Genomic DNA, 57,671 nt, shown 5'->3' with positions numbered 1-57,671 from the left:
CCCTTGGTGACTGTCGCGGTCTGGCGTTTTGCGTCTACAGCAGGATTTTCGGCAGCAGGTGTACGTACATCGGTCATTGTCTAGGCCTCGTTATTGTTCTTGCTCGGGCTCACGTGGTACGGGCGGTCAGGGAATGCTCCTCAGCACTCCACCCAGCTCACGGCCAGGCCGCCCCGTGAAGTCTCTTTGTATTTGTCGTGCATGTCGGCGCCGGTATCCCGCATGGTGCGGATGACCCGGTCGAGGGAGATGAAGTGCTTGCCGTCACCGCGCAAGGCCATCTGCGTGGCGTTGATCGCCTTCACGGCGGCAATCGCGTTGCGTTCGATGCAAGGCACCTGGACCAGCCCGCCGACCGGGTCGCAGGTCAGGCCGAGGTTGTGTTCCAGGCCGATTTCGGCGGCGTTTTCCAGCTGCTCCGGCGTGGCGCCGAGCACGTCCGCCAGACCGGCCGCGGCCATGGCGCAGGCGGATCCGACTTCACCCTGGCAGCCGACTTCGGCGCCGGAGATGGACGCGTTTTTCTTGCATAGGATGCCCACCGCCGCAGCGCCGAGAAAGAACGCGACCACGTCATCGTCCGAAGCGTCCGGGTTGAATTTCATGTAGTAGTGCAGCACCGCCGGAATGATCCCCGCCGCGCCGTTGGTAGGCGCGGTGACCATGCGCCCGCCAGCGGCGTTTTCCTCGTTGACGGCGAGGGCGAACAGGTTGACCCATTCCATGGCGGACAAGGTGGAGGTAATGACGTTCGGCTTGCCGATTTCCAGCAGGGCGCGGTGCAATTTCGCCGCCCGGCGCGGCACGTTCAGGCCACCCGGCAGGATGCCTTCGTGGCGCATGCCTTGCTCTACGCATTCGCGCATCACCGACCAGATGTGCAACAGGCCCTGGCGAATGTCGGCTTCGCTGCGCCAGGCCAGTTCATTGGCCATCATCAGCTCGGAAACCCGCAGGCCGTGCTGGTTGCACAGCTTGAGCAGTTCGGCGGCGCTGGAAAAATCGTAAGGCAACACCACGTCGCTGGCAGGCGCTATGCCTGACTCGGCCTCGGCCGCTTCGATAATGAAACCGCCGCCAATCGAGTAGTACGTCTGCTCGGCCAGCTCGCCGGTTTCGCCGAAGGCGGTCAGGGACATCGCGTTGGGGTGGTACGGCAGGCTCTCGTCGAGCAGCAGCAGGTCGGTCTGCCAGTTAAAGGCGATGCTGGTTTTGCCGGCCAGCTGCAGCTCACGGGTTTCGAGCAGAGTGGCGATGCGCTTGTCGATGCTGGTCGGGTCGATACTGTCCGGCCATTCACCCATTAGGCCCATCACGCAGGCGCGGTCGGTGGCATGCCCGACGCCGGTGGCCGACAGGGAGCCGTAGAGTCGGACTTCTACCCGACGGACGGCGCTCAGTAGATCCTGGTCGTCGAGGGCCTTAGCGAAGGTCGCTGCGGCGCGCATCGGGCCCACGGTATGGGAGCTGGACGGACCGATCCCAACTTTAAACAGATCGAAAACACTGATAGCCATGCTAAAGCCTATACAAGAAATGGAAGAGAAATCGCTGCCATTTTTGTAGGACAAGCGCAATGTGGGCGATACTGCCCACCTCGGTCCTGAGTGACCAACGAATTTTCCTACTCAAGCCTTTAGCGGGACTAAACGATGAGCCGTCAATTGCATGCCCAGACTTACGTCTGGCTGCACGTGTTTTCCTGTGCCGCGCGTCACTTGTCATTTACCCGCTGTGCCGAAGAGCTGCATATCACGCCGGGTGCAGTCAGCCAGCAGATTCGCCAGCTGGAAGAGCGTCTCGGCTTTCGCCTGTTTCACCGACGAGCTCGGGGCGTTGAACTGAGCGCTGAAGGCCAGCGGTTGGCCATTACCGTTAATGAGGCGTACGGCAGCATCGACGCGGAATTGCGACGACTGGACGCCGGAATGATCAGCGGAACTCTGCGAGTGCGCTCGATTCCCTCCTTTCTCAGCAAATGGCTGACACCGCGCCTGCCACGTCTGCAGCAGCGCTTTCCGGATATCCAGCTGCGACTGGTAGCCGAGGACAGCAGCGTGCCGTTACATGAGGGCGATTTCGACCTGGCGATCGACCTCAATGACGGCAGCTATCCCGGACTGTTATCCACAACCCTGCTGGACGAGCAGATATTCCCGGTGTGTTCGCCGAGCTTGTTGCGCGGCCGTCCGCCGCTGCACGGGCCGGCGGACCTGCTGCACTTTCCGTTGCTGCACGACATCACCGCCTGGCGCGGCAGCTATGAATACGCGGAGTGGGAGTTCTATCTGAATGCCATTGGCTTCGAAGGCGCGGATGTACGGCGCGGGCATACGTTCAATCGCAATCACCTGACCATCGAAGCGGCGATTGCCGGCATGGGCGTGGCGATTGCCCGGCGCACACTGCTCAACGACGAACTGGAGCGCGGGACCCTGATCGTGCCATTTGGCCTGGCAGTACCCAACCACAAACGCTACGTTTTGCTCTACGCGCCGGGAGCGCTGAGCCATCCGAATGTGCGCGCGGTGCATGACTGGCTGGTGGAAGAGGCGGGGATTTTTCGTAGCCTTCACCCGCTGGGCGAGCGGCAGATGTGAGCGGCTGGGGAGGTCTGACAGTGCCCGACCAACTCCCGACCTTAACAGCGCTTATACCGGTTGTCCGACTTTTTTTGCGAATACATATTTATCTTTTTTTAGGGGTTGAAATGTTCCGCCAGCAGACCGATTGTGTAAGTAAGAGGTCACGGTGATGACGCCCAAGGGCTAGCCAAAAGGCCTCTCGCGAGCTAGCTGAAATAAGGGATGAACTATGCAAATCCAAGTCAACAGTGATAACCATATTCAAAGCAGCATCCGACTGGAGGAGTGGGTACGTACTACCATTGAGAGCACGCTCGAACGTTATGAAGAGGACCTGACCCGCGTCGAGGTTCATCTGCGGGACGAGAACGGCGACAAGCCCGGTCCCCACGATATGCGCTGCCAGCTGGAAGCGCGGCCAAAAGGCCATCAACCGATTTCCGTCACCCACAAAGCCGACACCCTGGAGCAAGCGATCGACGGTGCGGCCGAAAAACTCGAACATGCGCTTGAGCATTTGTTCGGCAAACTGCGGGGCAAACCACGTGCCGCTATCGTGCCTTTTGAAAAGCCGCAGGCTGATGCGCTGCTTGAAGAAGAGTTTCTCGAGAACGAACAGGCCGCGCTAAACGGTTGAAGCCTGATGTGATTTTTATCTTTCCACCACCCGAGACGGGCCTGCCATTGCAGGCCCGTTTTTATTTGAATGGCCCCCGAACCCTGTGGGAGCGTGCTTGCTCGCGATGGACTTCAGGGCACCGCATTGATTCAGACAGCCAGCGTTATCGTTGACGACCATCGCGAGCGAGCTCGCTCCTACAGGGGGGCGCGGTGGATCTTGGGTCGCCGGTCAGAACGCTACCGAAGTCTGCAAGTAAACCGTGCGCGGCTCACCCACATATTTCCCCTTGTTGTTATCGTCAAATGAGCGGGTGAAGTACTGATGGTTGAAAATATTCTTCACCCCCACCGCCACGTTCAAATCCGATAACTTCGGCCCGAAGTCATACCCCGCGCGACTGCTGAACAACATGTACCCAGGGATCTTGCCGGTGCTGCCGTCGGCGCTCTCAGCCGAGGTGTTGGCGTTGTCAGCGAACTGGTCGCTCTGGTAGCTGCTGTCCAGGTTCAACTTCCACGCGCCTTCGGTATAACCCACCCCGACAGTGCCCTTGTGTTTCGAAGAGAACGGCACGCGGTTGCCCTTGTTCGCACCCTCTTCGCGAATGGTCGCGTCCACGTAGGCATAAGTGGCATACACATCGAAACCGGCCAGCGCCGGGCTTAAATCGTCGAGCGCGTAGTTGATGCTGCTTTCGATCCCCTGATGACGGGTTTCGCCCCGGGCGATCACCGAATCGTTGGTCTGGTTGCTTTCGTACTGATTGTCGAAGTTGATCAGGAACGCGCCGATTTCTGCGCGCAACGCGCCGTTGTCGTAACGAGTGCCGAGCTCCCAGGTGCGGGCCTTTTCCGGTTTGACTTCGCCGCTTGTGACTCGATTCGGCATCTGACTGTATTGCACGCTGCCGAAAGAGCCTTCGGTGTTGGCGTATAGATTCCAGCTGTCGGTCAGGTGATAGAGTACGTTCAGCGCGGGCAGGGCGGTGTTGTAGTCGCCCTGATACTTCTGGTTCGTCAGGTTGTTGGTTTGCTGCGAATCAATCATCTCGTAGCGGATGCCCGGCGTGATCGTCCACTTGCCGATATCGATCCGGTCGTCGACGAAGAACGCATTGGCCTCGGTGCCACCCCGGGTATCGCGGTCGTTGCGGCTGCTGGTGGTCGGGTATTCGTTGCTGGCGATCGGCGTGCGGTAGCGCAGTTCGTGGCCCGCTTCGTTGATGTAGCGATAACCCACGCCAACTTCATGGCTGCTGGGGCCGATATCGAAACCCTGGGCGAAGCGGGTCTCCAGGCCGCGCACCCAATATTCGCGAGGCGACAACGAGAGGAAGGTGCCCTGGTCCAGATAACCACTGCGCAGGGTTTTGGTGAAGAAGGTGTTGGCAGTGAATTCCCGGCGATCTTCCTGATAGCGATAGCCGAAATTGAACATCGTGCGGCGGCCCCAGAACTGGTCTTTCGGGCGGGTCGACTGATACGGATCGGCATCGTAATCAGTCACGCTCAGGCCACCGGGCATGTCGGCTTTGCCTTCGTAATACTGGGCCATGGCGTTGAAGCTGTTGGCGTCGTCGAGTTGATATTTGCCCTTGAGGATCAGGTCGTCGATTTGCGTATCGCTGTGTTCACGCCAGTCTCCGCCGCGAGTCCCGGAGTACAGCAGGGCGCCACCCAATCCGTTGTCAGCCGTGCCGCCGGCCAGCAAATTGCCGGTGGTCTTGAAACCGTCGTGGCTGGAAGAAGGACTGGTTTCGGTCTGGAAACCGCCCTTGACCGTCGGCTCATCGGGAATCGCCCGAGTCACGAAGTTGACCACGCCGCCGACGTTCTGCGGCCCGTAACGCACCGCACCGCCGCCACGCACCACGTCGACCGCATCCATGTTGCCCATGCTCACCGGCGCGAACGACAACTGCGGTTGGCCATAGGGCGCGAATGGCACCGGGATGCCGTCCATCAGCACCGTCGAGCGCGAGGCCAGCCGCGGATTGAGCCCGCGAATACCGAAGTTCAGCGCCATGTCATGGCTGCCGGTGCCGTTGTTGTCCGGGGCGTTCACCCCGGGAATGCGGTTCAGCACGTCCCTGGCCTGGGTCGCACCCTGGCGTTCGAACTCTTCGCGCCGGATCACATCACGGGCACCCGGATGCTCGAAAACATTGATCTGCGCGGCATCGCCCAGCCAATCGCCGACTACCCTGGATGTGTCCAGCTCCAGCGCCGCCGCGCTCGCCGGTTGCAGGCTGAACGCATTATTGCCCTCAGCTCGGGCCTGCAGGCCGGTGCCTTCCAACAGGGCATTCAAGCCTTGCTCAGTGGTGTAGCTACCTTCCAGGCCGCGACTTTGCACGCCGCTGGTGACCTGCGAGCCAAACGAAATCAACACCCCGGCTTCACGCCCGAACTGGTTGAGCGCGTTCTCCAGCGAGGACGGCGCGATGTGGTACGACCTGGCGTCAGCGGCCAGTACCAGTGGTAGCGCACCAAAACTCAGGCTGGCGCCCAGCAGGAGTTGGCGCAAGGTGCGGGCCAGCGGGGTGAGGCGGGTGGGTTGCATGGACGACGATCCTGAGAAGGTGGAATCAAGGTGGCTTTCCTTCTCTGTCACGCCAGATCTGAAAAACGGCTCATTTTTTAATTAGAAAATGTGGGTGCGCCTTTGCAATCAATTTCAAGGGTGAGAAATCATGGATCCACCCAGGGTTTGGCTAGCGAAAGCTTGATGAGGTAGCGTTCCTCGGTAGGGCGCTTCACGTCTCTGAAACGGTTGACCACCACCATAACCTGATACCGGTCTCCGGCTTGCCAATAAGATGTGCCCCCTTTGTTCACATCTCTCAATCGGGCCCGCCATTGGGGTGTGTCAGCGAAGGGCGGATCGTAATTGACTCGTATAGGTATCCAACCTGCCTGGAGCCATTGATCTTGCAAGTCCAATAAGACCTTAAGCGTATCTTCAAGCAAAAGTGGTTCGACTTGTGGAGACATTCGCACACTTCGGACGCGGCCATCATTGGTGAAAGTGACTGTGAAATAACGAGCCAGAGGTGTCACGAATCCGTATTGAGGGTGCAAAAATCGAAGACGAGCATCCGACTTGGGTACCAAGCCCCAAAATTGACCGGGAATTGCTGGACCTATGTCCGCAGTTGATCGGCTGCGCATGGCGTCCCATGGCTCCCCGATCATTAGCGCAATTTCTGGTTCATCAGATAACGCGCGAACTGCCGCTACAGCCAGTAGAACCGCCAATGCCAGTGCCAGGAAACTACCAGTTCCACCCATGCGGCTAACACTTCTTCCATCAAGGTTCAGAGTCCTGGCCTCCCCCATGGAGTAGCCAGTTGCAACGTGATCAGGTAGCGCTCCTCTGTCGGACGCTTATCGTCCAGAAACCGATTGACCCCCAACAAAACCTGATACTTGTCCTCAGCCCGCCAATAGGCAGTGCCACCTATATTCACGTTTTGCAGCCTGGCACGCCATTCTGGAGTGTCGGCGAACGAAGGAAAGTCATCGAGTCTTATCGGAGTCCACCCTGCCTGGCGCCATTGATCTTGCAAATCCAGCAGTACCTTCAATGTATCGTCGAGTAGCAGCGGCTCGATTTGAGGTGACATTCGGACGCTCCCCACTCGTCCATCACTATCAAAACTGACCGTGAAAAACCGAGCAAGCGGGGTCACGAACCCGTATTGGAAATCCTCAAAGCGAAGACTCGCATCAGATTTTGGTATATGGAACCAGGATTGCCCGGGGAGCGCTGGTGCAATAGTCGCGGTAGAGCGTTGGCGCATGGTTTCCCAAGGTTCGCCAAGCATCAGCGCAATTTCCGGCTCATCGGATAGTGCGCGAACTGCCACAGCGATGAGTAGAGCTACGACTGCCAATAAAAAGGTTCGGCGTCGCCATCCCATTCGTCTTATCAAGCTCACTGCACACCTCGACCTGCAGCAATGTCCCGAATGGAGTGTTCAATCTGTTGGCGACTACTCGAGCTTCGTAACAGGTTATTAAACTGAGTTGCCGCTCTCAATACGAAGTGCATTCGCTGACCGAGGTCGGCCAAGTTGGCAAAGGAGTCCCCGCTGAAGCCTACGGTACGTCCTTCCTCGGGTCTGCACTGGCTGGCTAAAGTGAGTTCGACGGCTGCGGCAGCGCCGGAAGGAAAGTTTTGGACGTAAGAGAAATGATTTCCCCTCAGCAGGTACTCAAACCACCAGTCGTTGTACATCGCTGGCTGCAATATATTCTTCTGCTCATGTTCAGCCAGAAACACGACGCTTTCAGCTACATTTCCCGCTTCAATCGCCTCAAACGCTTGCAGAATTTCCTTGTGGTCGTATCCGAACCGCAACTTGCGCTGCTCGATTGGCCATAGAACTGGAAACTGATCATGTCCATAAATTTTTTGACGTGAACCCAGACACGTTTCAAGCGCCTGGAATCCTCGCTCTTTATAGAAAACATGCAGCGGATACACATCCAGAAAGAGCGTGGTATTACCTAACGCCAGCATGTCGTGCACCAACATGAGTTGCTTCTGTGTATACGATAAAGACTCGCCTGCGTGGCGGGCCCCAGCGGGCAGTGGATTGTTGCGACAGGCTTCTTCGTATTCCCGTTCTGCTCGTTCACGTTGTTGTGAGCTTTCAAGCCGCTCCAGCTCGCTGCGCTTGTCGAATAATCCGCTAAAGCCTCTTCGCACGGCATCCTTTAAACGGACATTTGCTTCGTGTTGCGCCTGAATTTTTTCGACTGACTCAGCGGCATGGAGTAATCCACAACCCACCTGCTTGGAAGCAAACGCCGCCAGCCCCGCCCATTGGAAGCGATCATCTTCCAGCCACAGCCGGGCATACGCGGCATTGATCGCGCGGTTGCGTGCCTTGGGATCTGCAATCAGCACGCCGCCAGGCGCGACGATGGCTTCGGCTTGTTGCTGATAGCTGCGCCAGAGGTTTTCGCAGACGTGTCCAGGGACTTCACTGAACGACGATGACGGGCGTGATGCAAAGCTGGAGGTACGGGGTGCGGCTGGGGAGGGTGCAGTTGGCTGTGGTGCAGCAGGTTGCGCGGCTGGTCTGGCCTGCGGTGCTACATCGCCCTCAATCCACTGACAACGCAGTGTTTGGTTGGCAATCAGCTTGGGCCATGGTTCACACTTGCAGTTGCAAAGGTCGCCGTCGAGGGCGCCTTCGCGTCCACCCAAGTCGTGAGGGAGGCGCGGGCCGGCCAGAACAATCTTGCCGATGCTGTCGCACTCCGGGCAGTAAATGGCGTCGTCTTCGCGGGCCAGAAGTTCACCATTGATGTCGCCGTATTCCCAGCCCGTGCGTACCGTGCCGTTCGCGGTGGTCTTGGCTCCAACGGTGATGAAATAGCGCTTCATGCTAGGTCTGTCCTTTGTTTTGATCCCGGGACAGAAACGCTAAACGAGAGGCTTACAGAAGAAATATCAGACGTTTCGTTGTTTCGCGTAGGACGATTCCGAGTTTCAAGCGCGCGCTTCTACCGTCACCCAATACCGCGTAAACCGCTTCACCTTCACCGGCAAACTGATCTGCAGCAGATCAAGAATCCGCTCGCTATCGTCCAGCGGATAGCTTCCCGAGATCAGCAAGTCGGCTACCCTGGAATCGCAATTGAGTTGCCCGCGGCGGTAGCGTCCAAGTTCATCAAGGAAATCCCCAAGGCGCATATGCGCTGCCACCAGCATGCCGTCGGCCCAGGCGCCACTGTTGGCGTCCAAGGGAGCGGGGCGGGCGAGCCCGTGAGGGCCGAAACTCAGTTGGCTGTTGCTCTTGAGCAGCAACGCACCGCCATTGTCGGGCATTAATTGCACATCGCCTTCTAGCGCTACCACCTGAGTCCGATCGGCGAACTGCCGGACGTTCAGACGCCCGCCCTGCGTCCTCAAAAGCCCTTGGGCGGTGCGTACCTGAAACGCCTGGGTGGCGGTCAGCAGCATCTCGCCTTCAAGCAAACGAATCAGCTGCTGCGACCCCTCGTTGCGGACGTCTACCGAGCTCGCAGTGTTCAACTGCAACTGGCTGCCATTGCCCAGCGCCACCTTGCGTCGCTGGCCAATCGGGCTGCGGTAATCGGCGAGCATTGGCGTCAATGGGTTGTGTTCACGCAGGCCCCAGGTGGCGGCAGAGCCAGCGCCGAGGATCAGCAGCAGCTTGAGTGCCTGGCGTCGACTGCGCGAGCTCGGCGCGTTCAGCGCTGCGTGCGCCAGGGGCGACGATACGCCGTGCAGGCGCTGGTTGACGCGCTGGATGTGCTCCCACGCCCGTTGATGTTCGCTGTGCGCATCGTGCCATTGCTGCCAGGCGTGTTGCTGGCGCGGGTTCAACGGACCTTGCTGGATTTCCAGCAGCCATTGCACCGCTTGCTCGGCCACCCGTGAAGAAAAATTCGCCGGCGAGTTCATAGGGCGAAGTAGCAGCGCATGGCCGCCTTGGTCAGGTGTCGCTTGACCGTGGCGATCGAGATGCCCAGCTCGGCGGCGATCTGCGGGTAGGTCAGGCCATCGACCTGGGCCAGCAGGAACGCGCGTTTGACCGGGCGCGGCAGGTCATCGAGCAATGCATCGAGGTCCATCAGGGTCTGCAGGATGATCGCCCGGTCTTCCTCGGACGGTGCGTACATGTCGGGAGCTTGTGCCAGGACTTCAGCGTAGGCGCGCTCCAGGTCCTGGCGGCGGTAGTGATTGAACAGCACACGCTTGGCGATGGTGGTGAGGAACGCTCGGGGCTCGATGATCTGGGTTTGCCGGGCCGTCAGTACCTTGATGAAGGTGTCCTGGGCCAGGTCGGCGGCGCTCTCGGGGCAGCCGAGCCGACGCCGCAGCCAACCGGTCAGCCAGTTGTGATGGGCGTGATAGAGCACTTCGACGGGATTGGCGGGTGGCAACAGGATCACTCCGAGCGCGTTCGGATGCGTTAGAGAACAAGAATTGTTCGCATTGTAATGGGCTGGAGCGGTTTCGGGCAATCGACTCTCATCGGACTCTTTTGCATATGAGAATATTTATCATTATTATTGGCGACTGCTTCGCTGCCGGATGCTCGCGCAGCCTCACCTGTTTCAAGGCCGAAACATGAAAGTCAAAACCAGTACGCTCCCCGTTTCCTATCGACTGGCGGTCACTTCGCGAGTGCTTGCCGCCGTGGTGGGCGGGTATGTGGTCGCGGCGTTGGCCAGCGTCTGCCTGACGTTGTGGCTGCCGATGCCGCGCGCCGAAGCCGTGGTCACCGGGATGATGACCTCGTTTCTGGTCTACCTGTGCGCGGTGCTGTGGTGCTTTGCCTGCCGCAGTGCGTGGCAAGCGTGGTACGGCGTGATGGTCCCGGCGCTGGTGCTGGCGGCGATAGCCGGCGGCGCGTACTGGATGGGACAGTCATGAAAGAGGGCTTCCGTCAGGCCATGGCCTGGCTGCATACGTGGACCGGTTTGCTCTTTGGCTGGCTGTTGTTCGCGATTTTCCTGACCGGCACACTCGCCTACTTCAAGGACGAAATCAGCCACTGGATGCAGCCGGAAATTCCGGCGCGCTTGGTCTCCTCCGAACACAGCCTGAACCTCGCGCAGGACTACTTGCAGCAGCATGCCCCCGGCGCTTCGCGCTGGCTGATCGATTTGCCGAGCGACCGAGAGCCTGGCCTGTCGGTGCGCTGGCAACAGTCGCCGGCCAAGCGCGGTGAGCGTGGGCAGTTCAGTGAAAAGCTGCTCGACCCACAGACTGGCACCGAGGTGCAAGGCCGGGAGACGCGGGGTGGCGAGTTCTTCTATCGCTTCCATTTCCAGCTGCAGATGCCGCATCCCTGGGGGCGCTGGTTGTCGACGATCGCGGCCATGGTGATGTTCATCGGCCTGATCACCGGCATCATCACTCACAAGAAAATCTTCAAGGACTTCTTCACCTTCCGTCCGCGCAAGGGCCAGCGGTCGTGGCTGGACGGGCATAACGCGGTGGGTGTGCTGGTGCTGCCTTTTCACTTGATGATCAGCTACAGCAGCCTGGTGATCTTCATGTCGATGGTCATGCCGGCGAGCATCCTCGCTTCCTACAAAGGTGATGTCCGGGCGTTTTACGATGAGGTCTTTCCAGCTTCCAGCACGCCGGAGCTCGCCGGTACGCCGGGCCAGCTGGCACCGATGGCGCCCTTGCTGGAACGGGCGCGGGAGCAGTGGTCGGGCGGTCGCGTGGCGCGCTTGACGGTAAACAATCCGGGGGATGCCAATGCCTCGGTGGTGCTGGTGCGCGACGGTGCCGACCGGGTCGTCCACGATGTGAGCAGCGCGGTGACGTTCAATGGCGTCACCGGGCAACTGCTGAGCGCCACGCCGAACCAGCCAGTGGCGATGGCCGTCGCCGGCAGTTTTTATGGTTTGCACATGGGCCGTTTTGCCAGCCCGCTGTTGCGTTGGCTGTACTTCATTTGCGGCCTGGCGAGCACCGCCGTGATCGGCACCGGGCTGGTGATCTGGCTGGGCAAACGCCAGCTCAAACATGCAAAAAGTGGCGTGATGCCGTTTGAGTTGCGCCTGGTGGAAGTGCTGAACATCGCCAGCATGTCCGGATTAACAGTCGCGGTGGCGGTGTTCTTCTGGGCCAATCGCCTGTTGCCGGTCGAAATGACGGCGCGCGCGGATTGGGAAGTTAATGCCTTCTTCATCGCCTGGAGCTTGAGCGTGATTCATGCGCTGCTGCGGCGCGGTCGCAGCGCCTGGTTTGAACAGCTGGCGCTGGCCGCGTTGCTGTTTTGCGGCATACCGCTGCTCAATGCCCTGACCACCTCGCATCATTTGCTCGCGACGCTGACGCAAGGCGATTGGGCGATGGCCGGGTTTGATCTGGCGTGCCTGTGCAGTGGCGTGTTCCTGGCCTGGGCGGCATGGAAAATGCGCCAGGCCGACCAGGTTGCGCCCGCCACCCGCCAGCGCGCTCGCCCCATCACCCTTGAGCGAGAGGCAAACTGATGCTGCTGGCCCTGTTGCTTTGCTACAGCGGTTTTACTGCGTTGTGCCTGTCGATGGATCGGCATCATGCTAACTTGCTCGGTCACAAGCCCACGGTCCGGCGCCGGCAAATCCTGAAGCTGGCGGGCTGGTTGCTGTTGGCTGCTTCGCCCTGGACGCTGGTGGCGCGAATGGGCTGGGGACTGGGGCTGGTCGAGTGGTCGGCGGTATTGATGCTCAGTGCCTTGACGCTGGTACTGTTGCTGCCGTATCGCCCGCGCCTGGTGTTGGTGCTGGCGGGGGTGAGCCTGCTTGCCAGCCCCGTTGCCGCATTCGCAGTGATGACCTGATGACCAGCCACCCGCCGCCATCCAGCGAAGACGAACAACAGGGCAGCGGACGTGCGCATTTCCTGCAGGTGTTCCTGTCCCAGCGTTCGCAGATGGAAGCACTGGTTAATCGGCGCGTCGGCTGCCGGGCGACGGCGGCCGACCTGGTGCAGGACTTGTTCCTGCGATTCTGGCGGCGGCCATTGGTGCAGGTCGAGGAACTCAGCACCTACCTGCTGCGCTGCGCCGGCAACATAGCCATCGACCACTTGCGCAGTGAAGGGACGCGGGTGCGCGTCAATGAAGGTTGGCTGCCGGATCAGCCGGACAGCCACGGCAGCGAGCCGCAGGCGGCGCTGGAAGCCGGCAATGATTTGCGCCACGTCGAGGCCGCATTACGCGCGTTGCCTGAGCGCACCCGGCAGATTTTTCTGCTCAACCGCATCCATGGACGCAAGTATGCGGAGATTGCCAAGGCCATGGGTTTATCCCAGAGCGCCGTGGAAAAACATATGATGCGCGCCCTCGAAGCTTGCAAGGCGAGCTTGCGCGAAACTGAACCACGACGGCCAGGGAAAGCACCGTGAACCACGCCGAGCGCTTAATTCCGACACGTGCCCAAGAGCAGGCGGCTTATGCCTGGCTGAGCCTGTTGCATGACCAGCCCAGCAGCGGCGATCAGGTCACCTTCAGCCACTGGCTGCAAGCCGATCCCGCCCACGCTGAGGCTTACGCCCAGGCGCAGGTGGTGTGGGAGTTGAGCGAAGCACCTGCACGCACGCTGGCCAATGAAGATGCGCTGGCTTTGCAGGGTTACCTCAACGCGATCAACCGTTCCCGTCAACATCGGCTGCGGCGCCGGACTGGTGGATTGGCGCTGGCTGCCTGTCTGTTGCTGATGATTGGCATGGGCGCCGGATGGCAGCCGGCGCGCTGGATGGATGACCTGGGGGCAGACTATGTTTCGGCCCCGGGGGAAATCCGCACGGTGATCCTGGCCGATCAGTCCCGCGTAACCCTGGATGCAGACAGCGCCATCGCGGTGGATTTCACTGGCGGCGAACGCCATGTGCAGTTGCGTCGCGGCGCCGGGTTTTTCAGCGTCACGCACACTGGCGAACCCTTTGTGGTAGAGGCGCGACAGGGCCAGGCTCGAGTGTTGGGCACGCAGTTTGAAGTTCGTTTGCAACCGGGGGGTGCGCAGGTGACGGTGCTGTCGGGGCGGGTCGGCGTTACGGCGGACAGGCAGGCTGCGCAACAGATCCTCGGCGCCGGCCAGCAATTGGCGTATGGCGAAGGCTCGGCGCAGCAACCCCACGGGGTGGACAGCGAAGCGCAGCTGGCGTGGCGCCAGGGTTGGCTCAATTACTACAAGGTGCCACTGGCGGAAGTGGTGAAGGACCTCGGCCGGTATTACCCAGGGCGGATTGTGCTGCTGAACGATGAACTGGCGGCGCGCCGGGTCAGTGGCAGCTTCCCGAGCAAGGAGCCGCAGGCGGTGTTGAGTTCGTTGCAGGGGGTGTTGGGGTTTGAGCAGACCCAAGTGATGGGGCGTCTGATTATTTTGCGGTGAAGCCAGATCAACAGATCGCAGCCTTCGGCAGCTCCTACCGGTTATTGCGTTGCAACCGTAGGAGCTGCCGAAGGCTGCGATCTTTTGCCCTTGCAAAAATATTTCGAGAATCCAGGTGAGGTAAACCGCAGCGCCATCCGTGTAGTGACTGAAACTGCGAGTCATTCGCATCCGTTGCGGTTCTACACAGGTCATGAGCAATGAAGTCCAGGGCAAAAGTGGTGTCGGTCAAACAATGGTTGGGTGCTTCCGCACTGGGCTTTACCGCATTGGCATTAATGCCGTGGAGTATCGCCCAGGCGGCGGAGGCCGGGGCGACTCAGCAGCGCAGCCAGTTCAGCTTCGCCCTGGCCGCCAAACCACTGCCCCAGGCCTTGAGTGACTTCAGCCGATTCACCGGCCTCAGCGTGGTCTACACCGACGATGCGCCCTACGGCCTCAACGCCCCCGCAGTCAGCGGGCAGATGAGTGCCGAGCAGGCACTGCAGCGCTTGCTCAGCGGTTCGGGACTCACCTTTCGCCGCACCGACGCGCACACCCTGGTTCTGGAACCGCTACCCACCCAGGGTGCCCTGAACCTGGGCGCGACCACCATCACCTCAGTGATGGATCAATCCACCAGCTATCAGCCACCCCCCACCAGTTCGGTGATGCGTTCACAGGCGTTGCTCCAGGAAATTCCCCAGACCGTCAACGTGATCCCGGCGCAGGTCATTCGCGACCAGGCGCCGCGTAACCTGGATGACGCACTGGCCAACGTCAGTGGCATCACCCAGGGCAACACGCTTGGCAGCACCCAGGATTCGGTGATGACCCGCGGCTTCGGCGACAACCGCAACGGTTCGATCATGCGCGATGGCATGCCAGTGGTGCAGGGCCGGGGCCTCAACGCCACGGTGGACCGGGTCGAAGTGCTCAAGGGCCCGGCCTCTCTGTTGTATGGCATCCAGGACCCCGGTGGTGTGGTCAACATGGTCAGCAAGAAACCCGAGCTTGAGCAATACAACGCCTTGACCCTGCGCGGCTCGACCTATGGCAACGGCAAAAACGGCAGTGGCGGCGGGCTCGACAGCACGGGCGCGCTGGGCGAGTCCGGGCTGGCGTACCGCATGGTGTTGGACCACGAAGACGAGGATTACTGGCGCAATTACGGAGTGAGTCGCGAGACCCTGGTAGCGCCGTCACTGGCCTGGTTCGGCGAGAGCACCACGCTATTGTTCGCCTACGAGCACCGGGAATTCCTCACACCGTTCGATCGCGGCACAGTCATCGATCCGCGGGACAATCATCCGCTGGACATCTCCCGTGGGCGCCGCCTCGACGAACCGTTCAACGATATGGAAGGCCGCTCGGACCTCTATCACTTCGAGGCCGACCACGAGCTCAACGATAACTGGAGCGCTCACTTCGGCTACAGCTGGAACCGCGAAACCTACGACGCCAGCCAGGTGCGCGTCACGGCCATCGACACCAGCAAAGGCACGCTGACCCGCAGCATGGACGGCACCCATAATGCGATCAGCACCGACCGCTTTACCACGGCCAGCCTGGAAGGCAAGGTTGATGTCGCGGGCATGCAGCATGACCTGGTATTCGGAATCGACGACGAGTACCGCAAGATCTACCGCGCCGATCTGATCCGCCAGAAAAGCCTGAGCACTTTCAGCTACACCAATCCGGTTTATGGTCGCGAAGTGGAAGGCACCACGGTCAGCCCGGCGGACAGCGCGCAGACCGATCTGCTGCGTAGCGATTCGCTGTTCCTGCAGGACTCGGTCCACCTGACCGAGCAGTGGATTCTGGTCGGCGGTGCACGGTTCCAGGCGTACGACCAGTACGCCGGCAAGGGCGTGCCGTTCCAGGCCAACACCGACAGCAATGGGCAGAAGTGGGTGCCCCGTGCCGGGCTGGTGTATCGCTACACCGACGCCTTGTCGTTCTATGGCAGCTACACCGAATCGTTCAAGCCCAACTCGACCATCGCGCCGCTGAGTGGCAGCAGCACCGTGCTGGATGGCAGCATTGCGCCGGAAGAGGCGAAGTCGTGGGAGGTCGGTGCCAAGCTGGACCTGCCAGGACGCGTCACCGGTAATGTCGCCTTGTTCGATATCAAGAAGCGCAACGTGCTGGTGGCCAATTCCGAGGGGCCGGTGACGATCTATAGCGCCGCTGGCGAAGTGCGTTCCCGTGGCCTGGAAATGGACCTGAGCGGCCAGCTCAGCGACCGCTGGAGCATGATCGGCAGTTATGCGTACACCGACGCCGAGGTCACCGAAGACCCGACCTACAAGGGCAAGAAACTGCAAAACGTGGCGAAGAACAGTGGCTCGCTGTCAGCGGTGTATGACTTCGGCAGCATCGTCGGTGGTGATCAATTGCGGGTGGGCGCTGGCGCTCGTTACGTCGGGGAGAGGGCGGGTAACGCAGTGAATGATTTTGACCTGCCGAGCTACACCGTGGCCGATGCGTTTGCCACCTATCACACCCAGCTCGAGGGGCAGAAAATCAAGTTTCAGCTCAACGTGAAGAACCTGTTTGACCGCACGTACTACACGTCGGCGGCGAGCCGGTTCTTTGTGTCGATGGGGGATTCGCGGCAGGTGATGTTATCGAGCACGCTGGAGTTCTGACCTTAAACCGCGTCATCGTTCATCGCGAGCAGGCTCACTCCTACAATGGATCGTGGTCATACAGAAGTTCTTCGTTCACTGGAGATCCAATGTAGGAGTGAGCCTGCTCGCGATGACGGCGGCACAGCCACTACAAATCCCAGGCCCTAGCGCAAAAACGCCTGCCGATACTCCCCAGGCGCCCCACCCAACGCCTGGCGAAACCGGTTGGTGAAATGACTCGCACTGGAAAAACCGCACGCCAGGGCAATCTCGCCTAACGCCTGCGAAGTCGTGCGCAACAGATCCTGAGCCCGGCGCAATCGCCGGGCCAACAGGTATTGATGTGGAGGCAAGCCAAAACTCTCGCGAAACATCCGCGCAAAGTGATATTCCGACAACGCACACAACCCGGCCAATTGCCCCAGGCTGATGGCCTCGGCCAATTGCGCGTCGATGAATTCGACCAACTGCCGCCGCTGATGTGCCGCCAGTCCGCCCTTGAGCCGCAAGCCCTCGCGCTTGCCGACTTGCCCGAGCAGCACGTGGCTAAGCATCTCGTGGGCCAGGCTACTGGTGAGCAGGCGCTCGCCGGGCTCGTGCCAATTGAGCGCGATCAGCTGGCGAAAGCGTCGGGCCTGAAGCGCGTCGTCGAGAAAGGTGTGCTCGCGCAGGAGCAATTCGCGAGGTTCGCGATCCAGCAAGGTGACGCAGCCAAGGGCAAACTGCTCGGGGCTGAAGTACACATGAGCCAGACGGATATCGCCATTGATCACCCAGGCCGAAGGGTGCTCGGCAGGCAGGATGCACAGTTTGTCCGGGGCGCCCATCAGCCCAGGTTGATCGCGGCGGAAGGTGCCAGTGCCCCCGGCGATGTAGCAGGACAGGGTGTGGTGCCCCGGCGCCTCGTAATCCTGCGAGTCGTGATGGTTGTTCCACAGGGCTGCAGCCATGCCGTCACCGAGTTCGGCGCTGTGCTCCAGGCGAGCATGGGGCGAACGGTTGAGGGCTTGAAAGACTTGCAGGGTTTCCAGTGCGGGCATGATCGCGTTCTCCAACGACTTGCATCCTACTCCCTGGCGCCCGACCTGCCAGCCCATGGCCCGACAAAAGCGCAAGTTTATGCAAGTGCACCGAAGCCTGGCGCAGCACACTGAATCCCTATTCAGGAGCTTTGATCATGAACCTTTCGTTGTATTTGCTCACCGTGCTGATCTGGGGCACCACTTGGATTGCCTTGAAATGGCAGTTGGGCGTGGTGGCCATTCCGGTGTCGATCGTCTATCGCTTCGGCCTCGCCGCGTTGGTGCTGTTTGTGCTGTTGCTGCTGAGCCGACGCCTGCAAGTGATGAATCGCCGCGGGCACCTGATTTGCGTGGCGCAGGGCCTGTGTCTGTTCTGCGTCAACTTCATGTGTTTCCTCACCGCCAGTCAGTGGATCCCCAGCGGCCTTGTGGCGGTGGTGTTCTCCACGGCCACCTTGTGGAATGCGCTGAACGCACGGATGTTCTTCGGTCAGAAAATCGCACGTAATGTATTGATGGGGGGCGCACTGGGCTTGGTCGGGCTCGGCCTGCTGTTCTGGCCCGAGCTCGCCGGCCACACCGCCAGCCCGGAGACCCTGCTGGGCCTGGGGCTGGCACTGTTTGGCACGCTGTGTTTTTCTGCCGGCAACATGCTGTCGAGCCTGCAGCAGAAATCCGGCCTCAAGCCGCTGACGACCAATGCCTGGGGCATGGCCTACGGCGCAGCGATGCTGGCGGCCTGGTGCCTGGTCAAGGGTATTCCGTTCGACATGGAGTGGAACACCCGTTACATCGGTTCATTGTTGTATCTGGTCATTCCCGGCTCGGTGATTGGCTTTACCGCTTACCTGACGTTGGTCGGGCGTATGGGGCCTGAGCGAGCTGCGTATTGCACGGTACTGTTTCCGGTGGTGGCGCTGAATGTGTCGGCGTTCGCGGAAGGCTACCAATGGACTGCTCCGGCCTTGTTGGGGTTAGTCTTGGTGATGCTGGGTAACGTCCTGGTCTTCCGCAAACCCCGGGCCGGCATCAAGCCGATGACAGGCAAGTTGGCATGAAAGCATGTTCCTCAACTGTCCTTTGCCACTGTCAGGTAAATCAAGGCGAGGAACATGTATTCGATATTGTTTTGCGCCCAGCGAAAGGCGTCATATTGAGCGGAGTACTCCATGTCAAACCATTCACTGAGAATGGTTATGTAGAACACGTGGTAAACGAATAACGCCGCTGTAAAGCCGATGATCGAAAATTTCTTGGCCTCATTGAACTCACTGCGCGGCGCTTTCAATTTCCTATAGAGCTGCCAGGAGCCATACAGCAAACTGAAGGTGAAAATTATTTCGAGGGTTATGATTGCCCAATAGAAGCGATGATGGAACATTGACGAGGTGACGCCGCGGTACTGCCTGGAATCGTTTCCTTGCGTATCACTCATGCTGAGGATGCGGCCAATGTACTCGGAGTAGGCCGCGTAGTCCGTGAAGTTGTTGATAAGCGTCGTAAGCCCGAAAATTGCGGCCATCAAGACGATCAATATTTTGCTCCGCCTGATGGTAATGGCGGTAGTGAAGTTGCTCATGCAGGTATTCTCCGAAAGTCCGTTTTCTGACTGTTGAACATATCGGAGTTTATAACGAGTGCGCACAAAGCTGCCTGCTACTAAGTTGCAAGCTGTGTCGTTTTCAAGGAGTCAAAGTTTAAGACGACATATATATGTATGGCACGTCGGTCAGGACGTGCCCTATCACGGTCAGCCCTTCCAGACCTGCGGGTTGACCAGATCCTGTGGGCGTTGGCCCAACAGCGCGCTGCGCAGGTTGGTGATGGCTCGGTTGGCCATCGCCTCACGGGTTTCATGGGTAGCCGAGCCAATGTGCGGCAGAGTCAGCGCATTTTTCAGCTGGAACAGTGGCGACTCGGCCAGGGGTTCTTTCTCGTAGACGTCCAGGCCAGCGCCTCGAATACGGTTGTTCTGCAGCGCGTCGATCAGCGCCGGTTCGTCCACCACCGGGCCGCGTGAAATATTCACCAGGATGGCGCTCGGCTTCATCAGGGCCAGTTCGCGATGGCTGATCAGGTGTCTGGTCTTGTCGCTGAGTGGCACTACCAGGCAGACGAAATCGGCTTCGGCGAGCAGCTGATCAAGGGTGCGGAACTGCGCACCAAGCTCTTGTTCCAGTGCGGTCTTGCGACTGTTGCCGCTGTAGAGAATCGGCATGTTGAAACCCAGGCGACCGCGACGGGCGATGGCCGCGCCGATATTGCCCATGCCGACGATACCGAGGGTCTTGCCGTGCACATCGCTACCAAACAGCGGGGCGCCGACGCTCGCTTGCCACTGCCCGGCCTTGGTCCAGGCATCCAGTTCGGCCACCCGCCGGGCACTGCTCATGATCAGGGCGAACGCCAGGTCGGCGGTGCTTTCAGTGAGGACGTCCGGGGTGTTGGTGAGCATGATCCCGCGTTCGTTGAAATACGCCACGTCGTAGTTGTCGTAGCCCACCGAGACGCTCGAGACCACTTCCAGCTTTACCGCGTGCTCCAGCTGCGCACGCCCCAGCTTGCGTCCTACACCTACCAGGCCATGGGCGTGGGGCAGCGCCTCGTTGAATTGCGCATTGATATCGCCATTCTTCGGGTTGGGCACGATGACGACGAAATCCTGTTTTAGGTCTTCGATCATTTGCGGCGTGATGCGACTGAAGGCGAGTACGGTCTTTTTCATGGAGGAGGGCTCGTCGGACTTGGAGATGCCAAGCACGCTAACATTCTTTTCAGGTGCTCGGCGAGCCGGGGCAATCAATTCGCCAGGCGAACCCCGCCCAAACTTCCGCTCAACTCATAGGCCGCCAATTCCGCCTGATGCGCCGCCAGTATTTCCGGCAGCGAACCGCGCAGGTATTCAACCCAGGTCTTGATCTTCGCATCCAAATATTGCCGCGAGGGATAGATCGCGTACAGATTCAGTTCTTGGGAGCGGTAATTTGGCATCACCCGCACCAGCGTGCCGTTGCGCAGGCCTTCGATCGCCGCATACACCGGGAGGACGCCAACGCCCATGCCGCTGGTGATCGCGGTTTTCATCGCGTCTGCGGAGTTCACCAGGAACGGCGAGCTGTTGATGGTGACCATTTCCTGGCCTTCAGGGCCATCGAATGTCCACTTCTCCAAGGGGATCACCGGGCTGACCAGGCGCAGGCAGGCGTGGTTCAGCAGGTCGCTGGGTTTTTGCGCGCAGCCGTTGGCTTTCACGTAGGCCGGCGAGGCGCAGACGATGCTGTAGGTAATGCCCAGGCGTTGCGAGACGAATCCCGAGTCGGGCAGTTCGCTGGCCAGCACGATGGACACGTCGTAGCCCTCGTCGAGCAGGTCCGGTACGCGGTTGGCCAGGGTCAGGTCGAAGGTCACGTCCGGGTGGGTCTTGCGATAGCGGGCGATTGCGTCGATCACAAAGTGCTGACCGATGCCGGTCATGGTGTGCACCTTCAGCTGTCCGGCGGGACGGGCGTGAGCGTCACTGGCCTCGGCCTCGGCTTCCTCGACATAGGCCAGGATCTGTTCACAACGCAACAGGTAGCGTTTGCCGGCCTCGGTCAGGGCGATGCGTCGGGTGGTGCGGTTGAGCAGTCGGGTTTGCAGGTGGGCCTCCAGATTGGAGACCGCGCGCGAGACGTTGGCCGTCGTGGTGTCGAGCTGCACGGCGGCGGCGGTGAAGCTGCCAGCCTCGGCCACGTAACTGAAGGCGCGCATGTTTTGCAAAGTGTCCATGGGGTGCTCTCTGGGCGAATGGCAAATTGTGACACAACGTTTCAGAGTTCGAGACCCCGACCAAGGGATTATCGCTTTAACGGTAACAAAGATTCACAAGAATCCCAGCTTATCGCCAACAAAACTCGCCCATAGAATTGCGCTTCTCTGTGTAGGAGCTGCCGCAGGCTGCGATCTTTTGATGTTGCTTTTAAAAAGGCCAAGATCAAAAGATCGCAGCCTTCGGCAGCTCCTACATGGGACCTCTCTCATCTCAGGAAATCGCCGCAGTGCCGCGTCGCATCAGCAGAGCGCTTCAGACGCTCAGTGTTTTAGCCCTCACCCTGGCAATCAGCGGCTGCATCGGCACTGCAGGTATTGCCCCACAGGGCAAAGAACTGGAAGCCAATGCGCTGGCCACCGACGAAGCCATCCAGAGTGCCGCGCAAGATGCACACTGGCCGACCACGCAATGGTGGCAGGCCTACGGCGACCCTCAGTTGAACCACTGGATCGACCTTGCCCTGCAGGGCAGCCCGACCATGGCGATGGCGGCCGCACGGGTGCGTCAGGCCCGATCCATGGCGGGCATTGCCGAGTCTGCCGAGTCGTTGCAGATCAACGCCGAGTCGACCCTCAAGCGCCACAACTGGCCCACCGATCAATTCTACGGGCCGGGCGAACTGGCCGATACCACCACCTGGGACAACAACGCCGCATTGGGTTTCAGCTATGCCCTCGACCTGTGGGGCCGCGAAAGCAATGCCAGCGAACGTGCTGTCGACCTGGCGCACATGAGCGCTGCAGAGGCCCGACAGGCCCAGCTTGAATTGCAGAACAATATCGTGCGCGCCTACATCGAACTCTCGCTGCATTACGCGCAGCGGGACATCGTTGCCGCCACGTTGCAGCAGCAACAGCAGATTCTCGACTTGGCGCAAAAGCGTCTCGACGGTGGCATCGGTACCCATTTCGAAGTCAGCCAGGCCGAAACGCCATTGCCGGAAACCCATCGTCAGATCGATGCCCTGGACGAAGAAATTGCCCTGAGCCGCAATCAACTCGCCGCGTTGGCCGGCAAGGGGCCGGGCGCGGGTGCGCAGTTGCAGCGGCCCACGCTGTCATTGGGGGCGGCGCTGAAATTGCCGTCGGCGCTGCCGGCGCAACTGCTCGGTCAACGCCCGGATGTGGTGGCCAGCCGCTGGCAGGTCGCGGCACAAGCCCGGGGCATCGATGTCGCTCATGCCGGTTTTTATCCCAACGTCGACTTGGTCGGCAGCCTGGGCTACATGGCGACTGGCGGTGGTGCACTGGAGTTTCTGACCGGCAAGAAGCTCAACTACAGCGTGGGCCCCGCGATCTCGTTGCCGATTTTCGATGGAGGTCGGTTGCGTGCGGAGCTGGGTGAAGCGTCGGCGGGTTATGACCTCGCCGTGGCGCGCTACAACCAGACCCTTGTGAACGCGCTGAAGAACATCTCGGACCAGTTGATCCGCCGCGAGTCCATGGACAAGCAGCAAACCTTCGCTGCCGAATCTGTGGCCGCGGCGCAGAAGACTTACGGCATCGCGCTGATCGCCTACCAGCGCGGGCTGACCGACTACCTCAATGTGCTGAATGCCCAGAGCCTGTTGTTCAAGCAGCAGCAGGTGCAGCAACGGGTTCAAGCGGCGCGTCTGAGCGCCCATGCGGAGCTGGTTACTGCGCTTGGCGGAGGGCTTGGGGCGGGTGGGGATGTGCCGGCAGCCGGCCAGACCCAGGCACCGAAAACCCCGGCGCTACTTAAGTGATTCACGAATTGAGCACAGAACCTGTGGATGAACACTGTCCCTGTGGGAGCGGGCTTGCTCGCGAAAGCGGTGTGCCAGGCGACATCAATGCTGAATGTCAGACTGCATTCGCGAGCAAGCCCGCTCCCACAGGGTCCGAGTTGTCGCTGTACTACCTCCGTTCATTGAGCAGGAATCCATGACCCCCTTGCCCGCTCCTCTGCGCTGGCTGTACTCCCTCGAATGGCGCCGGGGTTTTTTCGACTGGGCACGCAGCGATGGCGTGACCTGGGTCTACATCTTCAAGGTATTGTTCGCCGCCTTCCTGACCCTGTGGCTGGCAATGCGCCTGGAGTTGCCGCAGCCGCGCACGGCGATGATTACCGTGTTCATCGTCATGCAACCGCAAAGCGGCCAAGTGTTCGCCAAAAGCTTCTATCGCTTCCTCGGCACGCTGACCGGTTCGGCTGTGATGGTCGCGCTGATTGCCTTGTTCGCGCAGAACACCGAGCTGTTCCTCGGTTCGCTGGCGATCTGGGTCGGCATCTGCTCGGCGGGTGCCGCGCGTTATCGCAACTTTCGTGCGTACGGTTTTGTACTGGCCGGCTACACCGCCGCTATGGTCGGCCTACCTGCGCTGGCTCATCCAGACGGCGCGTTCATGGCCGCCGTGTGGCGCGTACTGGAAATTTCCCTGGGGATTCTCTGCGCCACCCTGGTCAGCGCCGCGATCCTGCCGCAAACCGCCAGCGCCGCGATGCGCAATGCCTTGTATCAGCGCTTCGGGGTGTTCGCCCTATTCGTCACCGACGGCTTGCGCGGGCGCAGCAAACAGGAGGCCTTTGAAGCGAGCAACGTGCGTTTTATTGCTGAGGCAGTCGGCCTCGAAGGCCTGCGCAGCGTCACGGTGTTCGAGGACCCGCACATGCGCCGACGTAACGGTCGTCTCAGTCGCCTGAACAGCGAGTTCATGGGCATCACCACGCGGTTCAATGCGCTGCACCAACTGCTGGAGCGCCTGCGCAGCAGCGGCACCGATCACGTGGTGGCGGCGATCACCCCAGGCTTGCAGGACCTGGCCGAAGTGCTCGACAGCTTTAGCGGTCGCGCCCTGACCAGCCCCGACGCCGCGCGCCTGGCCTTGGCGCTGGCAACCTACAAAGAGGATCTGCCTGCACGGGTACGCCGCTTGCGCGCCGCCTTTCAGCAGAGCGAACCGAGCGACGCCGAGCAGCTGGATTTTCATACCGCATACGAACTGCTGTATCGCTTCGTCGACGACCTGCACAACTACGCCCAGACCCACGCGTCACTGGCCGATCACAGTCACGCGCGGGAGCAGTGGGACGAGCCATTCACTCCGCAAACCAACTGGCTGGCGTCCGCCGCTTCAGGGATCCGCGCGGCTTTTGTACTGGTGGTGCTGGGCAGTTACTGGGTGGCCACGGCCTGGCCGAGCGGGGCGACCATGACCCTGATTGCCGCCGCGACCATCGGCCTGTCCGCCGCCACGCCGAACCCGAAACGCATGGCCTTCCAGATGGCCTGCGGGACATTCCTCGGCGCGCTGATCGGCTTCGTCGAGATGTTTTTCATCTTCCCCTGGATCGACGGTTTTCCGTTGTTGTGCGTGATGCTCGCGCCGGTGATCGTGCTCGGCTCATTCCTGACTTCGCGGCCACAATACGCCGGAGTCGGCCTCGGCCTGCTGATCTTCTTCAGCACCGGCTCGGTGCCGGACAACCTCACGGTCTACAACCCCTACAACTTTATTAACGACTACATCGCCATGGTGCTGGGCATGCTGGTGTGCGCGGCAGCCGGGGCGATCATCCTGCCGCCCAACAGCCGCTGGCTGTGGCGCCGGTTGGAGCAGGACTTGCGCGGCCAGGTGGTGTACGCAATCAGTGGCAAGCTCAAGGGCCTGGCCAGCAGTTTCGAAAGCCGCACCCGCGACCTGTTGCACCAGGCCTACGGGCTGGCGGCGGGGCAGCCACAGGTGCAACGCGACCTGCTGCGCTGGATGTTCGTGGTGCTGGAAGTTGGTCACGCGATCATCGAGTTGCGCAAGGAGCAGGCGATCCTGCCGGTGCATCCAGCCTATGCCGAATCCCAGCCATGGCGCCAGGCGATCCGCGTAATGGGCCGCTCGCAGGTGCGCCTGTTCCTGCAGCCGAGCCAGAGCAATCTGGAGCGCGGGCTGATTGCCGTGGATCACGCGATCAGCCGCGTACAAGCCACCGACGAACCTTTCGCGCCGCACTTCGATACCTCCGCGTTACGTCGGGTGAAGAGCTACCTGCACTTCATCCGCACCTCGTTGCTGGACCCGCAGTCGCCGCTTGCCGCGTATGCCGCCACCAAGCCCCAAGGACTTGAACATGCCCCGTGAAATCGCCTTCCACGGCGTGTACATGCCGACCATGACGCTGATGTTCTTTCTCGCCGTCGCGCTGGCCTGGGCCCTCGACCGCTTCCTGTCCGGGCTCGACCTGTACCGTTTTTTCTGGCACCCGGCGTTGCTGCGCCTGAGCCTGTTTACCTGCCTGTTCGGCGCCCTGGCGCTGACTGTTTACCAATGAGAACGACGTGATGAAAAAGCTTTTCAGCCTGCTCGCCACCTTGCTGGTGCTGGCGCTTGCGATATGGATCGGCCGGACCCTCTGGGTGCATTACATGGACACGCCCTGGACCCGCGACGGTCGGGTGCGTGCCGACATCATCAACGTTGCCGCCGATGTCACCGGAGAAGTGGTGGACGTGCCGGTGCGCGACAACCAACTGGTGCGCAAGGGCGATCTGTTGATGCAAATCGATCCCGAGCACTACCGCATCGCGGTCAAACAGGCGCAGTCGCTGGTGGCTTCACGCAAGGCGACCTGGGAAATGCGCAAGGTCAACGCGCATCGCCGCGCGGACATGGACGCACTGGTGATCTCCAAAGAAAACCGCGACGACGCGAGCAACATCGCCGACTCGGCCCTGGCCGACTACCAGCACGCCCAGGCGCAACTGGAGGCGGCGCAACTGAACCTCAAGCGCACCGAAGTCCGCGCGGCCGTGGACGGTTACGTGACCAACCTCAACGTGCATCGCGGTGACTACGCGCGCATTGGCGAAGCGAAAATGGCCGTGGTGGATATGAACTCGTTCTGGGTCTACGGCTTCTTTGAAGAGACCAAGCTGCCCCACGTGCGAGTCGGCGACAAGGCCGACATGCAGTTGATGAGCGGCGAGGTGCTCAAGGGCCATGTGGAAAGCATTTCCCGCGGCATCTATGACCGTGACAATCCCGAGAGCCGCGAGCTGATCGCTGATGTGAACCCGACATTCAATTGGGTGCGCCTGGCGCAAAGGGTGCCGGTGCGGATTCACATCGACGAGGTGCCTGAGGGTGTGTTGTTGGCGGCGGGGATTACTTGTACGGTGATCGTTAACCAACAGTAAAACCGAGTCGCCTGCATCGCGAGCAGGCTCACTCCTCCACTGTGTCGTACCTGTATTTTCCCTATCGCGGGCAAGCCTTGCTCCCACAGGCGGCCATGTGCGCCCGTGAATGAACTGTGAAACACATATTTCTGTGGGAGCAAGGCTTGCCCGCGATGGCGTCAACCCGGTCTCAAAGCTGCCCCTTCAACCCAAACCGCTTCATCAACCCCGCCTCCAGCAACCCCTTGGGTAACAACGCTGCCAGCAACGGCAACGCCCGACTGCCATTGCCCAACCGAATCAACCTGGGCGGTCGACCTTGCTGCACAGCCTTCAGCAACCCGGCAGCAAACTCACTGGCCGGCGTGGGCTGGTCCTGAGACGCCTTGGCCCGCGCCCGGATGCCTTCGCGCAACGGCCACCAGGGCGACTGCTCGGTGATCAACTGCTCGGCTTCATGCCCGGCATTTTTCGCGAAGCTGGACTCGATAGCGCCCGGCTGAACCTCCATGACCCGAATACCAAACGGTGCCAACTCCATGCGCAACGCATCGCTCAAGGCATGCACCGCGGCCTTCGACGCACAGTAGGCGCCGGCGAATGGCGTCACCAGCACGCCAGACACGCTGCCGATATTCACAACAATGCCCTTGGTGCGCCGCAGCACCGGAAACATCGCGCGGGTGACGCCTACGATCGAGAACACATTGGTTTCGAACTGCCGCTGCATCGCGGGCACGCCGCCATCGAGCAGCGGCCCCATGGCGCCATAGCCGGCGTTGTTGATCAGCACATCAAGCCCGCCGCGCTCCTGATTGATCCGTGCACTCAACGCCTCAAGTGCCGCCCCGTCATTGACGTCGAGTTGCACGGCAGTGAAGCCGGCAGCGCTGAGCGCCGCCACGTCATCAGGCTTGCGCGCACTGGCCCAGACTTCGTAGCCGGCCGCCTTGAAAGCGTCAGCCAGGGCGCGGCCAATGCCGCTGGAACATCCGGTAATCAACGCAACGGGCATGGCGCGGTCCTTGTGCAAGAGTAAAAGGTCAAATCAGTCGGAGAAACTACCCTGCAAGCGCTCGGCACGAAACTCCAGGGTTTCCGGGCGATAACCCGGCCGAAGTGGCGGTAGCGGCAAACAGTCTTCCCAGTTGCCACCGGCCTGGAGTTCGCCGGGGCCGCGGTAGCGCGGTGCAGTGTATTGATTGTCGGCGAGGTTGACTGTATCGCCCGGAGCATAGGCGGCGACGCGCCAGCGCAACTCGGTCAGCGGTACGTCGTTGCCGTTGTTCATGGTCAGTTGTAACGGCCGGTCTGCGGGGCAGCTCTGGGGCGCATAGCTGATGCGCAATTCCAGGCGCTCCAGTTGCTTGAGTTCGCGGTGATCCATCCAGATCACCCAGGTGGCTACGATGCCCAGCCCGGCGGCGGCCGCCAGGGAAACCGGCAGGGCTTTGGCGGGGTAGCGCAGTAGCAGGACCAGCCAGGTAATGACCAGCAGGACGCCGATAAACATGACGCGAAACCTCGGTGGGAGAGGGGGTCATCCTACCTAAGGGTGGGGGAGGTTGGCGATGGGCAGAGCTAAAGTCAAAAGATCGCAGCCTGCGGCAGCTCCTACAGGAGAGCGCATTCCCAATGTAGGAGCTGCCGCAGGCTGCGATCTTTTGATCTTGATTGTTCTACAAAAAAAGCCCCCACCCAGCCCGCTGCGGATGGGGAATCGCCGCGGGCTGAACGGGGGCTTCTAGTCTTGCTGAACGCTTACTGCGCGATGGTTTTCACCGACACGCCACGCTCGATCGGGGTAGAGCGACCGTAGATATCTTCGAACCGCTCGATATCGTCTTCACCCAGGTAGCTGCCCGATTGCACTTCGATGATCTCCAGTGGAATCTTGCCCGGGTTGCGCAGGCGGTGCACCGAGGCGATCGGGATGTAGGTCGACTGGTTTTCACATAGCAGGAACACGTTGTCGTCGCAGGTCACTTCAGCTGTGCCGCTGACCACGATCCAGTGTTCGGCGCGGTGGTGGTGCATCTGCAGGGACAGGCACGCGCCCGGCTTGACCGAGATGTGCTTGACCTGGAAGCGTCCGCCCATGTCGACCGAGTCGTAGGAGCCCCACGGACGATAGACTTCGCAGTGGTTCTGGGTTTCGCTGCGGCCCTGCTCGTTGAGGGTGTTGACCATCTGCTTGACGCCCTGGACCGAGTCCTTGTGGGCAATCATCATGGCGTCCTTGGTTTCGACGACCACGATGTTTTCCAGGCCGATCACCGACACCAGCTTGCCGTTGCCGTGGATCATGCAGTTCTTGCTGTCCTGGATCACCACGTCGCCTTTGGACACGTTGCCATTGGCGTCTTTTTCATTCACTTCCCACAGCGACGCCCAGCAACCGACGTCGCTCCAGCCGGCGGTCAGCGGTACGACGCAGGCGCGCTGGGTTTTTTCCATCACGGCGTAGTCGATGGAGTTGTCCGGGCAGCAGGCGAAAGTGGCTTCGTCGAAGGTGATGGTGTCGGCATCTTGCTCGCTGCGCTCAAGGGTCAGCAGGCAGGTGTCGTAGATGTCTGGGTCGTGCTTTTTCAGTTCTTCAAGGAAGCGGCTGGCGCGGAACAGGAACATGCCGCTGTTCCAGAAGTAACCGCCGGACTGGACGAACTCGGTGGCGCGTTTCACGTCCGGCTTCTCGACAAAGTGCGAGACGCGGCTAACGCCTTCGGGCAGCAGTGAATCATTGGTCGACTTGATGTAGCCGTAACCGGTTTCCGGCTTGGTGGCCGGGACGCCGAACAACACCATTTCGCCGTTCTCGGCTGCCACGGTGGCCAGGGCCAGGGCGCGTTGCAGGGCTTTCTGGTCTTCGAGTACGTGGTCGGCCGGGAGCACCAGCATCAACTCATCGCGACCTTCGTTGACCAGCATCATCGCGGTCAGGGCTACCGCCGGCGCAGTGTTGCGGCCGAACGGTTCCATCAGGATGCGCTGGGTCTCCAGCTTGCGGGCACTCAGTTGCTCGTTGACGATGAAGCGGTGGTCCTTGTTGCAGACCACAATCGGGGTGTCCATGCCGTCGAACACCAGGCGTTCCAGGGTTTGCTGGAACAGCGTGTGTTCACCGGTCAGGGCGAGGAACTGCTTGGGGAATTGCTTGCGCGAAAGCGGCCAAAGACGTGAGCCGCTACCACCTGACAAGATCACCGGAATCATGTTGTTACTCCTTGAAAATCGTTTGGTTAGAGCTACGAACGCTGTGTCGTTTCACTCTTGTTCTTGTTTCGTGTCCGAGGACCAACGCTGACCGTGTAGGAGCTGCCGCAGGCTGCGATCTTTTGATCTTCGGTGCCCATTGATGACGCCAAAAGATCGCAGCCTGCGGCAGCTCCTACGGGGACCGTGTTTCATTCATCGGTCCCGCAAGGGTGCGTTGCCCTCAGGAAATTGTTTAGCGAGTCGAAACCGGGCGTTTTACCCAGACTGGCGACAGGCTGCTGCCTTTACCGGTGACGTACAGCACCGCCGCTTCACCGCGCTCCAGGGCAACCGGCTTGACGTCGCCGACCTTGGTGGCGCCGTCGTACAGGGCCAGGCTGACTTTGACCGGGTTGATCTCACGCTCGCCACGGCCCTTGGCCGCCACGGATGGCACGACTTCGGTCTTGCCATCGGCAGTTTTCAGGGTCAGGGCCTTGTCGCTCAGGTTCTGCACGCGCACCAGGGACTTCTGCTTGTTCTTGAATGGCGGTTCTTCGATCAGTTGTGGCGCGCCGCTGGCGTTGTTGACCAGGGTGTAATAGTGATCGCCGGCCAATTTCACCGGCAGCGACTGGCTGCCGACCTTGGCGCTGTAGTCGCCGCCCGGCATGAAGCTGAAGTCAGTGCTGGACAGCGGCGCGACTTCGGCCAGGTTGGTGCTGCCGACGGTGGCGCTGACTTCAGCATTACCAGCGTTGTAGACACGAACGAAGCTCGAACCTTTCGGTGCGGTCGGGCCGTAGAGCGCGGAGTCGCCACCCGCGAAGGCGTTCATCGACAGCACGCTGAAGGTCGCGGCCAGTGCAAAGGTCTTGGCGAGACGACGAGGAGTTGTAGTGAAAGTCATGGTAGTACCTCTCTCTTTCAGTTTTGCGCCCGGTCGGGCGTCTCGGATTTAGTGGTTGCAGCTACGTTTTGTTGGCGGGCGCCGGCTTGTTTAAGCTCTGCGACCCACTGCGGGTCGGCGTCACCGATTTCGTTGTTCACAGGCAGATAACGTTCAGGGAATTCCCAGATCAGCACCTGTGGCGGGCTGTTCTTGAAGGCATCGCTTTTCAGGTAGCTGAGCATCGGCAGGATCGGGCCATGGCCGTCTTCGGCGTAATTGACCACGTCGCTGTTCAGCGCCTGTTTCAGTGCGCCGACGAAGTTCCAGTTCGGGTTGGCGCTGTAGCTGGTGCCGATCAGGGCCACTGGCACTTCGGTGTTGGCGAACAGGGCGTCATCACCGGCTGGCTGCTCGGAGGCGGCGACGGTATTGCGCTTCTGCAGCGGCTCCTGCTCTGGCATCAAGTTTTCGAACAGCGGGTCCAGCGGCAGGAACAGGCGCAGGTCACCCTTGTGAGTGACTTTCTCCGCCGGTTTAGTGACGAAGTGTTGTGGCTCGCCACTCAGCGGATATTTGCTGGCGATAGTTTTCGCCAGGGTTTCGGCAGCGACTTGCGCGCCTTCCGGAGTCCAGTGGGTGTCGGTGCGCAGGAACACTTGCTGACCTTTGAGCTTGGCCTGGTTGAACGGGCCGAGCAGATCAGGGGCGAGGATCTTGTCCGCCGCGACGCGGGCATGGAAGTCCTGGTACAGGTTGCCGTGGATGCTCGAAGGCTTCACTTCACCCAGGTGTTCCGGATACAGGCGCGCCTTGGCCGGCACGATCGCCATCACCAGCTTCACACCTTTCTCTTTCAGGGTTTGGCGGACGCCTTCGACCAGCGCGTAGTTGCCCTGCAGGTTCAACTCTTCGTTGACGATCGGGTTGAACTCTTCATCGCTGTACAGCCATTGATCGCGACCGAGCACCACGCCCGGACGACCTTCGTTGAACAGTTTGAAATCCAGCGCAGCCCAGAGGTTGGTGCCCAGACGCTTGATCGGGAACTCGTCGTCGTAGTGGGTCTCGACCGCTTTGGCCCAGCGACCGTTGAGCACCGTGGTTTCAGCATTGGTGCTGAAGCCCATGAAGCTGCGCGTGGACCACAGCCCCAGGACCACCAGGGTCACCATGAACAGGGCGATGTAGAACATACGTAATGAGCGGGTCATGGTCAGATCCCTCAGAACTGGAAGTAAAGGAACGGCGAGAAGCTTTGCGCCGAAAGTTTGAAGATCGAGGCGATGAACAGCAGCAGGATCAGGCCGCGCATCACATAGCGTGACCAGTCAGCGCTCCAGTAGGCCGGTTGCACCTGGGCTTCGACGCCGACGGTGTAGCCAGGCTGGTGAATGCTGCCCGGGTTGTCGCCCGGTACCGCCTTGATCATTCCCGGGGTGGCAGCGGCTGGGCCATCGGCCTCTGCGCTGACTTCAGGCGTGCTCTTGACCGGTGGCTGGTTGCTGTAGAAATCACGAATGCCGAAGAACGCCAGGGTGGCGTAGGCCACGATCAGGGTTGCCACTTGCAGGCCGGTGAGGCTGGCCTGGTTGAGTTCGGACAACGACCATTCGCCGAAGCTGAACATGGCGCCGTACATGCGGCCGGCGACGTGCAGGTTTTCCGAGCGGAAGATGACCCAGCCCATGACCACCAGCAGGAACGTCAGGGCCCAGCGGATCGGGTTGATGCTGCGCGGCGAAGTGTTCAGGCCCAGGGCCTTCTCGATCGCCAGCCACATGCCGTGCCACGCACCCCAGATGATGTAGGTGATGTTCGCACCGTGCCACAGACCACCGAGCAGCATGGTCAGGAACAGGTTGCGATAGGTCATCAGCGTGCCTTTGCGGTTACCGCCCAGGGTGATGTACAGATAATCACGCAGCCAGGTGGACAGGCTGATGTGCCAGCGCCGCCAGAACTCGGTGATCGACTGGCTGATGTACGGCTGCTTGAAGTTTTCCATGAAGCGGAAACCCATCATCAAGCCCAGGCCGATGGCCATGTCGCTGTAGCCGGAGAAGTCGAAATACAGTTGCGCGGTGTAGGCCAGGGCGCCGAGCCAGGCGTCGCCTGTGGTCGGGTTCTGCAAGGCGAAGCAGTGATCGGCGACCACCGCCAGGGTGTCGGCGATGAAGACTTTCTTGATGAAACCCTGCATGAACCGCGTGCAGCCCTCGGAGAACTTGTCGAGGGTGTGGGTGCGGTTGTTGAACTGATCGGCGAGGTCACGGAAACGCAGGACCGGCCCGGCAATCAGGTGCGGGAAGATCGCCACGAAAGCCGCGAAGTCGATCAGGTTGCGGGTGGCCGGGGTATCACCGCGGTACACGTCGATGATGTAGCTGATGGACTCGAAGATGTAGAACGAGATACCGATCGGCAACAGCACGTGAGTCAGGATGAACGGCGACAGGCCGACCGAAGTCATCATCGCGTTAATGCTGTCGACGCCGAAGTTGGCGTACTTGAAGTAGCCGAGAATGCACAGGTCGACCGCCACGCCGAGCAGCAGCCAGCGCTGGGCCGGTTTGGTGCGCACACCGGCGGCGCCGACTTTGAGGCCGATCCAGTAGTTCCACAGCGTGACCGCTGCGAACAGTGCAAGGAAGTCCACTCGCCACCAGGCATAGAACACATAGCTGGCAAGCAGCAGCAGCAGGTTGCGATAGCGTATTCCGCTCAGGTAGTACATGCCGAGAAAGATCGGCAAGAACAAGAACAGGAACACGTTGGATGAAAATACCATCCCGGTCTCTCCGTTTTTAACCAACAGTCAAGGGCCAACGGCCCCCCCAAACCCCCCACCGAAAAACCGGGGGGCTAACTCACAAAACTCAAACTCGACACTGACCCTGTAGGAGCTGCCGAAGGCTGCGATCTTTTGATCCTGATCTTTACAAGCAAGATCAAAAGATCGCAGCCTTCGGCAGCTCCTACAGGGTTATGTATTTGGCTCTACGAGCCCTTGCCTTTTTCATTGGCCGGGTCGTAGACCTTGGTCAGGTCACCCCCCAAACGGAAAGTCTTGAACGGCTGCATTTCATGTTTCTTCTCAAGCACCTCCGGCGAGCAGGTGTAGAGCGAGCAGAACGGTTCGAGCCAGGCGAATTTCGAGTCGACCTTGAGGTCGGTCATGTCCTGCTCTTTACCGTTCTTCTTCTCGAATTCTTCCGGGTCTTCAACCCCTGCCAGTACTCGATCACCCAGGCGTTTCAGTGCGCCGTTGTTTTCCTGGCGCAGGTCGACACCGTTGACCAACGCAAAGCTGGCGATCATCGACAGCGGTGGCAGCGCGTAGTTGTGATAGGCGAGGGCGCGTTGCTGGCGCTTCATTTCGTTAGGCAGGAAACCGTCCTTGTCGACCTGATTGGCGCCGACCTTGTATTCCTTCACTGCCCAGTCAAACAGGTCGCGGCGGTTGGTGGCGATGGAGGTTGCCATCACCGACCAGGCGGACCAGTACGAGTGGTTGTTGGTTTTTTCCAGCGGCAGGTTGTCCCAGTCGCTGACCACCTGATCAGCCATCTTGCTGAACCAGGCTTCGATCAACTGCGACTCCTGCTGATGGTTCGCCAACGGATGCGAGTCGGAGAACTTCAGGCGGATGTACGAAGACGCCATGCTGCCCAGCGCCCATTTGCGCATGGACTTGCCGGTGTGGTTGAAATCCTTGGACATCAGCGCATCGGCCTTGGCCCAGGCGGTCAACCAGTTCAGCGTGCATTCGAGCTGTTCCGGACGGCCATCGCGCATGAACTGCATCACGCGCTTGCTGGTGCCGCGCTCGATCTTGGTGATGTCGGCAGTGGTCTCGCGAAAAGCTTTTTCCGATGCCTCGTTCAAGGTCGAACGGGCCTTGTCGGAGCCTTCGTACTTGCTGCGAAATTGCAGCGAGCCGGTGTAGGGCGTCGGCATCGCGTCGCAGCCATCTTTGGCGTCGCCGGTTTTGACTTTTTCAATCGGCGCGAAGTAACCCTGTGGCGGACGTAGCGGCGCGGCGGCCTGGGTCGCGCCGGCGAACATCGCCAGCGTCAGCAGGGAGGGAGCGAGTAACTTTTTCAACGTTCGCGATTGCATGCATGTCATAAGAGGTAACCTCATTGCCCGGCTTGAGCGGTACGCTGCCCAGCGCCAGGGAACACGTTGCGTTTGCAGATTTTCGCTTCGACTTTCTGTGGCGCGGCACCGGCTTCAGGGCCCTGGACTTCGACGGCCAGCAGGTTCTGCGAGGCCCAGTCTTCGTCCGTGCGCAACTCGAAGGCGAAACGCCCGTCGGTGTCGGATGTTTCCGGTTTATCGATCTTGATGTCCTCGTGGCGACCGTTCATGTACCAGAGGGTGGCTTGCAGGGTTTTCACCGATGGATCGGCGAACCGGATGTCGACCTGATGGCTGCCGTTTTGCAGGTTCAGGTTTTTGCTGTTGACCATCAATTCGTTCTTGCCCGGTTTCAACGTGGTGCTGCCGGTCATCTGTGCTTCTTTGCCTTCGCAACCGTTGTCCAGCAGCGCCATCATCTGGCGGTAGATGGTTTCCTGGTCGAGGCGATAAAGCGGCGAGAATTCCCAGATCAGGATCTTCGGCGGCTTGGTCTGGAATTCTTCGCTGCCCAGGTACTGCAGCATCGAACCTTCCAGGCCACCGCCGGGGAACGCCACGTTGAGGATGTCGGCGCCGATGGCCTCTTCGAGGAAACCGGCGAAGTTGTAGTTCTTGCCACTGTGGCTGGTGCCAACCAGGGTGATCTCCGGGTTGCCGGAGTCGCTGAACAGATCACCATCGGCGGCTTCGCCTTTGGGTTCCGTGGTGAATTGATCCATGTACTGGACGGCGTAACTGGTACCGCAGAGTTGACCGGCCATATTGTGTAATGTTCCGGTCTTGCCCATGCGGCCCGACTTGTGGGTCTCGAATTCACGCTTGGGAATGTCGGCAAAGGCCGGAATCTGCTTGACCTTTTCGGCCACGATTTTCGCCGTGCGTTGGGCGCCATACGGCGTCCAGTGCTGGTCGCCGCGGAAGTAGAAATCGTGGGCGGGCAGGGTGTCGGGCAGCGACTCGTTGGTCAGCGGCGACAGGTCCGGCACTACGTAGCCCATCTGCGCGAAGCGCCCGAGCATGGTCTTGTAGTTCTTCAGCGCCTTGTCGAAATCGAACCTGGCCTTGTCTTCCGGGTTGAGCTTGTTGCGGTTCACCAGGCCACGGGTCGGCTGGTAGACGACCACCAGTTCGACGCCTTTGCTCTTGAACGCATCGTGCAGTTGCTGCATGCGCTTGTAGCCTGCTGGCGTGGTGTCGAATTCGGTCCGCAGGTCTTCCTGGGTCCGGAACAGCCAGTCGCCCTGGGCCTGTACCAGCGTGGTGAAGTTCTGCTGGTAGCGCGTGGTGTAGTTCTTCGCGTCATGGGCTTCGGGGCACAGGTTGCAGCAAGGTTCGGCGGTAAACGCTTGCGCCTTGAGTTCGTCGGCCCGCACGCCATGGCTGGCGGCGAGAATGCCGAGGGTCAGGCCCGACAGGCTGAGTAATTTGATCAAGTGTGGGTGCATAAAATTATCCTCAGTCCTGCAGTTCGGTCTGGCGTTCGACAGGGTCGATCAGCACGGCTTTCTGCTGGCGCACCAGCAGGTCGAGAATTTCATCCTGGCGCTCGCCAAGAATCCCGTTGAAGCTGATGCCGCTGGATTTGGTCGGGGCGAGCATGGACACGCGGTACAGCTCGACACTCAATGGCGAGTCGATCGACAGCGGGCCGCTGCCATTGCCGGCCAGTTCCCCGCCGACGATGATCAGCGACACCTGGGCGTCGAACGGGTCGAGCTTGATGTCACGATCGGTGTCGGTCAGGTCCTTGATGTGCCCGTAGACGCCGGTCAGGCCGTTGGCCATCGACAGGTTTTCGTAGAGGCGGATGTTCACGCTGTTACGAATGCGGATGCCGTGGCGACGGTTGCTGATCACCTTGTTTGCCCACAGCAGGTTGTCGGCACTCTCGTAGAGGGTGATGCCGTCCGTGTGGTTCTTGTAGATCTCGTTGTAGGCGATGATGTTGTTGACGCTGTTCCGGTCGATCACCAGGCCGGACAACTTGTTGTCGTAGCTGCGGTTGTTGAAGATGAAGCTGTCGTTGACCTCACGGGAAATGATGATCCCGTGCTTCTTCTTCGTGCCGTAGACGGTGTTGTCGGCGATGATCAGTCCATGGGAGCGGTCATGCGGGTCAATGCCGTAGACGATGTTGTCCTTGTAGGTGTTGCCCTTGACCACGAAGTCGCGGGTTTCGTAGCAGTAGAAGCCGTACCACATGTCCGAGAACTCGGAGCCGACGATCCAGCCGCTCGGTTCAGGGCGCTTGAGCACCTTGGCCATGTTCGGCGTGTATTGGGAAATACTCACGCCATAGGACTTGCTGTTGGCGTAGCCGAAACTGGCGATCTTGCTGTTGGCGATGTAGGTCTCGGTGCCGCCCCAGGACAGCAGGAACGGACGAAATTCCTTCGGCGACTTGAAGGTCGCCGGGCCGTTGTCCTTCTCGCGCCAGCCGGTGATTTTGGTATCGCGCACGAACAGCTGGCCATCGTTGACCAGGAACGAACCGGCCTCCTGGGACAGGCGCAGTTCCTGGGTCTGCTGGTCGATTTCGAGGATGCCTTTCTCCCCGACCACGATCGGCAACTTCGCCAGGTACACACCCGGCGAGGTCTCGCTGAAGTACTGCTTGGGCAGCTTCTTCGCCAGGTCCTTGAGGTTCATGTAGCCGTCGTCGATGAAGATCGCCTGCGGGATACCGTGCTGACGCACCACCCATTCGGCCATCTTGTTATCACCGCCGATGAAGTCCTTCAGGGCGTTTTCCTGCATCATCCGGCGCACGCTGACTTTGCCGGCCTTGGTGCGCACGATCTTCGCGGCGATGGCTTCGGCGGTGTAGCCGGAGGTGTCCGGCAACGTCGGTTTTTCCAGCTCCAGCGGTGCGGTTGGCGCGCTGGTGACGGTGTAGGTCTTAGCCTGTTGCAGTTCCTTGCCCATCGTCACCGGCTTGGTCGTCGGCGTCGCGCTGGCGAAGGCGGCCGAACTGGCCAGCAGCATCGCGCCGGCCAGCAAGGTAAGCGAACCTCGCTTCGGATAGTTCATGTCGGGCACTCCCTTCGCAATTGCCATCAGAAGCGCCAGATCACGTCGATAAACGCACGGTGCATGTACGAGTCGACGTCCTTGCCGTAGGCATCGCCTGGCTTGAATACGCCGCCACGAAAGCGCACCAGCGCCGAAGGTTCGTCGATCGACTGGCTCAGGGACGCCGGCAGCAAGCCTTGCTTGAAGTACTTGGTGACCACCAGATCCATCTCCTGACCCAGGTCCTTGTTGCCGTCTTCCAGCGGCAGGGAAGTGCTGGAGAGCACGGCGCCGGTGACGTCGTCGGTATCGTTCTGCACGGCATTGATGCCGTTGCTGCCGACCGGCTTGTTGCCGTCGACGCGCCAGAATTTGTGGTAGATCAGGCTGGCGTCATATTCGTCGTTGAGCATCCACGAACCGAACAACGTCGCGGTCTGCATGTTGTTCATTTCGCCGCGGAACGCCTCGCCGAAACGATGCACGCGCGAGCGGGTACCGGTGTAGTTCGAGCGGTTGCTTTCCAGGCCGTTCTGTTCGTAATCGGCACTGGCGCGGGCATAGGCGGCACCGACTTGCCATTGCTGGTCGAGGCGCAGGCGCACACCGATGTCGGTGGCCCAGCCGTTGAGGTCTTCACCGCGCTTGGCTTCCGCGGGACGGGTGCCATCGGCATTCAGCGCATTCACCGTGTCGGTGTCGCCGCTCATGCCGGTGATGCTGCCCCAGTAGTTGAGGGTGTTGGTGTTGCGATAGTTATAGGCGTCGCTGTGGGCGGTGAGGCCGAGCCAGCTGATGTCGCCGTTCTGTTTCTTGTCCAGCGAATCGCCCGCCACGCCCGGTTCCGGGTAGTCGAGCTTGCCATCGTCGTGGGTGTGGTGACCACGAACGCCGACCCAGTTGCCCGGTGTCCACTGATACGCGGCATCGGCGTAGGCGTGCATCCGGTCCTTGTCCTTCGGAGCGAGCTCCTTCAGGTCAGTACGGTACTCGCTGAAGCGTTCGGCGACGCCGACGTTGGCGCGCAACAGGGTGGTATCGAAGGTCCAGTTCAGGGCTTCGATATTAGTGTCACGCCATTGGCCATCGTCGTTGCGCAGGCGTTGGCGACCGAGCTTCAACTGCTCGCCCGGGTAGGGCGTGAGGCCGCTGTAGCCGACCCAGAACTCGCGCATGGCCAGGTAGTTTTTCCTGGTCTTGCGATCACCGTTGTCGGTGGTCTGGGTGCCATCGTTGTCGGACTGCTGCAAGGTGTCGGTTTCGATGATGTCGGTTGACGTCACCGCCTGACCCATGGCGTAGGCGCTCCACGCGCCGCTTTCGCCATAGATCCACGGACGCAGGTCGAGGCCGACGCCGCTGACGTCGCCGCCGCTGGCGGTACCCAGGTCACGGTCGTCTTCGGACTGGCCGGTGATTTTTACGTCGAGGCCGTAGTTCTTGGTGTCGGTGAGTGCGGCCAGGGTCGGGCAGGACCAGAGCAAGGCAAATGTCAGGCCGATACCGGCCTGGACGAATGGATTGAGCTTCATAGGGTTTCCTCGCCGTCTTCTTCTTGCAGGGCGTGCAGTTGCAGCGTGTTCTGGCTCAAGGATCCGCGAACGGCCTGTTCCTGTTTCAACAGGCGTTGGGCCTCGGCGAGTTGGGCAGGCGGCAGTTGGGCTTCGAGTGTTTGCGCAAGCTCGGTGGCTTGCGGGGTGTCCTGAGCCTTGGCCAGCTGGCTGAAGACGTACGCATTAAGCGGGTTGGGCTTGGTGCCCTTGCCTTGGGAAAACAGCTGGGCGATGGCGAAGTCGGCGCTGTTCTGGCCGTTGCGCGCAGCGGTCAGCAGGTGATCCAGGGCTTTTTGCGAATAGACCTTGCCCAGGTAACCACGGCGGTAGATCTGCCCGAGGTAGTAATCGGCGGCGACTTCGCGGCCGACGGCTTTCTGGAAGTGTTCTTCAGCAGCTTTGGCGTCGGCCGGGACCATCTTGCCTTCGTAGTAGAGCTTGCCCAGCAACAACTCGGCGCGCGGCTGATCGGCAGCACGGCCGTTGTCCAGGTACTTCATCATGGTGTCGACGTCACCCAGTTCCGGGAAGTCGTAAAGCAATTGCGCCAGGCTGACCCAGGAAGCGGGGTAGCCGGGAGCGATGCCTTCGAGCAGCGACTGGGCAGTTTTCTCGTCGGTGGTACCGAGGGTGGCGTCGCCGAGTACGCGGGCCACGCTGTCCACGCGCTGCGCGGAAACCGTGCCACGGGCATGGGCGGCTTGCATTTGCTTGATCAGCTCGGCTTGCTGCTCGGGCTTGGCCTGTTTCTGGTAGACCGTGGCCAGCTCGACATAGCAAATGTCGGTGCTGTTCAACGCGGCTTTGCAGATGGTCTCGACTTCGTCCAGGTGCTGGTCGTAAGTGCCCTGGGTACGATACAGCAGCACCTGGGCCAGACCGGCTTCCGGTTTGCCTTCGGCGCGCCACTGGCTGATCTGCTGTTGCGCGTTGACGTTGGGGAAACTGTGGGGGTATTGCAGGTACAGCATGGCCAGCGGGATCAGCGTATTGCCTTCGCCGGCGGTCGAGGCCTTTTTCAACAGACCTTCGGCTTCGTGCTGCTCGGCCTCGGTGGAGCCAGGCTTGGCCACGAGTAGGCGACCCAGGCGGGCCTGGGCCCGTGGCGAGACATCGGCGGCCGCGCGGTAAGTCGCTTCGGCCTGCTTGATCTGCGCCGGGTCACGGCTGTCGACCTGGATATCGGCGAGACCAACCTGGGCCTCGCTGTAGCCGAGATCGGCGAGCTGCTTGTAGTTCTGCTGGGCCAGCGCGGTGTCACCGCGCTTGAGGGCTTCGTTGGCCAGGCGCTGGTCGGGCAGGCCGGCGCAGCCAGCGAGGCTAACCGCCAAAGCTACTGCCGACAGTGATCCCATGTGGGAGCGGGCTTGCTCGCGAAAGCGGTGGGTCAGCCAGCATTGATTCTGAATGTTAAACCGCATTCGCGAGCAAGCCCGCTCCCACAGGGATTGCGGTGTTCTGAGGTTTGGAGTCATCACAGGCATGTCCTCGACTTAAAGACCAGCAGCCATGGCTTTGTCGATCAGCCAGTTCAGATTCGGGCCACGGTCGCTGTTCACTTCAACCGGGCGACCGGCGAACTTGCTGTCCAGCGGCTCGTCCGGCTGGATCAGTACGCGGATGTCGGAAGACAGGTCAGCGCTTTTCAGGCTGCTGCTGCTGACGATCTTGCCGGTGCGAGTCTTGTCTTCGCCGGCGATCTGGAAGCTGACCGGGGTACCTGGACGCACGTCGCTGAACTGGCGATAGGAGAAGCGCGCTTCGACATTGGCTTCGCTGTTACGCGGTACCAGCTGGAAGATCACATCGCCCTTGCTGGCGTACTGACCGTCGCCGACCAGTTGCTGCGCCACGGTGCAGTCGCACGGCGAGGTCAGGGTGCCGGTCATTTGCTTGCCGAACAGCTCTTCAACCTTGGCCGGTTGCAGCTGGTCTTCGTCCAGATGGCCCTTGAGCACATCGAGCATGCTGGTGCTGAAAGTCGCCAGCGGCGCGCCTTTGGCGGCGATGCCGTCTGCTTTCACCAGGCTTTGCACGGTGCCGTCGCGCGGCATGGTGATGTTCATGCCCGGCACACTGACCAGACCGGCCTGGGCGTGGCTGACGAAGTACATGCCGTACACCGACTTGAAGATGAAACCGAACGCCGCCAGGCCGACCAGGAAAATCGCCAGGCTGAAAGTCACCGCACGCAAACGCCCAAACGGGGTCATGCCGTGGCCGCCATCCTTCATCTTGCGCGCCTTGGTGAAGTTGTCGCGCTGCAGCGTTGCCAGCACTTCACCCATGCTGACGATGTCGCCGGCCAGGTGCGAAGTGATCAGGTGGCGCAGGGTCGAGATGTCTTGCGGTTCCAGGTTCTGGAACTGGCAACCGGCGCGACCGGTCTGGCGATCGAAGGAGCGCACTTGCAGCTCGACGTCCATGGCCAGCCCGAGGTTGTCGATGACGAACTGCAGACGGGCCTTGTGCACGTCACCGATTTTCAGCGGCAACTGGCCGGCGTTGAAGGCCAGGCCGCCGGCGGAGAGGTCGAGCACTCGCGCTTCAACCGGGGTCCGGTCCGGACCAAAGAAGCGCAGCTTGGCCGGGATTTTCACTCGGGCGTGCTGGCGCTGGGCTTCAGATTCGTGCACTACGTTGGCGTTGACGGCGGTATTCATAGAGGCAATTTCCTGGTTAATTCAATAAGGGGGCGGTCAGACCATCATCAGCAGCACGGCGACAAAAATGCTGCCGGCGGAGAAGGTCATGGTCCGAGACGACCAGGTGTTGAACCAACGTTGAAAGCTGGCGAGATCACGGGTCAATTTGGTGTCCTGGCGAGTCCAGGATTGTTGGTCGAGGCGGAAGAACACGTAGATCTTCACCAGCGCGCCGACGATCTGGTTGTAATAGAGAATCACCGGGTAGGCCGGGCCGATCTTGTGCCCGGAGCAGGACAGCAACAGGGTCAGGATCAGGCGGGTGATGCCGATCCACAGCAGGTACACCAGGATGAACGCGGTGCCGTACTTGAACGAGGCGATGATCGCCACGGTCAGGCCCAGCAGCGAGGTCCACATCGACACGCGCTGATCGAACAGCACCACCGAAGTGAACAGGCCGAGGCGTTTTACCCCAAGGCCCAGTGCGCGAGCGTTCTGGCGCAGGTTGTTGCCGTACCAGCGGAACATCAGTTTGCGGCTGGCCTTGATGAAGCTTTTTTCCGGCGGGTGTTCCACGGTGTGGATCGCCGCGTCGGGCACGTAGAACGTGTCGTAGCCCAGGCGCATCAGGCTGAACCAGCTCGACTTGTCGTCACCGGTGAGGAACTTGAAGCGGCCCAGGCGCCAGTGTTGCAGTGAGTCACTTTCCACGTCGGCGATAAAGTCCGGGTCGGTGACCACGGTGGCGCGGAATACCGACATGCGCCCGGTCATGGTCAGCACGCGCTTGGACAGGGCCATCGAGCACATGTTGATGTGGCGTTGGGCGAAGCGCAGCTTGTGCCATTCGCTCATGATGTAGCCGCCGCGCACTTCGCAGAACTCGTTGGTGGTCAGGCCGCCGACGTTGCCGAACAGCTGGAACCACGGCACGGTCTTGAGCACTACACCTTCGGCGAGCACGGTGTCGCCATCGACCACGGCAACCACGGCGCGGTCATCCGGCATGTGCCGGGAGATGGCGCGAAAACCGTAAGCCAGGCCATCTCGCTTGCCGGTGCCGGGAATGCGCACGAAGTCGAGCTTGACGCGCTCTGGCGGGTTCATCCGCGACCAGAGGCTTTTCACCAGCAGCTCATCGGACATTTCCACGATGGAGCAGACCACGGTAGTTGGCAGGCCGCAGTCGATCGCTTCGCGAATCACCGAGGCGTACACCTGGGCGGTGGTCAGGGCGTCGATGCGGAAACTGGTGACCATCAGGAATACGTGGGACGGGTCTGCCGCCTTGCCCAGCTTGCGCACTTTGCGCCGCAGGTGCGGGTAGACCACGTACAGAAACAGCATGCCGCGCAGGAAGTGCGTGGCACCCATCGAGTAGCGCCAGATACCGACGATACCGATCAGGAAGATAAAGTCCTTCGACTCGGAGTCAAACGTGGACACAGGCAACGCCATGGCGATGCCCATCAAGATACTGAGGTAAAACAGCCAACCGGCGGCCTGAAGTAGGCCGTGCTTTAGCCTGTGCATAATCTGCATCCGTCTCGATCTCGGGCGAGCCTGTGGGGTGGCCCGATGGGGTTAAGGCAGGCTTGTGGAAACTGGCACCACCCAATCTGGGTGATGCCAGAAATCCTGTGTGTTACCAGCAGATACCTTCGGTACGATCTGCGACGCTGGTGGCCTGGGACATGAAGCCCACCAGGTCGACCACCTGCTTGCCGTGCGGGGCGTTCTGCGCCAGGGCGCGGAATTTCTCGTCACGGTTGCCGAGGATGATCACGTCAGAGTTGTTGATCACGTCGTCGAAGTCGGAGTTGAGCAAGGACGAGACGTGAGGGATCTTCGACTCGATGTAATCCTTGTTTGCACCGTGGACACGGGCGTACTCGACGTTGCTGTCGTAGATGCTCAGGTCGTAACCCTTGCCGATCAGCATTTCGGCCAGGTCTACCAGCGGGCTTTCGCGCAGGTCGTCGGTGCCGGCCTTGAAGCTCAGGCCCAGCAGGGCGACTTTGCGTTTGTCGTGGCTGGAGACGATGTCGAACGCGTTCTGCACCTGCGACACGTTGCTGCGCATCAGCGAGTTCAGCAGCGGCGCTTCGACGTCCAGGGAACCGGCACGGAAAGTCAGGGCGCGCACGTCTTTTGGCAGGCAGGAGCCGCCGAACGCGAAGCCTGGACGCATGTAGTACTGGGACAGGTTGAGCGTCTTGTCCTGGCAGACCACTTCCATCACTTCACGACCATCAACGCCGACCGCCTTGGCGATGTTGCCGATCTCGTTGGCGAAGGTCACCTTGGTGGCGTGCCAGACGTTGCAGGTGTACTTGATCATTTCGGCGACGGCGATGTCCTTGCGGATGATCGGCGCGTCGAGTTCTTCGTACAGCGACTGCAGGACATCGCCCGAGGCTTTGTCGAACTCGCCGATGACGGTCATTGGCGGCAGGTCGTAGTCGGCGATCGCGGTGCTTTCACGCAGGAACTCAGGGTTCACTGCAACGCCGAAGTCAACACCGGCTTTCTTGCCGGAGCAGTCTTCGAGGATCGGGATGACAACGTTTGCGACAGTGCCCGGCAAAACCGTGCTGCGCACCACGATGGTGTGGCGGGTGGTCTTGTCACGCAGGACAAAACCGATCTCGCGGCACACGGCCTCGATGTAGTTGAGTTCCAGGTCGCCGTTTTTCTTGCTCGGCGTACCGACGCAGATCATCGACAGGTCGGTGTCGCGAATCGCTTCGGCGAAGTTGGTCGTGCCGCGCAATTTGCCGGTATCGATGCCCTTGCGCAGAAGTTCGCCCAGACCCGGCTCAACGATCGGTGATTTACCGGCGTTGATCATATCGATCTTGTCTTTGGCAACATCGACGCCAACCACGTCGTGGCCCCGTGCAGACAGGCAGCCGGCACAGACAGCGCCCACGTAACCCAAACCAAATATGCTGATGCGCATCGCAAATTACCTCTGTGTTTTATCAAGCCATTACATGGCCGGAGTTAATGGTGTTCAGCGGTCAAAGTGCACTCGGAAGTACGGCATACAGGCGCCGCAGTGCCGCGTACAGGCATATAAGTTCCGAGTGGCTAAATAAGTGCACTCAAGATGTGCGCAACCAGGCTTTATTGTTATGGCTTGCCCTGTTATGCAGCGGACCCTCGGTTCAGAGGAGCTTCGTGCAAGGATCTTGCGCGCTCGAATCCAGGCTAAAGGCCAGTAAATCAAGCGGTTGGGTGCTCAGGTGAGCACGTTTATAGGGGCGCAGCCTTGGCCGTTGGGGGATAACAGTGTGGCCTTATCTCCAATCCTTTCGATGTTGCCAAAATGAGCGATTAGTTAGCGTTAGTTAATGTGACAACTTCGCTGCATGAATCCCTTATCTGCGTAAGTTATCTCGTACAACCTCACGGATAATCGTTACCGGTGGTATGAACGACGTATTTGGACATAGTTCCGGTCCGCCGATCGCGAAACCTGAAATTTCTTGAAATATTGACAAAGATGGCACTGCTCTCATATTGATAGCACTTGCCGTCTCGCCCTTTATATAAAGGCGGATAATCGACGGAGATAGTTTTTTGCCACTACAGAGAAATATTTTCAGTGCCACTACTGAAAAAAAACACCTGCGTCGAGTGAAACAAAAGTTAAAGGAAAGGGTGCTTGATTTTTGGCGCCAAATAGTCGACGAAAGGCGGGGGGTATTGTCAGACGATCAAACGACGGCGCACGAGGGGTGTGCGCCGTCCATGTGGATCACTCGGGAGCGTGATCGCGAAGGAACACCAGGTTGTCCGGTTTGGACTGCTCGGCGCTGAAACGATAGCCCTGAACGTCGAACTGCCTGAGCGCTTGCGGGTCGTTGATGCGCTCTTCGATGACAAACCGGCTCATCATCCCGCGGGCTTTTTTCGCGTAGAAGCTGATGATCTTGTACTGGCCGTTTTTCAGGTCCCTGAACTCGGTATTGATGATGCGCGCGTTGAGGGCGCTGCGTTTTACCGCCGAGAAGTACTCGTTGGAGGCGAGGTTCAGCAGCACGTCATCGCCCTGGTCGGCCAGGGCTTCGTTCAACCATTCGCTGATGCGCGTGCCCCAGAACGCATACAAATCCTTGCCTCGGGCGTTTGCCAGCTTGGTGCCCATTTCCAGACGATAGGGTTGCATCAGGTCCAGTGGACGCAGCAGACCGTAAAGGCCAGAGAGCATGCGCAGATGGTCCTGGGCGTAGTCGAAATCGGCTTCGCTGAAAGTCTGCGCGTTCAGGCCGGTGTAGACATCGCCCTTGAAGGCCAGCAATGCCTGCTTGGCGTTTTCCGGGGTGAACGCGGGCGTCCAGCTGCCGAAACGCGCGGAGTTGAGCCCGCCGATCTTGTCGGAGACATGCATCAGCTCACTGATCTGCGCAGGCGTGAGGTCGCGCAATTGCAGGATCAGTTCCTGGGAATGGTCCAGGTATTGCGGCTGGGTGAAGCGCTGGGTGGCCGGCGGTGTTTCGTAATCGAGGGTCTTGGCGGGGGAAATCACCATCAGCATGAAGTCGTCTCCTTTAATCGTGGGGGCGATTCTAGGGGGTTGTTCGTGTTGACTCCAGCTATGGGTGTGATAGGTGATCGGTGGTGTCATGGGACAAGATCGCAGCCTCGTTTCACTTGGCAGCTCCTACGGACCGAGTTGACTCAAGATTGGGGTGACGTCCCTGTAGGAGCTTTGTCGAGCGAAGCGAGGCTGCGATCTTTTGATCTACCCGATATATAGTGCCGCGCGGGTTTTGTTATGGAGACATCCCATTGCGTATCGTTTTTCTGGCCTTTGCCTGCCTCATCAGCCTCGGCGCCACAGCGGCACCCGGCGAGGTGGCGACGCTCGACCGCAGCACCTGGCCCGAACAGCTCGATAACCCGACCCTGTTCGACGTCGCGTCACGGGCGGAAATCCTCATGTTCGCGCGCGTGTTGCTGGCCAGCGAGTCCACGGACCAATCAGGCCTGGCGCAACGCCTGGGCCTTCGCACCATCAATGCGGACGCCATCAACCACCTGCGCGAGCGCCTGTGGCAACGCCTGCTGGCCAATTACAATTTCGCCCAGCAAAGCTGCGATCAGGACGCCTCGTTCTGCTTTCTGGTGGAAGACATGGCCACCCTGCGTGAACAGGCCGCCAAGTTTCAGGTCAGCGAAGACAGCTACTACATAAAGTGGGCCGAGCCGAGCCGGCTGTTCCACGCGCAGTACCTTGACGAGCTGTTGCGCAAGGCTGCGCTGTTCCCGCAGACCAGCAGTGAAGTCGATCGTTTCGGCGACTATGAGCGCAACGGCGAGGCCATGCATGACCGGCTGTTCCTGCTGACTTTCGACAGCGCCGCCAATGCCGTCCCGGACAACACTGCCTGGGTAACGGAGTACCTGCGCAAGTCGAACATCAACGGCACATTCTTCGTGCTGGGCAAGGACATCCAGGCGCGGCTCGCCGAGCGTTCGGTGTCCAGCCTGCAGGCGACTTACTCACAGCAATGCATCGGCGTGCAGGGCTGGGAGTTCCGCTCCCACAGCCACTGGCAGGATTGGCAGGACTCGGTCCGGCGCAGCGCCGACCTGGTCAAAAGCAAACTGCCGGAGAACTACGTGCCGCTGTTTCGCCCACCCGACGGCCAGCGCCGGGCGGACGCGGCGGGCTTCTTCAAGGCGCAGGGTTTGCAGGTGGCACTGTGGGACATCGATGCCCAGGATGGGGCGGGCAAGCTCAAGGCCGATCAGGCTGGGCAGCGGGTGCTGAGCCTGATGCTGCTGTGGCGTCACGGCGTGATCAATTTCAATGTGAAGCAGGACGCAGTGAAAACCGCGCTGCCCTGGCTGATCACGCAAACGGCAGCCAGCGGGATCGGTTGGGACGACTGTCAGGACGGTTTTCGCTGAATAGGACAAAAGCCCGTAAACATTGGGTGTGCGGCGAATTTACGATGAATTTCGATGCAGGCGGACTTCCGACTTTAACGGCACATTGCCTGCACGCCAAGGGCTTTTCGTCACTCTGAAAAATAAACTTCAAAAAAGCGTCAAAGTACTTTTTCCTGTCACCTGTTTTGGAGTATTACGAAGACAGACCGCCGAAACCTGCAACACAGGTGGCGTCTCCCAAGACCCAGTTGTGCGTGCAGTTCACTTGATCCCTCGCAGGTGAATTCGGTGGCTACTTCGAGGCGCAGCACCGTCATGGTATTGCGTCGAATGGCTCCCACAAAGGTGACCGAGTATGGATGATCACGGACGTAGTTCTTCCTCCAACCAGCCAATCCTTTATGTACTCGATACCAACGTATTGATTCACGATCCAAACGCACTGCTCAACTTCGAAGAACACCACGTCGCCATCCCCATGACCGTGCTTGAGGAGCTGGACAAGCTCAAGAGCGGGCATCACAGCGTGGCTGCGGAATGTCGCCAGGCGATTCGCCTGATCGACAAGACACTGGGTGAAGCCAGCCCTGAAGACGTCGAACTGGGAGTACCGATCCAGCGGGGCAAAAGTGGGCCCAAGGGTCTGCTGTCAATTCTGATGAGCAAGCGGGCCGAACCGAACATCATCCTGCCCGAACACCTGAACGACAATATCATCATCAACCAGCTGATCGACCTGCATGCGCGCGAGCCCAAGCTGCCGGTGGTGCTGGTCACCAAAGACATCAACATGCGCCTCAAGGCCCGGGCCTGCGGGATCGCATCCGAGGACTACAGCACCGACCAACTGGTCGACGACGTTTCGCTGCTCCCCAACGGCTACCACAACATGACCGGCTCCTTCTGGGACCTGGTGAAAAATGTCGAAACCCGCCAGGACCACGGCCGCACCTGGCATCAGGTGCGGATGATCGACAACCTGCCAGCGGTACATATCAACGAGTTCATCATCGACGAGCAGGGTTTTGTCGGCTGGATCAAGGAGATCGACGAAGACAAGCTGCTGATTCTCGACCTGCATCAGGAACCCCTGTTGCACCAGGAAGCCTGGGGCCTGAAACCGCGCGACATTTACCAGAGCCTGGCGCTGTATGCCTTGCTCGATCCGGACATCCACCTGGTCAACCTGTCGGGCGCGGCCGGTTCCGGGAAGACCATCCTTGCCCTGGCAGCGGCGATCGAGCAGACCATGGTCAGCAAACGCTATCGCCGGATCATCGCGACCCGCAGCGTGCAGGGCCTGGACCAGGAGATCGGTTTCCTGCCGGGCACCGAAGCGGAAAAAATGGAGCCATGGCTGGGTGCCATCACCGACAACCTCGAAGCCTTGCACATGGATGACGAAAACACCCATGGCAGCGTCGACTACATCCTCAGCAAAGTGCCGTTGCAGTTCAAATCCCTCAACTACATCCGGGGTCGCAGCTTCCAGCAGAGCCTGATCCTGATCGACGAATGCCAGAACCTCACGCCGCACCAGATGAAAACCATCATCACCCGTGCCGGCGCAGGTTCCAAAGTGGTGTGCCTGGGCAACCTGGCGCAGATCGACACCCCTTACCTGTCCGCGACCAGCTCCGGGCTGACGTACTTGACTGAACGCTTCAAAGACTTCCCGAATGGGGTGCACATCACCCTGCAAGGGGTGCCTCGTTCGATCCTGGCTGAATACGCAGAGACGCATTTGTAACTTTTGCCGAAACCGGGCGGCCGAAAACCGCCCGGTTTTTTTGTGCCCAAATCTCACGCCGGACAAACTGTAGGAGCTGCCGAAGGCTGCGATCTTTTGATCTTGTTTTTTAAAAAGCCAAAGTCAAAAGATCGCAGCCTTCGGCAGCTCCTACAGTGTTCGGCGGTAGTCTTGTAATCTTGCGTGCGAAAAATTGACCCGCAGGTTTACAATCGGTGCTCCTGATCAGGAGTAACCCCGTGCTGACTCATCTCGATTCCCAAGGTCGCGCCAACATGGTCGACGTCACCGAAAAAGCCGTGACCTTCCGTGAAGCCACGGCCCAGGCGCTGGTGCGCATGCAGCCCGACACCCTGCAGATGATCGTCAGCGGCGGTCACCCCAAGGGTGATGTGTTCGCCGTGGCGCGGATTGCCGGTATTCAGGCTGCGAAGAAAACCAGCGATCTGATCCCGCTGTGCCATCCGTTGATGCTCACCGGCGTCAAGGTCGAGCTCAGCGCCGAAGGCGACGACACCGTGCGCATCGTTGCGCGCTGCAAATTGTCCGGGCAGACCGGCGTCGAGATGGAGGCCCTGACTGCAGCCAGCGTCGCCGCCTTGACTATCTATGACATGTGCAAGGCGGTGGACCGCGGCATGGTCATCGAAAGCGTGCGCCTGCTGGAAAAGGTCGGCGGCAAGAGCGGGTATTTCCAGGCAGAACAGCCATGAACATCACCGTGAAGTTTTTCGCCCGCTACCGTGAAGCGATGGGCGTGGATTCGCTGCAGGTTTCCGGGGATTTCGCCACTGTCGACGAAGTGCGCGAGCTGCTGGCCCGCCGTGACGGCGCTGTGGTGCTGACCGAACAGAACCTGATGTGCGCGCGCAACGAAGACCTGTGCCAGCTTGATGAGCCGGTGAGTGACGGCGATGAAGTCGCGTTCTTTCCCACCGTGACCGGGGGCTGAGCATGGCTATTCGCGTGCAGTCCACGGCGTTCGACCCGGGCGCTGAAGTCAACGCCATGCACGCTGCCAACGTTGGTGTGGGGGCGGTGGTGAGTTTTGTCGGGTATGTGCGCGACTTCAATGACGGGCTGGACGTGGCCGGGATGTTCCTTGAGCACTATCCGGGCATGACCGAAAAAGCCCTGGGCAAGATTGCCCTGGAGGCCGAACAGCGCTGGCCGCTGCTCAAGCTGGAAGTGCTGCACCGGATCGGCGCCTTGGAACCGGGCGAGCCGATCGTTTTCGTCGGCGCCGCCAGTGCCCATCGCCAGGCGGCATTCGACGCCTGTGCCTTTGTCATGGACTACCTGAAAACCCGTGCGCCGTTCTGGAAGAAGGAAAACACCAGCGACGGGCCGCGGTGGGTAGAAGGGCGGGACAGTGATCATGCGGCGGCGGATCGCTGGAAGTAGTTGGAGTCTGTTGTTTTATCGTTGGTTGTCATGCCGCCTTCGCGAGCAAGCCCGCTCCCACAGTGGATCTTGGTGGATGCAATTGCTGTGAACGGCAAAACTCCCCTGTGGGAGCGGGCTTGCTCGCGAAGAGGCCATCCGCTACCCGCAAAATCCTGCCCGATGCCCACCCGACCACCGGCCAATCCCCCAATTGACGCCCAGTACACAAAAGTCCAGTATGGAATTATAAGTACAAAAAAGGCCGCCCCCCGTTTCAGCTTTTTCTTCCGTCTTGCCAAACCAACAACAACCCGCGAGAGAACGAATATGAAGCAATTCCCCCTCATCACCGGTCTGGCCCTGAGCCTGTTGGCGTGCAGCTCTGTGTTCGCCGCCGAGAAAACTTTGCGCATCGGCATCGAAGCGGCCTACCCGCCGTTTGCCTCCAAGACCGACAAGGGCGAGATCGTCGGTTTTGACTACGACATCGGCAACGCTCTCTGCGCGCAGATGAAGGCCAAGTGCGTGTGGGTCGAAGGCGAGTTCGACGGGCTGATTCCTTCGCTGAAAGTGAAGAAGATCGACATGGCCCTGTCGTCCATGACTATCAACGAAGACCGCAAGAAGTCCGTCGACTTCACGCACAAGTACTATTTCACTTCGTCGCGCCTGGTGATGAAGGACGGCGCCGTCGTGGATGACCAGTACGCCAGCCTCAAGGGCAAGAACGTCGGCGTGCAACGGGCGACCACCACCGACCGCTACGCCACCGAGGTGTTCGAGCCCAAGGGTGTAAACGTCAAGCGCTACAGCAATAACGAAGAGATCTACATGGACCTGGCGGCCGGTCGCCTTGATGCCATCTTCGCTGACACCATTCCGTTGAATGACTTCCTCTCGATGCCACGGGGCAAGGGGTATGCGTTTGTCGGGCCGGAGCTCAAGGACCCGAAATACGTGGGCGAGGGCGCCGGGATCGCGGTGCGCAAGGGCAATGCCGAGCTCGTCAGCGAGCTGAATACTGCGATCGACGGGATTCGCGCCAATGGCGAATACCTGAAGATTTCCGAGAAGTACTTCAAGTCTGATATCTACGGCGATTGATCAACAGCATCGCCAGCAGGCTGGCTCCCACAGTTCACTGCATTCCAACGCAGGACAATGTGGGAGCCAGGCTGCTGGCGATGGACGTCACGATAACGCGAGCGGTCTGAATGCATGCGTTGTCCCGGCGTTTTTCGCGAGCAAGCTCGCTCCTACAACGGCATCCCCTGTTAATCCCTTCTTAACCGCCCTGTCGTTTATTCCCCGACATCTATTCCATGCGCCCCAGGGCTCTCCAAGCCTCGGGCCAGCGTGTAGACTTCCGGTCAATCGATATCTAGAAGGGAAACGCAATGAGCGAGGAAACGATGCGGTTGGGCCGTGAGCGGCGCTACCTGGTGTTGCTGGGCATCATCTGCCTGGCGCTGATCGGTGGTGCGCTGTACATGCAAATCGTCCTGGGCGAGGCGCCTTGCCCGCTGTGCATCCTGCAACGTTATGCATTGCTGCTGATCGCGGTGTTCGCCTTCATCGGCGCGGCGATGAGCACTCGCCGCAGCATCACTGTACTTGAAACCCTGGTGGTGATCAGTGCGCTGGCCGGCGTCGCCGTGGCCGGCCATCACGTCTACACCCAGTTCTACCCGGCGGTCAGTTGTGGCATCGATGTACTGCAGCCGATTGTCGATGGCCTGCCGCTGGCGAAGGTCTTCCCGTTGGGGTTCCAGGTCGATGGCTTCTGTTCGACACCGTATCCGCCGATTCTCGGACTGTCGCTGGCCCAATGGGCACTGGTGGCGTTCGTGTTGATCGTGGTGCTGGTACCGTTGCTGACGATGCGTAATCGCAGAGCCCTGCGCCAGGCTTAATCGCCTCCCGGCAAACCGCCCTGCAAAAAATGCCCCGATCCTCGCTGAGAGGCCGGGGCATTTTTTATGGGTCAAAGTCCGTTCCAGCCCAAAAGTAAAAAGAGCGTGATGTGTGACAGCCAAGGGTGCGACAGGTGTGCGACATGTTGTCACAGCGCGAGTGTCGCAAAGCATTTCAATATGGCCGATTGGCGCAGTTCTGCGCGACAAAATTGGCCTGCATCGCAGTTAAAAGGCGCAGAGCCAAAAACCCTTGATCAGGCAGTTTTAACAGGCCTTGGCGAATCGCCAGAGCCCTTGTCATATGGGGGCTAAAGCGAGGTCGAGGGCGGTCGCCTGGCATTCGATACTGTCTGAACTGCGCCCGGTAGACCTACATTTTTTGGTGTTTTTGTTGAGAATGTATTTCGATACCATGGCGCGCTTTTGCGAAAACCGTGAATGATTGTTGCTGGAATGGATAAAAATTATTTCGGGATGAGACATGGTTTATAAAACGTTACATATCTACAATCGCCACCACTGAATTCCCGGCACTGCTCACCCCAGAGCAGAACAGGGTGTCGAGAAGCTCCAGAGCTTCATGCGACTCCCCAGGTGTCGGTGCCTTCCAATTTTCCGCACCAAATGGAATTGGTCTGTAACAAGGCCTTTGACCACGAATTCGAATAAGAACTCACCGCTGGCCCAGGATTTGTCGAACAGCGTCTGACGCGCGACGGCCAGCCCTTATTCAATCCAAGAAAAATGCCAACCCTTGGCAGGGTGAAGTGTTGGCGATCAAAACCCAACTGCATTGCGCAAGCTGCTTTAGAGGTCGTGAGATGAGTAAAAACAGGTACCCCAGACTACTAGGCTTATTGCCGCTGATCGGCACGTTGCTGCTGTCAGGCTGCAACATGACCTTGCTCAATCCAACGGGCCAGGTTGGCCTGGAGCAGCGCAACCTGATCATCACCGCAACGTTGCTGATGCTGTTGGTCGTGGTCCCGGTCATCGTCATGACCTTCCTGTTCGCCTGGAAATATCGCGCGACCAACACTGACGCCGTGTACACGCCGAAGTGGTCGCACTCCACCAAGATCGAGATCGCGGTGTGGGCAGTTCCCGTGCTGATCATCATTGCCCTGGGTTACGTCACCTACGTGTCGACCCACGCTCTGGACCCCTACAAGCCGCTGGAGTCCGACGTCAAGCCGATCACCATTGAAGTGGTCGCGCTGGACTGGAAGTGGGTGTTCATCTACCCGGAGCAGGGCATTGCCACGGTCAACAAGATCGTGTTCCCGACGAATACCCCGGTCAACTTCAAGGTGACGTCGGACTCGGTGATGAACTCGTTCTTCATCCCGGGTCTGGGCGGCCAGATCTACGCGATGGCCGGCATGCAGACCAAGTTGCACCTGATTGCCAACCGTGACGCTGAGATGGAAGGCATCTCTGCCAACTACAGCGGCGCAGGTTTCACCGGCATGAAATTCAAAGCGATCTCAACTTCTCAGGAGAATTTCGACGCCTGGGTAAGCGAAGTCAAAAAGGCACCTAAACAGCTGGAAAAAGCTGAATACGAAGCCCTTGCCAAGCCAAGCCAGAACAACCCAGTAGAGCTCTACTCCTCGGTCACGCCGAACCTGTTCCAGATCATCGTCGACAAGTACGAAGGCATGAAACCGGGCAAGCCGATGCACCACGAGAAGAAAGAGAAGGAAGTGGCGCACAACATGGAAGGGATGGACATGAGTTCGCATTCAGCTGCCGGGGCAGAGGAGTAAACGATGTTTGGTAAATTAAGTTGGGAAGCGGTCCCGTTCCACGAACCGATCGTGATGATTACCATCGCCATGATCGCGCTCGGTGGTCTGGCACTGTTCGCGGGTATCACCTACTTCAAGAAGTGGACCTACCTGTGGACCGAGTGGTTGACCTCGGTCGACCACAAGAAAATCGGCGTGATGTACATCATCGTCGCCATGGTCATGCTGCTGCGCGGTTTTGCCGACGCCATCATGATGCGTACCCAGTTGGCCATGGCCACCGAGGGTTCGCCTGGCTACCTGCCACCTGAACACTATGACCAGATCTTCACCGCCCACGGTGTGATCATGATCATCTTCATGGCGATGCCATTCTTCACCGGCCTGATGAACCTTGCAGTGCCGCTGCAGATCGGCGCGCGTGACGTTGCCTATCCGTTCCTGAACTCCCTGAGCTTCTGGCTGCTGGTATCCGGCGTAGTGCTGATCAACCTGTCCCTGGGCGTCGGCGAATTCGCCAAGACTGGCTGGGTTGCCTATCCACCGCTGTCGGGCCTGCAATACAGTCCTGGCGTAGGGATGGACTACTACATCTGGGCGCTACAGTTATCCGGGTTAGGTACGACGCTAACGGGGGTCAACTTCCTGGCCACCGTGCTGAAGATGCGTACCCCTGGCATGAAACTGATGGACATGCCGATCTTCACCTGGACCTGCACCTGGGCCAACGTCCTGATCGTCGCTTCGTTCCCGATCCTGACCGCTACCCTGGCACTGCTGACACTTGACCGTTACATGGATTTCCACATTTTCACCAATGAACTTGGTGGCAATCCAATGATGTACGTCAACCTGTTCTGGGCTTGGGGTCACCCCGAGGTTTACATCCTGATTCTGCCGGCGTTCGGGATCTTCTCCGAAGTCATCTCGACTTTCACCGGCAAGCGTCTGTTTGGCCACCACTCGATGATCTACGCTTCCGGCGCGATCTCGATCCTGGGCTTCATGGTCTGGCTGCACCACTTCTTCACCATGGGTTCGGGTGCCAGCGTCAACGCCTTCTTCGGCCTGGCGACGATGCTGATTTCGATCCCGACGGGGGTGAAGCTATTCAACTGGCTGTTTACCATTTACCAAGGCCGTCTGCGTTTCACCAGCCAGGTTCTGTGGACCCTGGGCTTCATGGTGACCTTCGCCATCGGCGGCATGACCGGCGTACTGCTGGCCATCCCGGGTGCTGACTTCGTACTGCACAACAGCCTGTTCGTGATCGCTCACTTCCACAACGTGATCATCGGCGGCGCGGTATTCGGCTACATCGCAGGCTTCGCGTTCTACTTCCCTAAAGCGTTCGGCTTCAAGCTGCACGAAGGTTGGGGCAAGGCAGCGTTCTGGTTCTGGATCACCGGCTTCTTCGTCGCATTCATGCCGCTCTACGTACTGGGCTTCATGGGCATGACCCGTCGTCTGAACGCCACCACCAACCCTGAGTGGGTGCCGTACCTGTACGTCGCCATGTTCGGTGCGGTGATGATCGCAGTCGGCATCGCCTGCCAGTTGATCCAGCTGTATGTCAGCGTACGTGATCGCCACAAGCCAGAGAACATGTGCGACCACGGTGACCCGTGGAATGCCCATACCCTGGAATGGTCGACCTCGTCGCCACCACCGTTCTACAACTTCGCTGTGCTGCCAAAAGCGGAAAGCATCGACCCGTTCACCGAAGCCAAGGAAAACGGTACCGCGTACCAGGCTCCGGCCAAGTACGAGCCGATCCACATGCCAAACAACACCGCGACCGGTGTGGTCATGGGTGCTCTGCTGACCGTGTTCGGCTTCGCGATGATCTGGCACATCTGGTGGCTGGCGGCCTTCGGCCTGATCGGCACCGTGGTGTACTTCGTGATCCACGCTGCACGTGATGACCAGGGCTATATGGTGCCGGTCGACGTGATCGAGCGCATCGAAGCCGAGCAGCACAAGCGTCTGGTAGCGGCCGGGAAAGTCCCAGCCACCGCCACCCGTGTTGAAACCTCGTTGGAACAGGCTTAAACCATGTCGAACTTAGTGACCAATGCTGGACACACCCATGTCGATGGACATGGGCACGATGACCATCACCACGACTCGGGCGAGATGACCGTATTCGGTTTCTGGCTCTACCTGATGACCGACTGCATCCTGTTTGCGTCGATCTTCGCGGTGTACGCGGTACTGGTTAACAACGTAGCCGGTGGCCCGTCGGGCGCCGACATCTTCGAGCTGCCATACGTACTGGGCGAAACCGCTCTGCTGCTGTTCAGCTCGATCACCTACGGCTTCGCCATGCTGGCGTTGTTCAAGGGCAAGAAGAATCAGGTACTGGGCTGGCTGGGCATGACCTTCCTGTTCGGTGCCGGCTTCATTGGCATGGAAATCAACGAATTCCACGTTCTGATTTCCGAGGGCTTCGGTCCTAGCCGTTCCGGCTTCCTGTCCGGGTTCTTCACCCTGGTCGGTACCCACGGTCTGCACGTGACCAGCGGTCTGATCTGGATGGCGATCATGATGTACCAGGTGCAGAAAAACGGCCTGACGGCGACCAACAAGACCCGTCTGAGCTGCCTGAGTCTGTTCTGGCACTTCCTCGACGTGGTGTGGATCTGCGTATTCACCGTTGTTTATCTGATGGGGACTATGTAAATGGCTAACGCTCATTCCCACGATAGCCACGACGCCGGCCACGGCAGCGTCAAGTCTTACGCTATCGGTTTCATCCTGTCGGTGATCCTGACCGTCATTCCATTCGGCCTGGTGATGTACCCGTCGCTGCCGAAAGCCATGACCCTGTGGATCGTACTGATCTTCGCAGTCGTCCAGGT

The 57,671-nt window shown here is 59.9% G+C and carries 51 protein-coding genes (2 of these 51 cut by a window edge); 24 read left to right on the top strand and 27 right to left on the bottom strand.

The window, feature by feature from the left end; genetic code table 11:
• Together ACYZTK_RS10945 and ACYZTK_RS10940 are read right to left on the bottom strand one after the other, a co-directional pair.
• A protein-coding gene (locus ACYZTK_RS10945; protein WP_462014447.1) for a serine/threonine transporter crosses the window boundary here: on the bottom strand, positions 1-77 show its 5' portion. 1,225 nt of this gene lie to the left of the window's left edge; 77 of the gene's 1,302 nt are visible here — the first part of the coding sequence; its start codon is at positions 75-77; its stop codon lies off the left edge, out of view.
• Positions 78-140: 63 nt separating this feature from the next.
• Positions 141-1,517 (bottom strand): L-serine ammonia-lyase, encoded by a 1,377-nt coding sequence (locus ACYZTK_RS10940; RefSeq protein ID WP_462014446.1) that lies wholly within the window; start codon positions 1,515-1,517, stop codon positions 141-143.
• A gap of 135 nt (positions 1,518-1,652) precedes the next feature.
• Here ACYZTK_RS10940 and ACYZTK_RS10935 point away from each other — a divergent pair, with 135 nt between their 5' ends.
• Positions 1,653-2,600: a LysR substrate-binding domain-containing protein gene (locus ACYZTK_RS10935; RefSeq protein ID WP_462014445.1), complete on the top strand. Its 948-nt coding sequence runs from the start codon at positions 1,653-1,655 to the stop codon at positions 2,598-2,600.
• 214 nt (positions 2,601-2,814) lie between these two features.
• Positions 2,815-3,222 (top strand): HPF/RaiA family ribosome-associated protein, encoded by a 408-nt coding sequence (locus tag ACYZTK_RS10930; RefSeq protein WP_462014444.1) that lies wholly within the window; start codon positions 2,815-2,817, stop codon positions 3,220-3,222.
• 213 nt (positions 3,223-3,435) lie between these two features.
• Here the strand turns inward: ACYZTK_RS10930 and fecA are convergent, their stop codons facing one another.
• The 6 genes from fecA to ACYZTK_RS10900 form a co-directional block, all read right to left on the bottom strand.
• Positions 3,436-5,769 (bottom strand): TonB-dependent Fe(3+) dicitrate receptor FecA, encoded by a 2,334-nt coding sequence (gene fecA / locus ACYZTK_RS10925; RefSeq protein WP_462014443.1) that lies wholly within the window; start codon positions 5,767-5,769, stop codon positions 3,436-3,438.
• A 128-nt stretch (positions 5,770-5,897) separates the two neighbouring features.
• Positions 5,898-6,497, bottom strand: a complete 600-nt coding sequence (locus ACYZTK_RS10920) for a hypothetical protein (RefSeq protein WP_462014442.1) — start codon at positions 6,495-6,497, stop codon at positions 5,898-5,900.
• A gap of 26 nt (positions 6,498-6,523) precedes the next feature.
• On the bottom strand, positions 6,524-7,147 hold the full coding sequence (locus tag ACYZTK_RS10915) for a hypothetical protein (protein WP_462014441.1): 624 nt from the start codon (positions 7,145-7,147) through the stop codon (positions 6,524-6,526).
• Positions 7,144-8,604, bottom strand: coding sequence for a PAAR domain-containing protein (locus tag ACYZTK_RS10910; protein WP_462014440.1), 1,461 nt, complete (start codon positions 8,602-8,604; stop codon positions 7,144-7,146). The genes ACYZTK_RS10915 and ACYZTK_RS10910 overlap by 4 nt, the downstream gene beginning before the upstream one ends.
• A 105-nt stretch (positions 8,605-8,709) precedes the next feature.
• Positions 8,710-9,648, bottom strand: a complete 939-nt coding sequence (locus ACYZTK_RS10905; RefSeq protein ID WP_462014439.1) for a FecR domain-containing protein — start codon at positions 9,646-9,648, stop codon at positions 8,710-8,712.
• Entirely contained in the window at positions 9,645-10,130 is a 486-nt protein-coding gene (locus ACYZTK_RS10900; protein WP_462014890.1) for a sigma-70 family RNA polymerase sigma factor, read from the bottom strand. The genes ACYZTK_RS10905 and ACYZTK_RS10900 overlap by 4 nt, the downstream gene beginning before the upstream one ends.
• Before the next feature lie 187 nt (positions 10,131-10,317).
• Between ACYZTK_RS10900 and ACYZTK_RS10895 the strand changes: the two genes are divergently transcribed.
• The 6 genes from ACYZTK_RS10895 to ACYZTK_RS10870 all read left to right on the top strand — a co-directional run bounded on the left by ACYZTK_RS10895 (position 10,318) and on the right by ACYZTK_RS10870 (position 16,711).
• On the top strand, positions 10,318-10,623 hold the full coding sequence (locus tag ACYZTK_RS10895; RefSeq protein ID WP_462014438.1) for a DUF3649 domain-containing protein: 306 nt from the start codon (positions 10,318-10,320) through the stop codon (positions 10,621-10,623).
• The gene (locus tag ACYZTK_RS10890; protein WP_462014437.1) at positions 10,620-12,200 is read left to right on the top strand and encodes a PepSY-associated TM helix domain-containing protein; all 1,581 of its coding nucleotides are present in this window, start codon (positions 10,620-10,622) and stop codon (positions 12,198-12,200) included. The genes ACYZTK_RS10895 and ACYZTK_RS10890 overlap by 4 nt, the downstream gene beginning before the upstream one ends.
• A complete protein-coding gene (locus ACYZTK_RS10885) occupies positions 12,200-12,529 on the top strand; it encodes a DUF3325 domain-containing protein (protein WP_462014436.1) in 330 nt (109 codons plus the stop codon). The genes ACYZTK_RS10890 and ACYZTK_RS10885 overlap by 1 nt, the downstream gene beginning before the upstream one ends.
• Complete coding sequence (locus tag ACYZTK_RS10880; RefSeq protein ID WP_462014889.1) at positions 12,526-13,095, top strand: RNA polymerase sigma factor; 570 nt, start codon at positions 12,526-12,528, stop codon at positions 13,093-13,095. Before ACYZTK_RS10885 ends, ACYZTK_RS10880 begins: the two co-directional genes overlap by 4 nt.
• Positions 13,092-14,081: a FecR family protein gene (locus ACYZTK_RS10875; RefSeq protein ID WP_462014435.1), complete on the top strand. Its 990-nt coding sequence runs from the start codon at positions 13,092-13,094 to the stop codon at positions 14,079-14,081. Before ACYZTK_RS10880 ends, ACYZTK_RS10875 begins: the two co-directional genes overlap by 4 nt.
• A gap of 200 nt (positions 14,082-14,281) precedes the next feature.
• Positions 14,282-16,711, top strand: coding sequence for a TonB-dependent siderophore receptor (locus ACYZTK_RS10870; RefSeq protein ID WP_462014434.1), 2,430 nt, complete (start codon positions 14,282-14,284; stop codon positions 16,709-16,711).
• A 146-nt stretch (positions 16,712-16,857) separates the two neighbouring features.
• Here ACYZTK_RS10870 and ACYZTK_RS10865 read toward each other — a convergent pair whose 3' ends face one another.
• Positions 16,858-17,733 carry a helix-turn-helix domain-containing protein gene (locus ACYZTK_RS10865; RefSeq protein WP_462014432.1) on the bottom strand — a complete coding sequence of 292 codons (876 nt, stop codon included), beginning with the start codon at positions 17,731-17,733 and terminating at the stop codon, positions 16,858-16,860.
• A gap of 137 nt (positions 17,734-17,870) precedes the next feature.
• Between ACYZTK_RS10865 and ACYZTK_RS10860 the strand changes: the two genes are divergently transcribed.
• Positions 17,871-18,773 (top strand): DMT family transporter, encoded by a 903-nt coding sequence (locus tag ACYZTK_RS10860; protein ID WP_462014430.1) that lies wholly within the window; start codon positions 17,871-17,873, stop codon positions 18,771-18,773.
• A gap of 11 nt (positions 18,774-18,784) precedes the next feature.
• Here ACYZTK_RS10860 and ACYZTK_RS10855 read toward each other — a convergent pair whose 3' ends face one another.
• The 3 genes from ACYZTK_RS10855 to ACYZTK_RS10845 form a co-directional block, all read right to left on the bottom strand.
• Entirely contained in the window at positions 18,785-19,294 is a 510-nt protein-coding gene (locus ACYZTK_RS10855) for a DUF2165 family protein (protein WP_462014429.1), read from the bottom strand.
• Positions 19,295-19,465: 171 nt separating this feature from the next.
• On the bottom strand, positions 19,466-20,440 hold the full coding sequence (locus ACYZTK_RS10850; RefSeq protein WP_462014428.1) for a 2-hydroxyacid dehydrogenase: 975 nt from the start codon (positions 20,438-20,440) through the stop codon (positions 19,466-19,468).
• A 74-nt stretch (positions 20,441-20,514) separates the two neighbouring features.
• Positions 20,515-21,483 carry a LysR family transcriptional regulator gene (locus ACYZTK_RS10845; RefSeq protein WP_462014427.1) on the bottom strand — a complete coding sequence of 323 codons (969 nt, stop codon included), beginning with the start codon at positions 21,481-21,483 and terminating at the stop codon, positions 20,515-20,517.
• Between the two features lie 269 nt (positions 21,484-21,752).
• Here ACYZTK_RS10845 and ACYZTK_RS10840 point away from each other — a divergent pair, with 269 nt between their 5' ends.
• From ACYZTK_RS10840 to ACYZTK_RS10825, 4 genes are all read left to right on the top strand, one after another.
• Positions 21,753-23,252, top strand: coding sequence for an efflux transporter outer membrane subunit (locus tag ACYZTK_RS10840; RefSeq protein ID WP_462014426.1), 1,500 nt, complete (start codon positions 21,753-21,755; stop codon positions 23,250-23,252).
• A gap of 178 nt (positions 23,253-23,430) precedes the next feature.
• Entirely contained in the window at positions 23,431-25,623 is a 2,193-nt protein-coding gene (locus tag ACYZTK_RS10835; protein ID WP_462014425.1) for an FUSC family protein, read from the top strand.
• The gene (locus ACYZTK_RS10830; protein WP_462014424.1) at positions 25,613-25,813 is read left to right on the top strand and encodes a DUF1656 domain-containing protein; all 201 of its coding nucleotides are present in this window, start codon (positions 25,613-25,615) and stop codon (positions 25,811-25,813) included. Before ACYZTK_RS10835 ends, ACYZTK_RS10830 begins: the two co-directional genes overlap by 11 nt.
• A 10-nt stretch (positions 25,814-25,823) precedes the next feature.
• Positions 25,824-26,678 (top strand): efflux RND transporter periplasmic adaptor subunit, encoded by an 855-nt coding sequence (locus ACYZTK_RS10825; protein WP_462014423.1) that lies wholly within the window; start codon positions 25,824-25,826, stop codon positions 26,676-26,678.
• 172 nt (positions 26,679-26,850) lie between these two features.
• Here the strand turns inward: ACYZTK_RS10825 and ACYZTK_RS10820 are convergent, their stop codons facing one another.
• From ACYZTK_RS10820 to yaaA, 15 genes are all read right to left on the bottom strand, one after another.
• Positions 26,851-27,675: an SDR family oxidoreductase gene (locus tag ACYZTK_RS10820; RefSeq protein ID WP_462014422.1), complete on the bottom strand. Its 825-nt coding sequence runs from the start codon at positions 27,673-27,675 to the stop codon at positions 26,851-26,853.
• Between the two features lie 33 nt (positions 27,676-27,708).
• Positions 27,709-28,173, bottom strand: coding sequence for a multidrug transporter (locus ACYZTK_RS10815; protein WP_462014421.1), 465 nt, complete (start codon positions 28,171-28,173; stop codon positions 27,709-27,711).
• A 248-nt stretch (positions 28,174-28,421) separates the two neighbouring features.
• A complete protein-coding gene (locus ACYZTK_RS10810) occupies positions 28,422-29,873 on the bottom strand; it encodes a mannose-1-phosphate guanylyltransferase/mannose-6-phosphate isomerase (protein WP_462014420.1) in 1,452 nt (483 codons plus the stop codon).
• A gap of 235 nt (positions 29,874-30,108) precedes the next feature.
• Complete coding sequence (locus tag ACYZTK_RS10805) at positions 30,109-30,765, bottom strand: alginate O-acetyltransferase AlgF (RefSeq protein WP_045061381.1); 657 nt, start codon at positions 30,763-30,765, stop codon at positions 30,109-30,111.
• Positions 30,766-30,782: 17 nt separating this feature from the next.
• Positions 30,783-31,958, bottom strand: a complete 1,176-nt coding sequence (locus tag ACYZTK_RS10800) for an alginate O-acetyltransferase (RefSeq protein WP_462014419.1) — start codon at positions 31,956-31,958, stop codon at positions 30,783-30,785.
• Between the two features lie 11 nt (positions 31,959-31,969).
• Positions 31,970-33,535 (bottom strand): MBOAT family O-acyltransferase, encoded by a 1,566-nt coding sequence (locus tag ACYZTK_RS10795; RefSeq protein ID WP_462014418.1) that lies wholly within the window; start codon positions 33,533-33,535, stop codon positions 31,970-31,972.
• Between the two features lie 209 nt (positions 33,536-33,744).
• On the bottom strand, positions 33,745-34,875 hold the full coding sequence (locus tag ACYZTK_RS10790; protein WP_462014417.1) for a mannuronate-specific alginate lyase: 1,131 nt from the start codon (positions 34,873-34,875) through the stop codon (positions 33,745-33,747).
• An 11-nt stretch (positions 34,876-34,886) separates the two neighbouring features.
• Positions 34,887-36,335, bottom strand: a complete 1,449-nt coding sequence (locus ACYZTK_RS10785; RefSeq protein ID WP_462014416.1) for an alginate O-acetyltransferase — start codon at positions 36,333-36,335, stop codon at positions 34,887-34,889.
• A gap of 10 nt (positions 36,336-36,345) precedes the next feature.
• A complete protein-coding gene (gene algG / locus ACYZTK_RS10780; RefSeq protein ID WP_462014415.1) occupies positions 36,346-37,920 on the bottom strand; it encodes a mannuronan 5-epimerase AlgG in 1,575 nt (524 codons plus the stop codon).
• Positions 37,921-37,946: 26 nt separating this feature from the next.
• Complete coding sequence (locus ACYZTK_RS10775) at positions 37,947-39,434, bottom strand: alginate export family protein (protein WP_462014414.1); 1,488 nt, start codon at positions 39,432-39,434, stop codon at positions 37,947-37,949.
• Entirely contained in the window at positions 39,431-40,810 is a 1,380-nt protein-coding gene (gene algK / locus ACYZTK_RS10770; RefSeq protein ID WP_462014888.1) for an alginate biosynthesis TPR repeat lipoprotein AlgK, read from the bottom strand. Before algK ends, ACYZTK_RS10775 begins: the two co-directional genes overlap by 4 nt.
• A 138-nt stretch (positions 40,811-40,948) precedes the next feature.
• Complete coding sequence (locus ACYZTK_RS10765) at positions 40,949-42,118, bottom strand: PilZ domain-containing protein (RefSeq protein ID WP_462014413.1); 1,170 nt, start codon at positions 42,116-42,118, stop codon at positions 40,949-40,951.
• Positions 42,119-42,154: 36 nt separating this feature from the next.
• Positions 42,155-43,636, bottom strand: a complete 1,482-nt coding sequence (gene alg8 / locus ACYZTK_RS10760; protein ID WP_462014412.1) for a mannuronan synthase — start codon at positions 43,634-43,636, stop codon at positions 42,155-42,157.
• A 112-nt stretch (positions 43,637-43,748) separates the two neighbouring features.
• Positions 43,749-45,065, bottom strand: a complete 1,317-nt coding sequence (locus tag ACYZTK_RS10755) for a nucleotide sugar dehydrogenase (protein ID WP_266010488.1) — start codon at positions 45,063-45,065, stop codon at positions 43,749-43,751.
• An 801-nt stretch (positions 45,066-45,866) separates the two neighbouring features.
• On the bottom strand, positions 45,867-46,646 hold the full coding sequence (gene yaaA / locus ACYZTK_RS10750; RefSeq protein WP_462014411.1) for a peroxide stress protein YaaA: 780 nt from the start codon (positions 46,644-46,646) through the stop codon (positions 45,867-45,869).
• Positions 46,647-46,900: 254 nt separating this feature from the next.
• Between yaaA and ACYZTK_RS10745 the strand changes: the two genes are divergently transcribed.
• The 11 genes from ACYZTK_RS10745 to cyoD all read left to right on the top strand — a co-directional run.
• The gene (locus ACYZTK_RS10745) at positions 46,901-48,025 is read left to right on the top strand and encodes a polysaccharide deacetylase family protein (RefSeq protein ID WP_462014410.1); all 1,125 of its coding nucleotides are present in this window, start codon (positions 46,901-46,903) and stop codon (positions 48,023-48,025) included.
• 337 nt (positions 48,026-48,362) lie between these two features.
• Positions 48,363-49,757 carry a PhoH family protein gene (locus ACYZTK_RS10740; RefSeq protein WP_045062722.1) on the top strand — a complete coding sequence of 465 codons (1,395 nt, stop codon included), beginning with the start codon at positions 48,363-48,365 and terminating at the stop codon, positions 49,755-49,757.
• Positions 49,758-49,996: 239 nt separating this feature from the next.
• Complete coding sequence (moaC, locus tag ACYZTK_RS10735) at positions 49,997-50,470, top strand: cyclic pyranopterin monophosphate synthase MoaC (RefSeq protein WP_462014409.1); 474 nt, start codon at positions 49,997-49,999, stop codon at positions 50,468-50,470.
• On the top strand, positions 50,467-50,709 hold the full coding sequence (gene moaD / locus ACYZTK_RS10730) for a molybdopterin converting factor subunit 1 (protein ID WP_462014408.1): 243 nt from the start codon (positions 50,467-50,469) through the stop codon (positions 50,707-50,709). Before moaC ends, moaD begins: the two co-directional genes overlap by 4 nt.
• A 2-nt stretch (positions 50,710-50,711) precedes the next feature.
• Positions 50,712-51,161 carry a molybdopterin synthase catalytic subunit MoaE gene (moaE, locus tag ACYZTK_RS10725; RefSeq protein WP_462014407.1) on the top strand — a complete coding sequence of 150 codons (450 nt, stop codon included), beginning with the start codon at positions 50,712-50,714 and terminating at the stop codon, positions 51,159-51,161.
• A 309-nt stretch (positions 51,162-51,470) separates the two neighbouring features.
• Entirely contained in the window at positions 51,471-52,247 is a 777-nt protein-coding gene (locus ACYZTK_RS10720; RefSeq protein ID WP_462014406.1) for an ABC transporter substrate-binding protein, read from the top strand.
• 293 nt (positions 52,248-52,540) lie between these two features.
• Positions 52,541-53,056 carry a disulfide bond formation protein B gene (locus ACYZTK_RS10715; protein WP_462014405.1) on the top strand — a complete coding sequence of 172 codons (516 nt, stop codon included), beginning with the start codon at positions 52,541-52,543 and terminating at the stop codon, positions 53,054-53,056.
• 824 nt (positions 53,057-53,880) lie between these two features.
• The gene (gene cyoA / locus ACYZTK_RS10710) at positions 53,881-54,828 is read left to right on the top strand and encodes a ubiquinol oxidase subunit II (protein WP_462014404.1); all 948 of its coding nucleotides are present in this window, start codon (positions 53,881-53,883) and stop codon (positions 54,826-54,828) included.
• Positions 54,829-54,831: 3 nt separating this feature from the next.
• The gene (gene cyoB / locus ACYZTK_RS10705; RefSeq protein ID WP_462014403.1) at positions 54,832-56,862 is read left to right on the top strand and encodes a cytochrome o ubiquinol oxidase subunit I; all 2,031 of its coding nucleotides are present in this window, start codon (positions 54,832-54,834) and stop codon (positions 56,860-56,862) included.
• A 3-nt stretch (positions 56,863-56,865) separates the two neighbouring features.
• Positions 56,866-57,492 (top strand): cytochrome o ubiquinol oxidase subunit III, encoded by a 627-nt coding sequence (locus ACYZTK_RS10700; RefSeq protein ID WP_150710120.1) that lies wholly within the window; start codon positions 56,866-56,868, stop codon positions 57,490-57,492.
• Positions 57,493-57,671, top strand: the 5' portion of a protein-coding gene (gene cyoD / locus ACYZTK_RS10695; RefSeq protein WP_194691338.1) for a cytochrome o ubiquinol oxidase subunit IV. The gene runs 157 nt beyond the window's last position; only the first 179 of its 336 coding nucleotides appear in the window; it begins with the start codon at positions 57,493-57,495; the stop codon falls past the right edge of the window. It begins immediately after the preceding gene.

Source organism: Pseudomonas sp. LB3P31, from assembly GCF_054897945.1.
This window is presented reverse-complemented; position numbering and strand designations above follow the sequence as displayed.

Excerpts from the sequence above, each read along its gene's own strand:
- ACYZTK_RS10940 (WP_462014446.1), bottom strand. The coding sequence starts at position 1,517 with ATGGCTATCAGTGTTTTCGATCTGTTTAAAGTTGGGATCGGTCCGTCC.
- ACYZTK_RS10935 (WP_462014445.1), top strand. The coding sequence starts at position 1,653 with ATGAGCCGTCAATTGCATGCCCAGACTTACGTCTGGCTGCACGTGTTT.
- ACYZTK_RS10930 (WP_462014444.1), top strand. The coding sequence starts at position 2,815 with ATGCAAATCCAAGTCAACAGTGATAACCATATTCAAAGCAGCATCCGA.
- fecA (WP_462014443.1), bottom strand. The coding sequence starts at position 5,769 with ATGCAACCCACCCGCCTCACCCCGCTGGCCCGCACCTTGCGCCAACTC.
- ACYZTK_RS10920 (WP_462014442.1), bottom strand. The coding sequence starts at position 6,497 with ATGGGTGGAACTGGTAGTTTCCTGGCACTGGCATTGGCGGTTCTACTG.
- ACYZTK_RS10910 (WP_462014440.1), bottom strand. The coding sequence starts at position 8,604 with ATGAAGCGCTATTTCATCACCGTTGGAGCCAAGACCACCGCGAACGGC.
- ACYZTK_RS10905 (WP_462014439.1), bottom strand. The coding sequence starts at position 9,648 with ATGAACTCGCCGGCGAATTTTTCTTCACGGGTGGCCGAGCAAGCGGTG.
- ACYZTK_RS10895 (WP_462014438.1), top strand. The coding sequence starts at position 10,318 with ATGAAAGTCAAAACCAGTACGCTCCCCGTTTCCTATCGACTGGCGGTC.
- ACYZTK_RS10890 (WP_462014437.1), top strand. The coding sequence starts at position 10,620 with ATGAAAGAGGGCTTCCGTCAGGCCATGGCCTGGCTGCATACGTGGACC.
- ACYZTK_RS10885 (WP_462014436.1), top strand. The coding sequence starts at position 12,200 with ATGCTGCTGGCCCTGTTGCTTTGCTACAGCGGTTTTACTGCGTTGTGC.
- ACYZTK_RS10870 (WP_462014434.1), top strand. The coding sequence starts at position 14,282 with ATGAAGTCCAGGGCAAAAGTGGTGTCGGTCAAACAATGGTTGGGTGCT.
- ACYZTK_RS10865 (WP_462014432.1), bottom strand. The coding sequence starts at position 17,733 with ATGCCCGCACTGGAAACCCTGCAAGTCTTTCAAGCCCTCAACCGTTCG.
- ACYZTK_RS10860 (WP_462014430.1), top strand. The coding sequence starts at position 17,871 with ATGAACCTTTCGTTGTATTTGCTCACCGTGCTGATCTGGGGCACCACT.
- ACYZTK_RS10855 (WP_462014429.1), bottom strand. The coding sequence starts at position 19,294 with ATGAGCAACTTCACTACCGCCATTACCATCAGGCGGAGCAAAATATTG.
- ACYZTK_RS10850 (WP_462014428.1), bottom strand. The coding sequence starts at position 20,440 with ATGAAAAAGACCGTACTCGCCTTCAGTCGCATCACGCCGCAAATGATC.
- ACYZTK_RS10845 (WP_462014427.1), bottom strand. The coding sequence starts at position 21,483 with ATGGACACTTTGCAAAACATGCGCGCCTTCAGTTACGTGGCCGAGGCT.
- ACYZTK_RS10835 (WP_462014425.1), top strand. The coding sequence starts at position 23,431 with ATGACCCCCTTGCCCGCTCCTCTGCGCTGGCTGTACTCCCTCGAATGG.
- ACYZTK_RS10830 (WP_462014424.1), top strand. The coding sequence starts at position 25,613 with ATGCCCCGTGAAATCGCCTTCCACGGCGTGTACATGCCGACCATGACG.
- ACYZTK_RS10825 (WP_462014423.1), top strand. The coding sequence starts at position 25,824 with ATGAAAAAGCTTTTCAGCCTGCTCGCCACCTTGCTGGTGCTGGCGCTT.
- ACYZTK_RS10820 (WP_462014422.1), bottom strand. The coding sequence starts at position 27,675 with ATGCCCGTTGCGTTGATTACCGGATGTTCCAGCGGCATTGGCCGCGCC.
- ACYZTK_RS10815 (WP_462014421.1), bottom strand. The coding sequence starts at position 28,173 with ATGTTTATCGGCGTCCTGCTGGTCATTACCTGGCTGGTCCTGCTACTG.
- ACYZTK_RS10810 (WP_462014420.1), bottom strand. The coding sequence starts at position 29,873 with ATGATTCCGGTGATCTTGTCAGGTGGTAGCGGCTCACGTCTTTGGCCG.
- ACYZTK_RS10805 (WP_045061381.1), bottom strand. The coding sequence starts at position 30,765 with ATGACTTTCACTACAACTCCTCGTCGTCTCGCCAAGACCTTTGCACTG.
- ACYZTK_RS10800 (WP_462014419.1), bottom strand. The coding sequence starts at position 31,958 with ATGACCCGCTCATTACGTATGTTCTACATCGCCCTGTTCATGGTGACC.
- ACYZTK_RS10795 (WP_462014418.1), bottom strand. The coding sequence starts at position 33,535 with ATGGTATTTTCATCCAACGTGTTCCTGTTCTTGTTCTTGCCGATCTTT.
- ACYZTK_RS10790 (WP_462014417.1), bottom strand. The coding sequence starts at position 34,875 with ATGACATGCATGCAATCGCGAACGTTGAAAAAGTTACTCGCTCCCTCC.
- ACYZTK_RS10785 (WP_462014416.1), bottom strand. The coding sequence starts at position 36,335 with ATGCACCCACACTTGATCAAATTACTCAGCCTGTCGGGCCTGACCCTC.
- algG (WP_462014415.1), bottom strand. The coding sequence starts at position 37,920 with ATGAACTATCCGAAGCGAGGTTCGCTTACCTTGCTGGCCGGCGCGATG.
- ACYZTK_RS10775 (WP_462014414.1), bottom strand. The coding sequence starts at position 39,434 with ATGAAGCTCAATCCATTCGTCCAGGCCGGTATCGGCCTGACATTTGCC.
- algK (WP_462014888.1), bottom strand. The coding sequence starts at position 40,810 with ATGGGATCACTGTCGGCAGTAGCTTTGGCGGTTAGCCTCGCTGGCTGC.
- ACYZTK_RS10765 (WP_462014413.1), bottom strand. The coding sequence starts at position 42,118 with ATGAATACCGCCGTCAACGCCAACGTAGTGCACGAATCTGAAGCCCAG.
- alg8 (WP_462014412.1), bottom strand. The coding sequence starts at position 43,636 with ATGCACAGGCTAAAGCACGGCCTACTTCAGGCCGCCGGTTGGCTGTTT.
- ACYZTK_RS10755 (WP_266010488.1), bottom strand. The coding sequence starts at position 45,065 with ATGCGCATCAGCATATTTGGTTTGGGTTACGTGGGCGCTGTCTGTGCC.
- yaaA (WP_462014411.1), bottom strand. The coding sequence starts at position 46,646 with ATGCTGATGGTGATTTCCCCCGCCAAGACCCTCGATTACGAAACACCG.
- ACYZTK_RS10740 (WP_045062722.1), top strand. The coding sequence starts at position 48,363 with ATGGATGATCACGGACGTAGTTCTTCCTCCAACCAGCCAATCCTTTAT.
- moaD (WP_462014408.1), top strand. The coding sequence starts at position 50,467 with ATGAACATCACCGTGAAGTTTTTCGCCCGCTACCGTGAAGCGATGGGC.
- moaE (WP_462014407.1), top strand. The coding sequence starts at position 50,712 with ATGGCTATTCGCGTGCAGTCCACGGCGTTCGACCCGGGCGCTGAAGTC.
- ACYZTK_RS10720 (WP_462014406.1), top strand. The coding sequence starts at position 51,471 with ATGAAGCAATTCCCCCTCATCACCGGTCTGGCCCTGAGCCTGTTGGCG.
- ACYZTK_RS10715 (WP_462014405.1), top strand. The coding sequence starts at position 52,541 with ATGAGCGAGGAAACGATGCGGTTGGGCCGTGAGCGGCGCTACCTGGTG.
- cyoA (WP_462014404.1), top strand. The coding sequence starts at position 53,881 with ATGAGTAAAAACAGGTACCCCAGACTACTAGGCTTATTGCCGCTGATC.
- cyoB (WP_462014403.1), top strand. The coding sequence starts at position 54,832 with ATGTTTGGTAAATTAAGTTGGGAAGCGGTCCCGTTCCACGAACCGATC.
- ACYZTK_RS10700 (WP_150710120.1), top strand. The coding sequence starts at position 56,866 with ATGTCGAACTTAGTGACCAATGCTGGACACACCCATGTCGATGGACAT.